The sequence below is a fragment of the Caloramator fervidus genome (assembly GCF_900108045.1).
GTDB lineage: Bacteria > Bacillota > Clostridia > Clostridiales > Caloramatoraceae > Caloramator > Caloramator fervidus.
The window spans coordinates 1-57,671 of sequence record NZ_FNUK01000003.1; the positions used below are offsets into that span (position 1 = coordinate 1).

Below are 57,671 nucleotides of genomic sequence, written 5' to 3' on the forward strand. Positions count from 1 at the left end.
TAAATTAATCTCAATTACATAAAAACTCCTTGGAAATTAGCAAGGGCGGGCATCTGAATAATTTGCCCACCCCAACTATTGACATAGAACCAAAATTTGAGAATATTTAAAAGGCACCCCTTTTTAGGGTGCCTCAAAATTATTATATTATGCGATAAACCCTTTTGACTTTAATATATTAACCGCCCTTTCATGGTCTTCATCTGAAACTAATATAACAGGACCTGTGCAACCCATTCCACTTTCTGAATATATTCCATTTTTCCAAAGTTCCTTTACAGCATTTTCAAGTTCTAATATATCAACTCCAGAAATTTGAGCTGTAACTACCTTTTTAGGTGGTGCTACAACTTCCTTTTCTTCAACTGCTTGATTTGTCTTTGTTATTCTTGCTAAAATTTCTTTTAATCCAGCTTTATTTGCCTTTTCAAATTCTACCTTTGCAATTTCTAATATATTGTTTTGAGCACATGTTGCACAAAATCTTAATGCTTCACAAACTACTGGTGCACCTGAAGCCCTTGAAATTATGCATATCAATCTATTATATCCTTCTCCTATTCCTGGACCATATCCATAACCTAATGTTTCATAATCTCCCCCTGAGGTGAAGGATGAAAATATTTTAACTAAAAGATTTCCTGTAAGCGAATCCATAACCATAACATCTGAAGAAGCAGTAAGCAAGTCATTTCCTCTCATTATAACTCCGCCATCTGAACGTATTGACTCTGCAAAGTTAATATCATAACCATTTTCCTTTAACTCCCTTAAAGCCTTTTCAACTTGCCTTGCTCCTTCAACATTTAATATACCAATTGTAGGATTTTTAATGCCACAAGCCTTTGCAGTTATAATACCATAAATTGCATTTTTTATCATTCCTTCAACTCTATTTGTTGAAGATGTCCCTGTAGTAGTTGCAAGGATTAACTCCCTTCCTCTTCCTGGAGTTATAACCCTACCTACTGTTGAAACACCAATTGGAAAATTATAATGCTGAGTTACACAACCTTGAATCTCTCCTTTATCTAAAAGCTCTTCCATTAGTTTATGCCCTTCCCCATCATTTGCAACTTCATATATAGTTAAACTTGTATCTACCCTTGGACCTATTAAAACAACCTCAAAATCATTATACTTTCTTGTAGCCAACTCTGCTGCCTTTACAAGCTCTTCAACTCCATGTTCACTTCCAAAGGTAGTTAAACCTATTTTTACTTTCTTGCCAAAATTTCCACTTTTTATCGCATCTGCTATTTCATTAAAAACTTCCCCTATAAGCTTTTTAACGTTTTCGTTAGTCATATTATCACCTCTTATTTTTGAAGTAGATATGAGGCAAATTCCTTCATAGCTTCTGCAACCATATTCTTAACTTCTTCTTTAGATATACCTTTTTCTTCCTTCTTTCCTGGATTCTTTTCTACAACGAATGATACACCATCAAATAAGTTAGTCATTCTTGCAAGGAATAAGCTACCCTTTCCTACAACCATAAATCTATTCATGCTACCATTTAATATTTTTTCAACACCATAGCCTATTATAGGAACTCCTGAAGGAACATGTCCTTGTGTTGGAGCATATCCAACATAACCACAATTCTTTGCAAATTCAGCCATCTTAGCTTTTTCAATTTGACCTTTCATAACAGCAAGGGCTGCAATCATCTTGTAGTTCGAAGCTGGAACGTCGCCTGCACCTGCTGTTTCTGTTGCATCTGGATTTTGCATTTCTGTTGAATATTTATCAATATCAGTAAGCTTTAATCCTAACTTTTCAAGCGGTTTTGCAACAATAGCTTCCATAACAGCTTGTGGAGTTGCTCCAGAACCTATGTTATGCTTTCCTATAGCATCTGTTCTTATTATTGGATGTATACCATCGTTTTCTGATACTAAAACAGCAAAACCACCTAAAACATCTTCAACAATTGGATATCCTTTTTTAACATGGTCCTTTCCATTCATTCCAAGCTTTGCAGTAGCCCCACCACCAACAACAATTACATTTTTAAATACTCCTGCTTGAACTAAGCTTGCTGCATTTATAAGAGCATGAGTAGGTCCTGCACAGAAACCTCTAACGTCGCATCCTGTTGCATTCTTTAATCCAACAACTTCTCCTATGGCTTTTGCAAAATTTCCTCCACCTCTTTGATTCATGTCACCACAGGCTTCTTCTGAACATTCAATTATGTAATCTATTTCATCTTTATTAATTCCTAACTTATCAATTAAATGTAATACCGCTAAAACACCAGAGGCTTTAACTGCAAGATTTTCTGTAATAACATGAGCTGATAAATTTTTATCAAACTCATGGGCCCTTTTTACACAACCAACCAATTTTCCATTCATATAAAGTCCTTCTGCAACACCAGAATCTACTAATTTTTCAACTTCACTTAAATCAATTCCTTCACCAAGCTTGCCTATATAATCCTTTAAAAGCTTATGCTGTTCAAATTTTGTCTTAACATTATTTGTAAATTCCTTTTCAAGCTTTACTAAATCAAAAGCATCACTAACTTTCATAAGCCCATAAAACTCATCTTGAGGCATTATCTCGCCAAATTTTCCAAATCTAGTTGCTCCTTCTAATTTATGATTAAACCATGGCCTTGGTAACTTAGCTAATTCTTCAGGATCAAAATTTCCTATATATGTTTGTGTTACTGGATATGCCACAACGTCTTCATAAGGTCTTAGATGTTCAACAACCTTTTTTAAATATTCTGAATCTGGATTTATTTCTCTTTCTAAAGTTTGTGTTGTTCCATTATGAATAACCATATCAGGAGTATGAACTAATATATAACTTGCACCTTTTAATACTGGAAACATAATAACACCTCCATTAAAATTTTAGGTCGGGGTTTAGGGATAACCCCTTTAAATCCCGACCCTTAATGTTAGTCTTCAAAAACAGTTTGTTCTTGTATTTCAGTTTGTAGCGCCTTAAGTGCCTTTTCAACAAGCTTTCTTCTTAGTGCTTTTTCTTCTTCTTTTGATAATGCCGGATTTCCAAGTGGATGTGGTATAGCAACTGTTGGAACTATTCTGTTTGCACCAACAGTTTTTGAAATAGGAACTATAGTACACATGTGAACTACAGGAATTCCAGCTCTTTCAATTTCTTTTACCATCGTTGCACCGCAACGTGTACAAGTACCTCAAGTAGAAGTTAGAATTACAGCTTGAACACCATCTGCAATAAGTTCTTTTGCAATTTCTTGTCCAAATTTTGCAGCATTTTTAACTGAAGTTCCATTACCAACTGTTGCATAGTAATATCTGTGTAATGAACCTATCTTTCCTTCTTTTTCAAGTTCTCTTAATACATCCACAGGTAATACTCTATCTGGATCTTGATTTGCATATACTGGGTCATATCCTCCATGAGCAGTTTCAAAGGTTTCTGAAGTTAAATCATATACTCCCTCAATATCATATTTTCCAAATTTGCTAGCACTTGAGCTTTCAATTCTATCTGGATTTCCTTTTGGAACAATTCCACCAGATGTTACTAAAGCTATTTTAGCTTTTGTAATATCTTTAATAGCTGGGTTTGGAGCTACTCTATCAAAAATTGGCATTTTAAATTCTGTTTCGAAAGGTTCACCTTTTATCTTTTTAATTAGCATATCTACTGCTCTCTTTGAACCTCTTTCGCTTGCAAAATAATTCTTTCTAATTCCTCTTTCTATGTATCCTTCTTGATCTGGTGTTCCTATTTCTTCACCTTTTGCAAGCTTTAAAGCAAGAGCTGCCATCTTTGGAACAGCTTCTCTCATTCCTGCTGCGTTGTCTTTAGTAGAAATTATATAAATATCCTTTTTATATAAATCAACACCTGGATTTTCAATATACATTCCTGTAACAACAGGAATGCCAAGTTCATCCTTTACAGCTTTTGCTATTGTAGCACAAGCTGTTCCATATCTTCCTGCATTAAAAGCAGGTCCTGCTATAAATATATCTGGATTATACTTTTTAACCATTTCAATTATTTGTTTTAAAGCATCTTGTGTATTTTCTGCAAAATATGAGTCTCCACAAATCACAGTTGCAACTATTTGAGCCTCACCTTTAAAAGCATTGTTAAATGCCATACCAGGTCCTACAAAACCTTCTCTAACTTCTGGTGGAATATGCGCCTTTTCTTCTCCACCTATATTAGCAAAGAATTGATTTAGATAATGAACAACTTTAAACAAGATCTTTCCCTCCTTTCAGCCATCAAATCAGTCCTTGAACTGACTATACTGCTCCCTTATGCTGCTAACTTCTTTACTTATAGCATCAACATCAAGAACCATTTCCATCATACCACATTGTTCTTCATAAACTGCAGGATCACACTCTGCTTTTATAACAGGCTCAAGAATGTGGTAAACCCTAAGACCTAATGAAACGCCTGCTAATGGTCCTGCATAAGTTGGGTCTCCAGCAGTTACAGTTTCAGCTGAAAGTCCTGCTGATTCTGCTTCTGAAGTTCCTAAAAGAACAACTATATTTTCTGCACCATATTGCTCAGTTAAATCTTTAACTCTTTGTTGGATCTCCAGATCCATCGCACCTGCAGCTGTTCAAACAAAACATTCAGTTGAAGTAAATACAACTTCTGCACCTGCACTCTTTGCACATTCTTCAATAGCTGGTCCTGGAATTCCGTCTCTATCACCTATAGCAATAACTTTTCTGCCCTTTAATATCATGACTTATTCCTCCTTTTTAATATGTTTTTGCAGATAAATATCCAAATCCAACTTCACTTGTTGCACCAGTTATAACTTGTATTTCAGCTTCAATTGAACCATCTGGTCTTAATGAACCTGCAAAACCACCTGCTATAACATCAGCAGCCTCTGGATGACCAATAACTTTTTTCATTGGTGGTAATACGATTATTTCATTCGCATTTCCTGCAGTAACTACAGCATCTGCCTTTGGAGTAGAATCAGCAAGGGATTGTGATGAACCATCTCTTCCTGCATATTCATCTGTAACAAGAACCGTCTTAATTCCTTTTTCCTCAATCTTGTAGCAGTTCATAACAAGGTCTGCATCTGGATTACCAAAACCTTCTTCTGAAATTATAACTGCGTCTGCTCCTAAAAACTCAACAAGTTTAGCTGTATAATTTGATGATCTTTCTTTATCAGCAAGATAAACATTTTCATTTGTTATAACGCATCCTAAGAAATTAATATCTTTTCCATGTCTTTCATATAAATCTTCTATGATAGGATTATTCATATGAACATATGTTGGGTTTTTGTCACAAGCTGAAACACAGTTTCCGCTTATAATTGCACCATCAAATACTTCAGTTGGATATATAAAAGTTGGAATAATCTTCTTAGCATCAACTCCATATACATAAGTATCATGTAAAAGTCCTTGGCTTTGTAACATATAAACATATATTACCTTTGGAAGATTTGGATATTGTGCAACTTGTTGTAAAAGTGGCAATGTTTCATAAACTTTTATTTCATCTGGTGTAACATCTTTACCTGCTTTTCCTAAATATGCTGCAGCCTTTAATCCAACCATTCTTACTGCTTCTTCATGTTCATGCTGTGGTAAATTATCTACTGGCTCACAAATCATAACTATGTTATGGGTCTTTGAGAAAGGAGTATATTTTGCTCCTTCTCCTGACATATCAATTATACCTTCTTGGAATCCAACAATTTTTCCAGTTGTAACTACAGCAGTTCCCTTTAAAACATGAGTTCTACCTGAACCTACTGTATCAACCTTTGAAATAAAACCTGGGAAAATTCCTCCTGGTCCTTCAACCTTTACTCTTGGTTCAATAACATCCTTAACAGGAATAATTCTTACTTCTTCACCAGGATGTGCAAGTTCTACATCAATGGATTTTAATCTTTCATCTCCACCAACTTCTTTTAAAAGCTCTTCTTTGTTAATGTAAAGAACACCATTTTCCACCTTAGTTTGTGGACCAAATTGAACATCTTTAATATAAATTTTTCCTAATTCGAGGCGCAAAGCCTTCACCTCCTTTAATTTTTGAACACTTCAAAGATTCTGACACTTTATATCAACCTAGCTTAAAGCTAGGTCGTAAACTTACTTATAAAATCTTTTTATCATCTCTTCAATATCTGCAGCTGAATGAATTTTATCTGGTGTTAAAACTTCTGCCTTTTCGCCATTTACATACATTATCATTGTTGGAAGTCCTAAAACTTTTTGAGCTATTGCAAGTCTTCTATTTTGGCTTGTATTCAAGCTACAAAACTTAATCTTATCTCCATACATTTCTTCAAATTTATGAATATCTGGCATAAGTTGTTTACACTTTTCACATTTATCTCCCCAAAAATCAACAAACACAGGTTTTTCTGTATAATTTAAAACTTCAGCTTCAAAATTATCCTTGTTTACTTCTATCATAGCTTTCCCTCCTATTTATTGAACTTTTCATTTATATATTCTTCTGCAGCAATAGCAGCAATAGCACCATCTGCAGCTGCAGTAACAACCTGTCTTAACTTCTTTACTCTAACATCTCCAGCAGCAAATACGCCTTCAACATTAGTTCTCATCTCATCATCTGTTGGTATGTATCCCTTTTCATCAAGAGCTATTTTCCCCTCAAATATCTTTGTTAATGGATCAAGGCCTACAAATACAAATACTCCATTTACAGGAAGTTCTGATATTTCTCCAGTTTGAAGATTTCTAATAACTAAACCTTCTAATATTTCTTCTCCTTTTGCCTCTTCAACTACACTGTTTAATATAAATTTTATCTTTGGATGATTCATTGCCTTTTCAACTAAATATTTAGCTGCTCTAAATGTATCTCTTCTATGTATTACTGTTACGCTTTCAGCAAACTTTGTTAGATATAAAGCCTCTGTAATCGCTGAATCCCCACCACCAATTACTGCAACATCCAACCCTTCAAAGAAATCCGCATCACAAGTTGCACAATATGAAACTCCTCTTCCTCTAAACTCAAGCTCTCCTTTAAAACCTGCAAGTCTTGGAGCAGCTCCCGTTGCAATTATAACCGCCTTAGCATGATATTCGCCTTCTTTTCCTTTAACAACTTTTATATCCTTAGAAAAATCAACATCTACTACTTCATCATAAACAAACTTTGTTCCAAACTCTTCTGCTTGTTTTCTCATCCTCTCAGTTAAAGCTGGACCTGTACAGTTTTCTATTGAACCCGGATAATTTTCAAGTTCTGATGTCGTTGCAGCTTGGCCTCCAAAAACCCCTTTTTCAATAACTAAAACATCAAGCTTTGATCTTGAACCATAAAGCCCTGCGGATAGACCAGCTGGTCCACCTCCAATTATTACAATATCATATACATGATTTGACATAATATCACTCCTTATCTATTTAATGCATTATATATTAAATCAAAATCAATTACTCTAAAATCTTCAAGAACATTTTCAGGCCATTTTCTTGGTGGTTTGCTTTTTATCAAACTTTCAGCAGTTTCTATACTCTTTTCTATATACATAAGCGATTCAACATCAATATTATCCTGCGCTTTTAAACTTATAGCTACGCTTTTAAAGGGAGTTTGATTAGGTTTTATACTCCCCATTAAAGGATGGGTGAGTAGCTTATGATTTTTATGAATATAATCTCTAACTTTAATTAAAACATCCAATAAAGTCCCTTCAACAAAGTCAATTTTATGTTTTGACTTTAATTTTTGCATTGTAAGAATATTGTTTGTTACTATTATTGTTTTTTCCATGTAATAGCACCTCAGTTACTTCTTAAATTTGACATATTTTTAGAAATAATTTTTAAGTTTCAATTTTCAAAATATTTTAAGTTCTATAAAAAAAGGATGTAATGTCTACGCCATTACATCCTCTGCTTGCCCAGAGTTCTGTCCGCAAATAGTTCTTTTGCCTGAGAGTATCATTAGGTCCGGCTCACCTAACTTACCCCTTCGGCGCCCTTTACGGGTCTCTCCTATTTGCTTCATCCAGACAATATTAAATTTTCCAATTATAATTATATTACATATTCGAAAGATTTACTAATTGTTTTTTTCAATATTATTAATAAATTTAAATAATTTCTTGCATTTTTTATTAAAATTAAAAGAATTTCTCCTATTTACTGAAAAAAACAACACCAATTACTCCTGGTCCTGAATATGTTGCTACTACGGTTCCTGCAATAAATTTATTTATTTGTTGGGTATTATATTTTTCCTTTATTTTTATACATAAATCTTCAACTTCTTCTATATAAGATATTGTCCCAACACCAATAGGTTTTTCTACGTCCACATCCATTTCTTCTAGATATTCAAAAATCCTTTCTATTGCTTTTTTAAGTCCTCTTACTTTATCATAAACATATAGCTTACCATCCTGCATATGTATAATTGGTTTTATATTTAAAAGTTTTGCTATAACAGCCTGGGCTCCTGACAATCTTCCACCCTTTTTTATATATTCAATATCATCTACTAAAAAAGCTACTTTGACTTTCTTACTTAATTCCTCTAAAGTTTGTGCAATTTCTTGTGCTGGCCTGTTATCTTTTATCATTTTAAGAGCTTCAAGTACTAAAAGACCTGTTCCAAAGCTTACAGCTTTTCCGTCAATTACATATATCTTATTGGTATTTAACATCTGTTTAGCTATAAGAGCCGACTGATAAGTTCCACTAATTCCCGATGATAAGTGGATTGATATAATCTCCTTTCCTTCATCAAGCAGCTTTTTGTATACATTATAAAATTCATTTGGATTTACTTGAGATGTTTTAGGAAGTTCATCAGACTCATTTAAAAACTTAACAAGCTCTTCTGTTGACAAGTCAACACCATCTTTATAAGTCTTGCCCCTATAAGTTACAGTTAAAGGAACTATAACTATATTATTTTCTTCAACAATGCTTTTGGGAATATCAGCTGTGCTATCTGTAACAATAACTATATCCCTCATAATAACCTCCTTAAATCATTTCATATTAGGGAATTTCATTTGTCTTAATGCTTCATACATTATAATAGCTGCAGAGTTTGATAAGTTTAAAGATCTATCGCTTGTTTCTACCATAGGTATTCTAATTAGATTATCTTTTAGAAGTTGTCTTATATAATCTGGAACGCCTGAAGATTCTTTTCCAAACATTATAAAATCTCCTTGACTATACTCTACCTCAGTATATAACTTTTCTCCATGGGTTGTTGCAAGAAATATCCTCTTATCCTTATGTTTTTCAAAAAACTCTTCAAAGTTTTCATAATAATAAACCTTTAAATCCTTCCAATAATCCATTCCTGCTCTTTTTAAATATCTATCTGTCAGCAAAAAACCCAAAGGTTTTATTAAATGAAGAGCTGAATTTGTTAAAACACATGTCCTTCCAATATTTCCTGTGTTTTGCGGTATTTCAGGTTGGTATAATACTATGTTTAAATTCAAAATTATCCCTCCTAGATCTTTTAAGTATTATTTTAACAATCCTTTAAAATTTATTCAAGCCACCAATGTAAAAGGCACCCCATAAGGATGCCTTTTAACATTTATGCTTTTCCTTCCAAATTTCATCAGCAATTTTTGCCCATTCATTAGAATAATGCATAAGCTTTTCTGCTAATTCATCTACTGTTTCATCATCATTTAACTGAGTTGAATATGCACCTGATTCATGAACCATTTCCTTAAGAACTTGAGGATTATCAATTAAAGGGCATGGCCTTAAATGATTGTTATTAAAAGGAAGCCTCCTTCTATACGCCTTAAATAAAGGTGATTGTAAAACTTCAAGCAATGAATGCTCTTTTATATTCATATTTGAATAATGAATAAATGCACAAGGTTCACAATCTCCATTTGCATTAATATGGAAATATCTTCTTCCTCCTGCTATACATCCATTTGAGAATTCTCCATCATTCCAAAAATCTAAAACAAAAATTGGATCCTTTGCTCTTATTTCATTTATTCTTTTTAACATATATTTTCTTTGTTCTGGTGTAGCCATAAAATTAACATCGCTATCCTTTCCAACGGGAACATAAGTAAAATACCAACCAAATCTACAACCCTTTTCAATTAAAAAATCTATATATTCTTGAGAAACCACAACTTCAGTATTATATCTATGATAAGTAGTTGAAAATCCAAATACACAACCTGCCTCTTTTAAAATATCCATTGCCTTTACTACCTTTTTAAAAGTTCCCTTTCCCCTTCTTAAATCTGTCTCTTCCTCAAATCCTTCAATACTAAATGCAACTGTAAAATTTCCAACTCTTTGCATTTCCTTTGCAAAATCCTCATCTATCAAGGTTCCATTCGTAAAGGCTAAAAACGCACAGTCATCATGTTTTTCACATAATTTAATTATGTCATCTTTCCTTATTAAAGGTTCTCCTCCAGAGAAAATATACATATAAATTCCAAGCTGTTTTCCTTCAGTTATAACTCTATCTAATACCTCAAAACTTAAATTCCATGGTTTATACATTCCTGCCCAACAGCCTTTACAATTTAAATTACAAGCAGAAGTAGGATCCATTAAAATAGCCCATGGTATATTACAATCATACTTCTTTTCATTTTCAAGTTGTATTGGAATCCCGAAAAATGTAGCATTTAGAAAATAGTTTATCCCCAACTTTTCTCTAACATTTGGATGAGTTTCAGTTAAAAGCTTATAAGTAAACTTATACCAATTACTTTCTTTATCGTTTAAATATCTTTTTACAGAATCTATATATTTTTTATCCTGTTCTCTAACTACTATTTTTTCAACCCAATTTATTAATTTAGGAATATTTTTTTCTGGATCTTTTAAAATATACTTAACAGCTTCCTTTATAGCAGCTTCCCCCAACTTTGTTCTTGCCAAATTCATAATAGCCCCCCTTTCCTTCTACTAAATATTATTAAGATAAACTTAAAAAAATTCTTTGTTCAGTTTCAATTATAACACCATAATAAAATATTTTGTTTTTTTAACAGTTAAATTAACATAAAAAGTCCTTTAAGGTAACCTTAAAGGACTATTTTAAAAATCTACTTATTATTCTATTTCTATGGATTTTCACTGCTTTTTTAGGACACAATTCATGACAACAAAAACACCTTATACAAGACTTGTAATTAACATGTGGTTTATTATTTTCTATCTTAATTGCTTTAGGAGGACATACTTCATAACATCTTTTGCATCCTACACATATGTTATAATCAAATATGGGTCTTGGAGAAAGATAATAAGTTAAAAATTCTTCAACTTTTTTTGGAACCCTGCCTCTAAAAAAATTTACGCTTTTAGTGTTTGGAATTTTATACTTTATTACAAAATCATTAATGTTTTCTCCTAAAAATTCTATATCCTCAATTTTCCCACTGCATAGATTTCTTTCTATACACCTTTGAATAGTTGGAACATCCTTAGGTGAAATCCCCATAACATATGCTCCTGCAACATCTAAGTAATATGGATTAAAAGAAGCTAATATAAGGCCTGTTTTTTTAGGAACTCCAGCGGTTGGACCATCCCCCTCCATTCCAACAACGCCATCTATTATTGAAAAATAAGGTTTTACTGTTTCACAAATATCAACTAACAAATTAGAAAAATCCTTTATATCAGGCATTTTTAAATGATATTCCGCTTTAAAAATGCCAGGTATCATACCAAATAAAACCTTTACCGCTCCCGTATATAAGGCCATACTATGAGTTTTTAATTTTGATATGGTTATTATTTTATCACATTCAAAGGGTGGTTTTATCATATTTAGCTTTTTTATTATACATCCACCAACAGTTTTATAGTCGCTTGTACTACAGTCAAAATTTAACTTTGCTCCTGCGTTTTTGGCTGCATCCTCTATTCCACAAACTTTATATAAAGATTTTAAAACTCTTTCATTATATGGCCCTCCTGGACTATCTCCTATAATTACTTGACATCCATGCTCTACCAACATTTTTGCTACAGCCTCAACAATCATAGGATGAGTCGTAGCAGCATCATCCGGGTGCTTTTTAATAACGAGATTTATTTTTAAAAATATCTTTTCTCCCTTATTTGCTATTTTATCTATTCCTCCTGCTAGTTGAAAAATCTTATCTACGGCTTTATAAACCTCATCTTTTTTATAGGTTTCACATCTTGATAAGAATACTCTTTCCATAAAACACCCCTTTATAAAATATATTCTTCTAAAAACTTAGCAATACCATCATTATCATTTGTATCAATAACTAAATCAGCAACAAGTTTCAAATCTTCAGTAGCATTTCCCATAGCAACTCCTAAACCTGCATATTGAATCATTGAAATATCATTTTCATTATCACCTATACATATAACTTCTTCTGGAGAAATTTTGTAAAAATCAGCAAGTATTTTAACTGCATTTCCTTTTGAAATTCCTCTTGCCATTACTTCAAAATTATTCTCTAAAGATGAATAAACAGACACATCAATATTATCCTTAATAAAACTTTTTAACTTAAACAGTTTTTCAAGTTCTTCAGACATTACAACAATTTTTAATATATCATTTTGATCAACAACTTTATATAAATCATCAACTATTTCAATATTTACCCTGTCCTCTTTAGGAATCTGTTCATTCCATAATGAATAATTTTTAGAAGAATAAATTAACTTCCTAGAATAAATAGTATCAACTGTAAAAACTTGAGGATAAAACCCGTTTTCTTCAGCTAAACTTATAATCTTTTTTGCATCTTCCTTTTCCAAGCATTTTTTATAAATTACCTTATTTTCATCTTTTTCTCTTATATAAGCACCATTTGAAGCAATAATGGGGGCTTTTGTCCCTATAAGTTTAGCATAAAATAAAGCAGAAGTAAAAATTCTACCCGTGCATACAACTAAATTTATTCCTTTTTCATTAGCTTTTTTTAAAGCTTTTTTAGTTCTTTCTGTTATCTCTTTTTTATTGTTCAAAAGAGTTCCATCCATATCCATTGCTATCATTTTATACCTCATAAAAATCCCCCTTATTCTATATATTCAACCTCAAATCTTTTTATAAATCTGTCTAAAATAAAAACAAACTTTTTAGAAAATAATAAACTAAAAATTACATTTCCAACAGCATGCATAGTATCAAAAATAAAACTTCCGCTTATTGAAATAAAAAAAGAATATACCGTTATTGGTCTTATAAATTCAATTATAAACCACATATTTAAAATTATACCATAAACATATCCCCATACTCCGCAAAAAATCGTAAATAAAGCAAAATTATACTCTCTAATTATTTTTTTTAGAAGTCCAAAAAAAACACCACAAAGCCCCCAACCTAACATTTGCCATAAAGTCCAAGGTCCATGTCCTAAGAAAAAATTTGAAATAAAAGCAGATGTTGCTCCTACCACAAACCCTTCAATTGGTCCTAAAACAAAACCTGATACTGCCACTAAAAACGTTGTAGGTTGGACTCCTGGTATACAGGCAAGAGGAACTCTAAAAATTCCACCCATAGTAGCCATTGTAGATATAACTGCCATTTTCTTTGAATCAATGTTTTTTAATTCAAATAAGATTACAAAAAAAATTATAATAAATAAAGCTGAAATAGTTACTGAATAATTAAGCCCTACATTAAAATAAGTTAAAACAAAAATAAAAAATATAAACGCAATCAAAAAAAATACCGCATATTTCTGTTTCATAATATCACCGTTATTCCTTTAAACTTTTTAAAATTTCAATTGCTTCTTTTGTATTAACAACCTTATATATGTTTTTAAATAATTTTGTAACTTGAGGTGAATAATATAAAGAATTTACTAGAACATGCTCTACACTGCCAAGGGCTATGATTTCCCCTTGAAACATTAAAATAACTGTATCACAATAATCTCCTACAAAATCACTATCATGAGTTATTACAATTACTGACTTTCCTTTATTTGCATACTCCTTTATAAAATTTCCTACCTCTTCTTTATGATAAATGTCCACTCCTCTTGTTGGCTCATCTAAAATCAAAATATCTGGATCCGATACCACCGTGCAAGCAATTGCCAACCTTTGTTTTTGTCCTCCACTTAAATCTCTAGGATTTTTATCCATTAAATCATATAAATCAAACTTTCGTAAAGTTTCTTTTACTACATCTTCATTATACTGACCTATATTTTTTAAACTATATGCAACCTCATCAAAAACTGTATCCCTTCCAAAATATAAATTAGGATTTTGAGATAGATATCCTATTTTTCGTACCCTTTCTTTATCATTAAAATCTTTTATGTTTTTACCATTAATTAAAACTTTACCTTTAAAATTTTTTATAATTCCAGCTATAATCTTAAATAAAGTCGTTTTTCCTGCACCATTTTGTCCCATTACAGCAAGCACTTCCCCTTGATGTAAAGAAAAACTTATATCTTTTAACGTATAATCCCCCACCTTATATTCAAAATTTAAATTTTCTACTTCTAATATTTTTTTGTTAAATTTTTTTATATTCTTTTGCTCATTAAATTTACATTCCTTATTAGCAATAAACTTTCTTCCATCTTTTACATTTAAAGGTATAAAATCATATCCTGCCTTTTTAAAAACAATACTTACTTTAGGCAAGAAATCTATTTTATCTAAGTATTCATATAATTCATCCTTTCTTATATGATAAGCTATTTTCCCCTTATCCATAACAATAATTTTGTCAAAAACATCAAAACACCTATCTACTCTTTGCTCAACTAAAACTACAGTTTTACCAAGTTCCTTATTTAGTTTAATTATTGAGTTTATAACTTCTTCAGAAGATATAGGATCTAATTGAGAAGTAGGTTCATCAAACAAAATAATATCAGGATCCATTGCCATAACCGAAGCTATTTCTACCTTTTGCTTTTCTCCTCCAGATACATTATCTAATGATTTATATTTTATAGAGCTTAAATTAAACAAAGCACAAACTTCTGCAACATTTCTTCTCATATCTTCAAGTTCAAACCCCAAGTTTTCCATCCCAAAGGCTATTTCCCTTTCTATTTTATTATAAACAGATTGTTTTTCAGGATCCTGAAATATAAAACCTACCCTTCTAAGTAGATCTTTTTTTGAAATATTTTTTATGTTTTGATTAAAAATTAAAACTTCCCCTTTAATTTTACCACCATAAAAATTAGGTATTAAACCATTAATAACTCTTAGTAAAGTAGATTTTCCACACCCTGAAGGGCCAAGTATTAATACAAATTCACCTTCATTAATAGTTAGATTTATATTTTCAATTGCTGGCTTTTTAGAATAAGGATAATAATATGTGAGATTACTTATCTTTATAACTTCCATTTAAACACCACCAATTAACAAATGTTATTAAAAAGAAAGATAAAGAAAAAAACATTCCTAAAAAACTCGTTCTTTTTATAAAACTATCCACCGTAGGAAAAAAAGAGAATTTATTATATCCTAATCCTAAATAAGTTATAAAATTTAAAAACAAAATAATAACCAAAAAAATTAAAACCTTATCATAAAAATTCAAGTATACTTCATTATAATTAGAACGCTTAGAAACTCCAAAGCCTTTAGAATACATCGCTTCTGCTAAATCTATCGAATCCTCTAAAGAGGATAAAAACAAAATGTTTATAACTTGACTGTAGGACTTTATTCTTTTCAAAAAATTTCCTTCGAATGTATTTCCTCTTATAAACTCAATTTCTTTTATTTCATTAAACTGTCGTATCATTTTAAAACTTAATCTAAATACTAGGCTCATAACTAATGCTGTTTTCCCAAAAATCTTAGAAATAAAACTAAAAACGTCATCGGGATCTATCAATATATTTCCAACTGCAAAAACTATCAATATAGCTATTAATCTAACAGACATAAAAATGCTATAAATTAAAGATTCTAAAGTTAAGTAAAATCCGTTTATTTTAAATAAAATAGTATTTCCATTTCTATTTAATATTAAATTTAAAACTATTATAAGAATTGACAGGTATAAAGAAAACTTTATATACCCAAAAGTTTCCTTTAAAATTTTATTTATTTTAGCAAATAAAATCAAAGAAAACATAATTATTAAGTCATATAATAAGTTATTTAATACAATAAAAACAATTAAGTATAACAAAATTATTAAAATATAAGTAAATGTATTAAATCCACCTTTATCTTTTCTTTGCATCATATCACCCTACACAATAATGATGGGTGGTTTTCCACCCATCATTTAATTTCTAATAATTTTATATCACTTCTTATATATTCCATTTTCTCTCCACCATTTTTTTCTGCATAAATTTGATACTTTCCAGGTCCTTCAATTATAAAAGTAACCATACCTTCTTCATTTGTGATATATTTTATATTATTAACATATACTACAGCATCTTTAACTGGAGAATTATCTGAAGTTACTTTTATTTTAATTTGAGAATTTATCTTGTTCTCGCCTATAACTTCTATATTTAAAGGTTTTATTCCCCAATCACCATAATAAATCAAAATTTTATCATTTTCTTTAACTTCATAATTTGCCATACCAGTTTGTGGTTCAATTGAGTTTACCATAAACATCCAACCATCATATCCTCCAAATCTTCCTGTTTTAATATTTGAAATAGCATTTAAAAATGGACCATAACTTGAATACGTTACTTCAAAGGGAATATTATTTTCTATCAATGCTTTACAAACAGCAGCATAAACTGATGGAACAGAAGTTTTGTATTTTTTACCATTAAAATCATAAACCTCCTTATTTCCAACTCTAACATCATATCTTAAAACATTTTTATCTGGTCCTTCAATTCTAACACTTACGTTATAACTTTTTTCAATAGGCTCTAGGCTTCCTAAGATAACCCTAACAACTTTACCGTTCTTTCTTAAAAACAATTTATAATTATAACTTTTCAAATTAGCATCACAGTTAAACTTAATTATTCCATTACTTGATTTTTGGCTAAAAACTTTACTATCTTCATTTATCAAAAGTTCAGCTTCATCATAATAAGTTCCTTTAACAATAACTTCTAATTTTTTTAAATCTTTAAAATATGCCGAATATAAAATTGGAGAAGTAATATTTATAGAAACAGGTTTATAATAATTTCCCTTTTTATATTTAATACTTTCATACATATTTTTCTTATTTACATAACTTAACAACGCTCTAGCGACTTGATTTGTAGCAATATCATCTACTTTCCCATTCTTTATATGTTTAAATCCCCCAGATTTATCCTTATAAAGAAGCAACTCATCTATTATGTTTTTATTATTAACAACATATTTTGATAAATCGTCTCCACAAGATACCGCTGCTTGTATAATCCAAGCTAATGTTTCTGCTGTTTGATTTTCTTTAGGTAATTTTTTTAAATTATTTTTTACAAAACTTAAAGCCTTAGATATACTTTTATCATTTTTATTTTTTCCTGCCATAGACAACGCTGTTATTGCCATAGCTGTAATATCTATGTCGCTTTTTCCTGATATTGTAAGAGGAAACCCTCCATCTTTATTCTGAATTTTTTCTAAAAATAAAACTGCTTTATTTCTATCATAATTTTCTTTAATAGCTTCTAAAGCTATCATACTCCAAATATGACCATTTATAAAAACTTCATTTGTTCCATTTATCGTATCTTTAAACTTACCACTTGGAAGCTGTGATGATTTTAATACTTCAACTAAGTTTATACCATTAAAGTTTTTTGGATCATATCCTGAAGCTGTTATTGTTAATATATGTTTGGCGTAACTTGTAGTAAAATTATATGAAAGCTCCTTTAAAATATCATTATTTTTACTATCAATATACCTTTTACCTTTTACCTTTAAATTATTTAAATTATATCCTGCCATTGCTAAAACAACAGCATCCCAATCTTGAATTCCATTTGTTTTAGTTTTATTAATAATATAGTTCAAAGAACCATTCAAAGAACTTTTTGCTTTATACACCTTTGAACTAACCTTTGCCAATACCTCAAAATTAATAAATACAGTTAAAATTAAAATTATACTAATTAACCTTTTAATATATCCCTTCATAGTTTACCTCCTATCATGGCATTAAATCTTTAACGGTCCATCCCTTATAATCAAAATTTAAAATATCTCCATCTTTAACAACAATGTCATTTGCTCCAACTTTTGTTTTTTTACCATTTAAGTATATAAACCAATCATAACCTAATATTCCCTTTTCCTTATCTTCATCTGAAAGTTGGTTTTGTGGAATAGAAATCAAGCCATTTATTTCCTTAATAAACCCTCCCACTTCATAAACCTTTGTATTTTGTTTTAAGATTTGCATGGCAGTCATTGGTTTTTCAAGCTTTAAGACTTTTTCATAAAGTATATCTTGTCTATTATTTTTTGAAATTATTAATTTAACTTTAATTTCATCTTTTTTAACATTCTTTTGAGTTTTTTCCTCTTTAGATTTCAAATTAACATTTTTCTTTTCATTGCGTGCTTTTACATCATTATTTTTATTATTTTTTTCAACTATTTTTTCACTACTTGATACCTGATTTATTTTTATACTTCCACTTGAAGAAACAGGCTGTGAACTTAATGTTGTTTTATAAACACATGATGTAAAAATTAAAATCGTAAAAATAATCGACAATACCTTTTTCATATTTTCACCCCCTTTCCATCAGAGGGAAACAAAAAAGCCCGGAAAGGGCTTACTTTCGCAAGCTTTCCCTTCCCTCCGAAGGTTTAGCCTTTAACACACAGGCAGGTTTCCTGGCTCGTGGATCATCTTACTCCCTGGCCTTCCCAAAAAGGTGGCATATCAGGTTTCATACCCACTCACAGTAGCGGGGGCTGCAGCGGATTTTCACCGCTTTCCCTTTTAACCCTTGCGGGCACCTGTGTATTTTTTTAAATTTTCCAAAAATATTATAACATTACTTTTTATTTTTAACAACTGCTAAAGTTACATATCTAAAAAACTTAGCCTTTCTAATTTTACAAAAATCCTTTACCTCAAAATCATAATAACTTATAACTTCCCTCATATCTTCAAGAGTTACAAAAACAGCCTTTTTAGATATTCTTGCTGTATGTCTTATTATATCCTTCTGTAACTCCTTATTTGTCACAGATAGCACCCCATAAGGGAGGTCAACCACTGCAACATCAAAGTATTTATCTACATCCTTTATATCGCTTCTTTTTACAATATCAGGATATCCGAAAAATTTGAGATTTTCCCTTGCCCCTTTAACAACTTTATAATTAATATCATATCCTTTAACATCTATTCCCATTGATAAAGCTTCAAGCAAAACTGTTCCTATTCCACAACAAGGATCGACTAACTTTAAACTATTATTCTTCCCAACAGCAATATTAACCAGAGCTCTAGATACCCTTGATGTTAAAGAATTACAATACTGAACAGGTTTCTTATCATGTAAATTCCATATTCTTTTATTTTTTATTATTTCTCCTACAATCCATCTATCTTTAAAATCAATGACTCCAACCTTTACTTTAGGCTCATGAATTGATACTTTTCCCTTAATTGAGCCTCCTATTAAACTTTCTACTTTATGTTTTTTATTCAAATCCATTCTTTCAAAAAGGCTTATATATTGAACTTTAAAATCATTGTAACTTATATTTTTTTGCTTTATAACTTCTAATAATTCTTCTAAACTTAACGCTTCAGCATCTACTTTTATACAATAATTTGTATATGGACTTCTATTTATATCTATATATTCATCATAAAAAAAATATTTTTCTTTTAATTCTATTCCAAATAAATGTCTTATTTCCATCTCACACAGTTCCTGCTCTCCATCAGGAAAGCTGACATAATAAAAAAACATATCTTCACCAACCTTTTTAAAATTGGTGCGGGCGAAGGGACTTGAACCCCCACGCACAAGGCCCTAGACCCTGAATCTAGTGCGTCTGCCAATTCCGCCACGCCCGCGAAATATCCATAAAAATTTTAACATTTTTTTACTTGTTTGTCTAGATTATCTACTGTTGACACTCCCCTATTCTTCTGCTTTGTTTTGTTGTTCTTCAGTTTTATCCAATTGAGTTAACACTTTTTTAGTTCCAATTCTAACTTTACCCTTAGCAGGCTTATAATAGTCTTTTGAAATTAGCTCCTCTTTAATTAAAATTCCATTTCTATAAACTTTCCTGTATGTAACAGATTTTACTCCATCAATAGGTTTTGCTTCTATAATTTTTTCTCCTTCAGGCAAGGTTGGATCTTTTATATATTCAGTTGTAGTAGGTATTCTTTCTATCACTTTACTTTCTACGACTACCTTAATGTTGGGATCTTGGTTTGCACCATAAAAAACAACATTAACATGAGAATTAGCCAACCATGCCCTTATATATATTGGAAAATTAGTGGTATTTTTAAACTTTAAATCTATAGAGTTTCCTGAAATAGTAGCATCTCGTCCTGGTGGAACATACGCAACCTTAAGGCCATGGGGACGCCTTTCTAATATTTGTAAATTAGCCAACAAAGCTGCATTATAAACCGTAGTAGTAACTTGACAAATTCCACCAGCAAGTCCAGGAACAAGGGTTCCATTTATAATTACTGGAGCTTCTTTATATCCTTTTGCTGCAACTCTTGGACCTAATACTTTATTCATTGAGAATACTTCCCCTGGCATTATTAAAGTTCCATTTATGCTCTCTGCTGCAATTTTTAGGTTGCCTACTCTATTAATATCTGAAGAGCTATACTTAGTTGAAAAACTAGATATTTTTGTTTTGATCTTTCTAAGATCTTCAGCTTTAATTTTAGGCTTTTCAACTATAACTGGAATATCTACGTATAAATTTTGCCCTTTAATACTTTCACTTATCATAGATATAAGACTACTTTCATCTACTTTTATTCCGCATTCTTCTTCTTTAACAACAAATTTTCCATTTACAAAGTTTATTGTCGCATTTTTTGGCTGTTTGTTTATTTCTCGGGAAATTTTTTTGATAATATTTTCTATTTTCGACTCATCATAATTCAATTCTAAATCAATATTTATACCATTGTTTTTTAATTTAAACCTATCTATTACTTGTTTTAACATATTTCCTTCTTTTGCAATTGCATAAGCCTGTTCTACTGCTTTCTCAACGTTAAATTTTACCCCTAAATCCTTTAAGTTTATCCTGTATTCCTTATCATTATACTTTAAAACCAATTCTTTTTCATACAACGGCTTATTAAATTTAGCATCCAATAAACTTATTGCTTCATTTTTAGTTTTATCACCTACATATACATTATTAATATACACTCCCTTACAAATTTTATCATTATTTCCTCCTAATAATGACAATGTAAGTAATACAGGAGTAATAAATACAACAGCAATAAATGATATAAGTGCAATCTTAAACTTATTCTGCATAAAATGCCCCCTTAAATAAATTTAAGTATATTATAACATATTATCCTTATAAAATTTACAATATTCTTTTATTTTACAAATATCGCACTTTGGCTTTCTTGCCGTGCAAATTTTTCTTCCATGCCATATAAGCCAATGATGAAGGGATGACCAATAATTTTTCGGAATATTTTTCATAAGCTGTTTTTCAGTTTGAACAACATCCTTAGAATTTGCAAGTCCTATTCTATTAGCAACTCTAAAAACATGGGTATCCACAGCTATAGCATCCTTTCCAAAGGCATTTGATAAAACAACGTTTGCTGTTTTTCTTCCAACACCAGGTAAAGTCAAAAGATCCTCCATCTTATCTGGAACCTCACCATTAAATTTTTCCACTATTATTTTACTTGCATTTATTATATTTTTTGCTTTAGTCTTATATAAACCACAAATTTTTATATATTTTTCTAATTCCTCTAAAGATATATTTGCAATTTCATAAGGAGTATTATATTTTTTAAATAATTCCTTTGTTGCCTTATTTACAATCTCATCTGTAGTTTGTGCTGATAATATAGTGGCAACTAAAAGTTCAAAAGGCGATGTAAAATTTAAAGCACATCCTAAACCTTTATATTCTTCCTCTAATATTTTTATTATTTTCATATACTCTTTCATATAAACACCTCAAGCTAAATATTAAAAAGGGGCAAAGCCCCCTTTTATATTATTCCCTTTCTTTTTCCTGCTTTCTCATAAATATAAATTGCATATCAAAAGCTTTAATACTATTTTATAATATTTCTATGTTTATGTCTATTATTTCTGCACGTCCATCTTGCTCTATTTGTTTTAAAATTGAATTAAAAGTTGAATCAACTATTTTTTTATCACTTCCAACAGCTGCAATCCCTAGCTCACAAAGCTGCCATTTATCATTTTCTCCAACCTCTGCTACTGAAACATTATGCTGCATTATCTTTGAAATCAAACTTTTTACTATTTGCCTTTTTTCCTTTAAAGAATGAGGCGTAAAAAATTTTAACTTTATATTTGCAATACCTACTATCATCTGTATACTCCCCTATACTCTAATGGTAATAATTCTGCTATTTTTCTCATAAGATAATCTAAACAATATTCATCATATTCATCCTTTGTCATACCATCTAACATTTCAGGTAAATTAAAAGGCTTTCCTATATTTACAATAACCTTAGATTTGTAAAACTTTTCTTTTCCCATATCCTCATCATTAATAGGCATTAATTTTTCTGTTCCAATTAAACCTATAGGAACTATTGGAACATTGCATTTTCTTGCTATAAGGATTACCCCTTTTTTGCCTTTAATCATGGTTGCTGTTCTTGACCTTGTCCCTTCTGGAAAAATCATAAGAGAATGTCCCTCTTTTATTACATTTATACTTCTTTTTATAGCCTCTAAATCAGGAGAATTAGGCTGTATAGTTATAGTATTCACTGCCTCTACACCTATTCTACTTAATGCCTTAGACTGAAGTTTAATTCCTGCAACAAAATAGGGGTCAAATTCTCTTAAAACCTTATTTAAAATAAGCCCATCTGCATTGCTTAAATGATTTGCTACAAAAATTAAAGGTTTAGACATGGAAGCTAAATTTTGATAGTTTTTAACTTCAATGTCTGCATACTTTTGCAAAGTAAATTCTACAATTAATTTACATATTGGCTTATAAATCCCTTTTGGCAAACTAAATAACAATTTTCCTAAAAACTCTTTATTCATATTACCATCCTTTCATGTTATAATATAACGCTTATTAGGTATGATATAATGCTTATAAAAATATATCCAATAATTGCAGAACCTAAACTTGAAACTATAAATCCCTTAGTTAAAGACGAAACTATAATTAAAAGTATTCCATTTAAAATAAAAGTAAAAAGTCCCAAGCTCATTATATTAATGGGTAAGGATAAAATTAACAATACAGGTTTTATTAAAGCATTAGCAAGGCCTAAAACTATAGAAGCTACTATTGCAGCCCCAAATCCGCTTACATATATACCCTTTATGAAGGAAGCCGTTAAATATATAGCAGTCGCATTTATTAAAATTCTAGCTAAAAAACCTTTATCATCTCGACTCATTTAAATTCCCCCAATCTATTTAGATAATATTTTACATAGTAAGAAAAATACTCATCCTCAATCAAGGACTTTATCTTATTATAGCCTTCCTTTGATTTTAGGTTAGCCAGTGCAATAATAAGATTTCTTTGAAGGACTTTTTTTCCCCTCCAACCTGCAGAGGTTTTTTGAAAGGTTTCCTTAAATTGTTTATTGGACATAGTTAAAAATCTTTCTACTTCTATGTTTATGTTCCAACTTTCTGGTTTAAAATCAACTATATTAGAATATTCTGCTTTTTTATTAAATGGACATACATCCTGACATATATCACATCCATATATTCTACTTCCCATTTTAATCATTTCATCATAGGTCAAAGTTTCTTTTTTTTGAGTTATAAAAGATAAGCACTTTTTAGAATTTAAGTAAAAAGGCTTTTCTATAGCCCCAACAGGGCATGATTTTATACAAATATCACAACTTCCACATTTAGATTCAATAGGATAATCAGGCTCAATATACAAATCTGTAATAAGCTCTCCTAAAAAAACAAAAGAACCATATTTTTTTGTATATATATTCGTATTTTTTCCATAAAATCCTATACCACACTTATATGCAATCTCTCTATCGTGTAATGGTCCTATATCACAAAAATATATTGATTCTGCACCTAATTCTTCTTTTAGAAAGACCTTTAAAAGTTCTAACTTATTTTTTAATACTATATGATAGTCAATTCCTAATGAAGATTTTGAAAGGTAAGGCCTACTATAATCTAAATCAACTGTTCTATAAGGAACAGCAATAGATATAAAAGATTTTGCATTACTTAAAATAGAACTTACATCAACCCTTTTAAATTCATCCTTTTCTTCAAACCCAGATAAATGTCCATTTAATCGCCTCTCCTTTAATCTTTCTATAAAATCAAAACTAAATTCTACACTAGAAAAACCTATGTATTCTATGCCTATTTTATTTGCATATTCTTTTATTTTTTCCTTAATCATCTTTTCACCCCAAAGTTTTTTCCTATACATTATTAGTATAGTTTGTTTTGTAAAATTGCACAATAATAAATAAAAATAAAATAAGAAAGCCCAGGTTTAACCTGGGCTTATAACCATAGACCATACACAATATTTTCTTTATCTTTAAAAGCCTCATAATCTATTTTTACTACCTTTGCAGGAATACCAACAACAGTAGCATAAGGTGGAACATCCTTAAGAACAACAGCATTTGCACCTATTTTGGCATTATTCCCTATTTTTATAGGTCCTAAAACCTTTGCTCCAGCACCTATAACAACATTATCTCCAACAGTTGGATGCCTTTTAACATCCTTTTCCTTTCCAGTTCCTCCTAAAGTCACTCCATGAAATATAGTAACGTTATCTCCAATTTCAGCAGTTTCTCCTATTACAACTCCCATACCATGATCTATAAAAAGTCCCTTACCTATTTTAGCTCCAGGATGTATCTCTATCCCTGTTCTATGCCTTGCAAATTGAGATATCCACCTTGCAATAACAAAATGCTTTCTTACATAAAACCAATGGGCTATTCTATGATAAATTAATGCATGAAGTCCAGGATATAGAAGTATAACTTCTAGAAGGCTTTTAGCAGCTGGATCCTTTTTTAATATATTTTTAGCCTCTTCTATTATCATTTTAAACATATACATCACTCCTCAAAAAGTTCTGTTGAAAGGTATCTTTCTCCTGTATCAGGAGCTATTGTAACAATCCTTTTACCATTTCCTAATTCCAAGGCCTTATTTAAAGCTGCATAAACCGCTGCTCCTGATGATATTCCAACCAAAATACCTTCTTTTTTTGCAAGATTTCTTGAAGTTTCAAAAGCCTCTTTGGAAGATACAGTAACAATTTCATCAATTATACTTGTATCAAGTATATCAGGAACAAATCCTGCACCAATTCCTTGAATCTTATGAAGCCCTATCTGACCTCCTGATAAAACCGCAGACTCTTTAGGCTCAACCGCAACAATTTTAATGTTAGGTATATATTCCTTTAACACCTTACCAACTCCAGTTATAGTTCCTCCTGTTCCTACACCAGCAACAAACACATCAATTTTACCTTCTGTTTGTTTTAATATTTCTTGAGCAGTAGTTTTCATATGAATTTCAGGGTTAGCAAAATTTTTAAATTGTTGAGGCATAAAATATCCATTTTCTTTTGCCAATCTTTCCGCTACTTCAACAGCTCCTTTCATACCTTTTTTACCATCAGTAAGGATAATCTCTGCACCATAGGCTTTCATGAGTTTTCTTCTTTCAATACTCATGGTCTCAGGCATTACCAATATTACTTTATATCCCTTTGAGGCTCCTACCATAGCAAGTCCAATACCTGTATTTCCACTTGTAGGCTCAATTATGGTATCCCCCTTTTTTAAAATTCCCCTTTTTTCAGCCTCTTGAATCATAGAAAGGGCAATCCTATCCTTTACACTTGATCCTGGATTAAAGTATTCTAATTTAACTAATACTTCTGCCATATCATTAGTCACTAATCTATTTAATCTTATCATTGGTGTATTTCCTATTAATTCATAAATATTGTTGTAAATCATAATATCCACCTCCTAAATCTTTGTTATTACCTGTGCACAGGTAAAATTAAAAGCCTTCGCCTCATATTCAGAGACGAAGGCTTACCTCCGCGGTTCCACTCTGATTGGGAAAACTCCCCTCTCTTTTGGGCACAATCATGCCCTTCTACTATAACGGGTAGTCCCGTCTCGGCCTACTAAATTTCAGCCTGACGCTCACAGGTGCACTTCAGCTATGCCTCCGTGTAGGACTCTTCCAGCCAAGGAGCCCCTCTCTGGACACTTAGCATAGCCTACTCTACCTGATCATAGCGTTTAATTCCGACTAATTTACTCTGATTTCATTATATGCATAAAAAACTACTTTGTCAATAATTTATTTACAAAATACATGTTTACCAATAACCTTTATTACAGGCCTTGACCAAATCCATTTATTTGTAGTTTTTTCTGGATTATAATAAAATAATGCTCCTCCTGAAGGATCCCAACCGTTTAAAGCATCCGTTGCGGCTTTTTTAGCACTATCAGTTGGAGGCAAATTTATCTGCCCATCATCAACTGCAGTAAAAGCGCCAGGTTGATATATAACTCCTGGAATAGTATTTGGAAATCTTGGATCTCTTACTCTATTCATAACAACTCCTCCAACAGCAACTTGACCTATGTAAGGCTCACCCCTGGCTTCTCCTGATATAAGCCTTGATAAAAGTTCATGATTTTGCGTCCCATTATATCCTCTTTGAGCGTTATCGACATTAATTCCTAAAGCTGCTAAAGTTCTTGGTCCTGCAACTCCATCAGGATATAATCCATTCTTTCTTTGAAATTCTTTAACAGCTGTATAGGTTAAATATCCATATATTCCATCTACATTACCTTTATAATATCCCCATTTTTTTAATCTGGATTGAATTTCAATAACAACTTGACCACGCGAACCCCAACTATATGTAGCAGCTTTTATAGTATTGTTATAAATAATAGAAACTAAAATTACAACAAAAAATGTCCAAACCAACAATATCAATTTTTTCATATTAAACACCTCCCTTTTTTATTTTTTGTAAAATTATAGTTTTAATACCTTTTAATTTATTAAAAATCGTTTAAAATAATATTGTTATCACTATTTAAGAGGTGATCAGATTGAGTTTCTTACCAATATGTAAGGAAGATATGAAAAAAAGAGGATGGAATGAACTAGATTTTATTTTTGTAACCGGAGATGCTTATGTAGATCATCCATCCTTTGGGCATGCAATTATAACTCGTCTTCTTGAAAGCTTAGGATTTAAAGTAGGCATAATATCCCAACCAAACTGGAAAACAGCAGATGATTTTATCAAGCTTGGAAAACCTAAAATAGCTTTTCTAGTTTCATCTGGAAATATAGATTCTATGGTAAATCACTATACCGTAAACAAAAAAAGAAGAAGCGAAGATGTATATTCTCCAGGCGGTAAAGCAAACCTTAGACCAGATAGAGCTGTTATAGTTTATTGCAATAAACTTAGGGAATATTTTAAAGATGTTCCTATAATAATTGGAGGAATTGAAGTTAGTCTAAGGCGTTTTGCCCATTATGACTATTGGGACGATAAAGTAAGACGTTCAATACTTCTTGACAGCAATGCTGATCTTTTAGTTTATGGCATGGGTGAAAAACAAATATTGGAAATTGCTAACTTAATATCTTACGGAAAAAAAATAACGGAAATTAAAAACATAAACGGAACTTGTTACGTAACAAAGGATATTTCAAACTTAACAGACTATATAGAAATCCCTAGTTTCGAAGAGGTTTCAAAAGACAAATTAAAATATGCTGAAGCCTTTAAAATTCAATATCAAGAGCAAGACCCTATAAAAGGTAAAACCCTTGTTCAAAAACATGGTAATCTTTATGTTGTTCAAAACCCTCCTGCAAAACCATTAACAGTAGAAGAGATGGACTTTATATATTCATTACCATATACAAGAACTTATCATCCCATTTATAAAAAATATGGCGGGGTTCCTGCTTTAAAGGAAGTAGAATTCAGTATAGTATCTCATAGAGGATGCTTTGGAGGATGTTCCTTTTGCGCTCTTCATTTTCATCAAGGAAGAATAATTCAAAAAAGAAGTAAAGAATCTATAATTGAAGAAGCAAAAAAGCTTATAAATCTTCCTAATTTTAAAGGATATATCCATGACGTAGGAGGCCCTACAGCTAATTTTAGAAATCCTTCATGTAAAAAACAGCTTAAAGAGGGTGTATGTAAAAACAGACAATGCCTATTCCCAACTCCATGTCCTAATTTAGAAGTTAACCATGATGAATATCTTAATATTTTAAGAGAAATAAGAAAATTACCTAAAGTAAAAAAAGTTTTTATAAGATCTGGAATTAGATATGACTATGTCCTTTTAGACAAAAACGATAAATTCCTCATAGAAGTTATTAAAAATCATATAAGCGGTCAATTAAAAGTTGCTCCGGAACATGTTTGCGATAAAGTTTTAAAAGTAATGGGTAAACCTCCAAGAAAACTATATGATAAGTTTGTTAAAAAATACTTTGACTTAAATAAAAAATTTGGATTAAAACAATATCTTGTTCCATACCTTATGTCAAGCCATCCAGGAAGTGATTTAAAAGCAGCAATAGAGCTTGCAGAATATATTAGAGATATGGGATATAATCCAGAACAAGTTCAAGACTTTTATCCTACTCCAGGAAGTTTATCAACAACAATTTATTATACTGGAATAAATCCCTTAACTGGTGAAAAAATTTATGTTCCTAAAGATCCAGAAGAAAAGAAAATGCAAAGAGCTCTTTTACAATTTAAAGACCCAAAAAATTACGACTTAGTATATAAAGCTTTAATAAAAGCTAAAAGAACTGACCTAATAGGATTTGACAAAAAATGCCTTATACCACCAAAAAGGAGATGATAAAATGAATATAGAAATATTTAAAATTTTATCTTATCTAAAAAATAATCCTTCTATTGCTTATATTTTTTCTATTTTAAATAGTTTCCTACAAATATTCTTTCCTCCTTATCCTGGAGATTCTTTAATAGCCCTTTTGGGCTATCTATCTTATTTAAACATAATAAACGGATATGTGATATTATCATTGACTATAATTTCTACATTCTTAAGCAGTTATCTTTTGTTGTACATAAGTTATAATTTTTCAAACATCATTGTAAATTCCTATTATTTTAAAAAGTTATTCAATTTACACTCCCTTGAAAAATTTGAAAAATGGTATAAAAAAATAGGACCATTTCTTTTAGTTATAGGTAAATTTATTCCAGGCATTAACTCAATAATAATAATAGGAGCAGGATTATTTAAAATTGACATTAAATTATCATTATTATCAATAGCAATTTCAACAATCCTTCACAACTCTATGTTTTTTATAGCAGGCAAAATAGCAGGAGAAAATCTAAAGTTTTTAAAAACCTTAATAAAAGAATACACAACTTACATATTACTTGGAATCACACTTTTATATTTAGGATATTTACTAATAAAAAAAATATTTAGGGAGTAAATATGATTACTTTTTGATCTGAAACACAAATATTTAATGGAAAATCAGGTCCTTTTTCACCATCAATATCTGTTTCTATGTTTTCTAAACATTCAATTTGAAATCTTTTTTCCTTTAAATAAATAATATTTTCATCATTAAGATGCTCTCCCTTAAGCATTTTTATAAATAAATTAAATAACTCAACTATATTACATTGTTTTACAGCAATTAAATTAAGATAACCATCATTAGCAGTTGCATCTGGAGCTAATCTAAAACCTCCTGCAGAAGAACCATTTAATATAGTAAATAAATAAATATTTTCTTCAATTACTTTTTTTTCAGTTATAATTCTTACAGGAATAGGTCTAAAATTGGGTATTTGTTCTATCCCTTTAAGATAGTAGGCTACCTTGCCTAAAGTATTTTTTAAATTAATATCTATCTTTTGAGAAACATCCGTCAAAAGTCCCGCAGCTGCAACGTTTATAAAATATCTATCATTTATCTTTCCTAAATCAAATTTTGTTAAATTACCCCTAATAATAATTTCACAAGCATCAGAAACTTTCTTTCCTATACCTAAATATCCTGCAAAATCATTTGCTGTTCCAGAAGGGATTATTCCAATTGGTTTATTTAAACCTGCTTTAAGCATAGAATTTATAACATGATTTATTGTTCCATCTCCTCCAGAAACAATAACAATATCATGATCATAAGCATATTTAATACACTTATAAATATCATCTACTGACATAGTCCTATATGGAGTAACAACATAACCACCTGATTGCAGTTTGTTAATTACTTGATCTAACTTTAATCTAAAAGTTCTATTACCTGAATATGGATTATAAATTAAAAAAGCCTTCTTCATGTAAATCCCCCCAACTTTTTATATTTTACTGCAAATTAATAGTTCCTGCAACTGCAGGAACTATTAATACATATTATGGGTGGGTTTTGAAATATCACTTAATGCCTCTCCCGCATCATCTACTAATTTAGATTCAACAGCCAAATCCCCAATTGCAAGCATTCCAACTAATCTTCCATTTTCTACAACAGGCAATCTTCTAACTTGTTTTTCAGCCATAAGCCTTGCAGCATCATGAACATCCATATTAGGATTTGCAGTAGTTACACCAACAGTCATAACATCCTTAGCTAAAGCATTGTTAAAATCTTTTCCCATAGCAACATCCCTTAACACAATATCTCTATCTGTTACAATTCCAACTACTTTATCTCCATCAACAACCGGAACAGAACCTATATTTTTTTCCTTCATAATTTTTGCTATTTCTATAACTGGAGTATTAGGCGTAACATAAGATACATTTGTAGTCATAAGATCCTTTACTTTCATAAATTTCACCTCCTAGTTAATAGTTTTCCCTTGATTAAATTTATAATTCAAATATTGTAAAAGCGCTGTAAATTTTATATAATTACTATAAAAAGAAATAAAAAAGGAGACGTGATTATGAAAATACCTATAAGGAGTGAATGTTTACCTTATGCACTTATTCTATCCTTCTTATCAATTATTTTTTATTTTTTAAACAAATACATAGCTATTTTAATGTTAATTCTATTAGCTTTTGTTTTGTTCTTCTTTAGGGACCCTGAAAGAACTATACCTTTTGATGAAAAAAGTTTTTTATCTCCAGCTGATGGAAAAGTAATCGATATTTGTGAAATCGAAGAAAATGAGTTTTTTAAATCAAAAGCTATAAAAGTTAGCATATTCTTATCTTTATTTAATATCCATGTTAATAGAAGTCCAATATCCGGTAAAGTAACCTATAAAAAATATAGACCCGGGAAATACTTACCTGCTTTTAAAAGTCATGCATCAGAAATAAATGAAAAAAATATAATAGGAATAGAAAACGAATATACAAAAGTTTTAGTAAGTCAAATTACAGGGTTTGTAGCAAGAAGAATAGTTTGTTGGAGTAAAATTGGAGATACCCTAAAACAGGGCGAAAGATTTGGGCTTATAAAATTTGGTTCCTGCACAGAAATAATAATGCCCATAGATACTGAAATAAAAGTAAAAATTGGAGATACCGTCAAAGGTGGTTTAACAGTTATAGGAGTGATAAAATGAATGCAAAAATAAATAAAAATATAATCCCAAATATTTTTACTTTCTTAAATCTAACATTTGGAATGCTTTCAATAATATTTACTTTAAATTCTAATTATATACTATCTGCAACATTAATCATAATGGCAGCCCTTATGGATAGATATGATGGACGTATAGCAAGGCATTTTAATGCTGCATCGCCATTAGGAAAAGAACTTGATTCTCTTTGCGATTTAATCTCCTTTGGAGTTGCACCAGCAATACTTTCATGGAGTAGTTTTTTAATAAACTTAGGAATTATAGGGTATATAATATCTATAATTTTCCCAATAGCTGGAGCTTATAGATTGGCAAGATTTAATGTAACTCCTTTTAATAATTATTTTATAGGGGTCCCAATCACATTTGCTGGATTTTTTGTAGCTTTAGACAATATAATAGCTTCATATTATCCTCATACTATTTTATCCTGTATATTTATGATAGCTTTATCATATCTTATGGTATGTAAAATAAAATTTAAGAAATTTTAAGAGCCGAAAGGCTCTTTTTTTGTGTCAAAAATTAATCTTAAGCATATTATGTTACTGTAAGTTCTCTAAGGAGTGATCTTATGAATATAAAAGGAAGCAAAACTGAACAAAACCTTTTAAAAACCTTTGCTGGAGAATCTAGAGCTAGAAACAAATATACTTTTTATGCAGAAAAAGCAAAGGAAGAAGGTTTTGAATTTATTGCTGCAATATTTTATGAAACTGCTGAAAATGAAAAAGCCCATGCAAGAAGAGTTTTCAATGATTTTCTAAAAGACAATAAAACAACAGCTGAAAACCTTTTAAATGCTGCAATGGGGGAAGCCTATGAAAGTGAAAAAATGTATAAAGAATTTGAGAAAACAGCCCGTCAAGAAGGATTTGAGGAAATAGCTAATTTCTATAAAGAACTTGCTGAAACCGAAGAATATCACAAAGAAAGATTTAAAGCTATCCTAGAAAACCTAAAAAATGGTAAAATATTCAAAAGAAATATAAAGGTAAAATGGCATTGCAGAAATTGTGGTTATATACATGAAGATTATGAAGCTCCTGAAAGATGTCCATTGTGCAACTTCCCAAAAAGCTATTTTGAAATATATTGCGAAAACTTTAAAGAAGGTGTTAATCTATGAAAAAATGCATGATTGCTTGGATTCCATATGATCTTTTATTAGATTTGGATGAAGAACTTATTAAATTTAGAAATAAAAACGAAGAAAATTTTCATGATGAATATGATGAAATAGACAAAGAATATATTGAAGAAGAATTAAATAAAAAATAAAGGTGTGCCAAAATGGCACACTTTTTAGTAATATAAATGGTGATGTCTATGACTTTTATAATAAAAAATATTCACATCTTTAATTTATTTTTTGTTTTTATAATTTTAATAATCCTATCAATTAAAATTAGCAAAGAAATAAGTCTACTTTCACAACTTATAGGAGATAAACTTGGAGGATTTATAAGTTCAACGTCTGGAAATCTTCCTGAACTTTTTATAAGTATATTTGCTTTAAAAAGTAATATGATAAATCTTGTAAAAGTTGGTCTTTTGGGTTCAATAATCGGAAATATGCTACTTGTTCTAGGTCTTAGCATACTATTTGGAGGTATTAAATATAAAGAACAAAAATTCAACAAAATAATAGCAAGAACAAATTTCTCCCTTTTATTCTTAGCATTAAGTAGTTTCATAATAGCTTCTACAATATCATATCAAGGAAAATTAGGAAATGAAAAACTATATTTATTTAGCTTTTTAACCGCAACAGTTTTATTACTAACATACATTTTAGGCCTTGTATTTTCATTGGTAACTCATAAAAATCTATTTTATATTCAATCTGAAGATGATTACAATGAAAATCAAGCAAAACCAAATATTATCTTAATAATAATCCTATTAATCAGCATTTATATTTTAAGCGAAATCTTTGTCAATCTTGTTGACAAGATAATTGCAAATTATAAAATTCCTGAAAAGCTTTTAGGAGTTATTATAATGCCTTTAGTAGGAAATGTATCTGAGTATATAACTGCTATATATACAGCCCTTAAAGATAAAATAAATTTATCCATTGAAATATCAATAGGCTCAAGTATGCAACTACTTCTTTTTACGCTTCCTACAATTGTAATAATAGCTTTTATGCTTAAACTACCTTTAACTTTAGTTTATAACTTTTATGAGCTTATCATATTAATTATATCAATAGGTCTGGCATTTTTCGTATTCCAAGACGGAAAAACCTATTGGATTGAAGGAGCTATACTTCTTGCATCATATATAATAATAATATTGAGTTTTTCATTAATTTAAAAAGGCATGGTTGACCATGCCTTATTCTCCAAATATTTCTTTCATAAATTTTTGCCCTGTAGGAGTTGCAGCAATTCCTCCTAATGCAGTTTCTCTAAGTTCAAAAGGTAATGATTTTCCAACTTTATACATAGCATCAACAACTTCATCGAAAGGAATTATACTCTTTATACCAGCTAATGCTAAATCTGCAGATGTTAAAGCATTTACGGCTCCTGATGAATTTCTTAAATAACAAGGAGCTTCAACTAAACCAGCAACAGGATCACATACTAATCCTAAAATATTTTGAATAGCTATAGCTGCTGCATGTAAAGCTTGCTCTGGTGTCCCACCAGCCATTTCAACTACAGCAGCTGCCGCCATTGCTGCTGCAGAACCACACTCAGCTTGGCAACCACCTTCAGCTCCTGATACTGTAGCATTTTTAGCTATAATTTGTCCAATGCCAGAAGCTGTAAAAAGAGCTTCAACCATTTCATCTTCATTTTTATTTAAAACTTCAGCAGCAGTTATGATAACTGCTGGTAAAATTCCTGCAGAACCTGCAGTTGGAGCTGCAACTATTTTGCCCATTGAAGCATTAACTTCAGATACTGATAATGCCCTTGCCATAGCTTTATTTATTATATTACCTGAAATAGTCTTTTTATTTTTTACATAATCTTCTACCTTTTTAGCATTTCCTCCTATAAGTCCACTTATTGAAATAACTTCTTTTTCAAGTCCACGATTTGCTGAATCTATCATAACTTTTAAAACACTTCTCATCTGTTCAAATATTTCTTTCTTACTTTTTCCTGTTCTTTCACTTTCATAATCTAAAACAACATCACATATTCTTTTGTTTTTTTCTTTTGCAATTTTTATTAAATCGCTTCCTTTTGTATACATAAAATTTCCTCCTCTTATACTGGATTTATAACTATTACATTAAGCATATCCTTTATATTTCTAATCTTTTCTACCATTTCATCATCAACCTTTGCATCTAATTCAATAATAGCTGTTGTAATCATTTGTAAATTTCTTGTTACCTTCATATTAGCGATATTAATATCCTTTTCTAATATAAACTTTGAAATATCTGCTAACATACCCTTTCTATCATTATATTTTGCAATTATAGTAGGATATTCTCCTGTAAACTCTACTTTTTCTCCTTCTATTTCAGTTATTAAAATGTTACCTCCACCTATAGATGATCCCATAACCTCAACATTTTTTCCATCCTTTTTATAAAAAACAAATTTTACTGTATTAGGATGTTGATCTCCTAAATCAGTTGGAATAAAAATTACTTCTATACCTTTTTCTTTTGCTATTTCTAATGAATTTCTAAGCCTTTCATCATCTGGATCCATACCTAATACTCCTGCAACCAAAGCTCTATCAGTTCCATGTCCTTTATATGTTTTTGCAAAAGAGCCATGTAAATAAAATTCTACTTTGTAAAAATCATCTCCAGCTATCTTGCTTGCAACCTTACCTAACCTTGCGGCTCCTGCTGTGTGGGAACTTGATGGTCCTATCATGACTGGTCCTAAAATATCAAAAACTCCATAAAGTTTCATTTAAACACCCCTTCTTTAGTAAATATTTTTAAAGCCTTTTCCTTGAACCTCCGCAACATCAATTATAGTCAAAAATGCCCCAGGGTCAATATCAAAAACAATAGTTTTTATCTTTATAAGCTGATTTAAAGTAATTATACAGTATATCACTTTTTTATTGTGTCCTGTATAAGCACCTTCTCCATATAAAAAAGTAACTCCTCGCCCTAATTCTTTAAATATTCTTGTGGATATATCTTCTGGTTTATCCGTTACTATCATAATCATTTTCTTCCTGTCAAAACCTTGTAAAACATATTCTAAAACTCTAGAAGATATAAACATAGAAATTAATGTGTATAAACCAGCTTCTAAGCTACTTATAATGCTTCCTAACAACACCACAAACAAGTTTATAATAAAAGATACAGTAGAAATATTAACTCCTAATCTTTTCTTTAAAGCTACCGCAACTATGTCAATTCCACCCATTGAGCCTTTATTTTTCAAAACAATTCCTAACCCTATTCCATTTAATACACCTCCATATATGGAGGATAATAAAATATCCTTAATATTTAAGGCACTTGTTAAATCTTTAGTTAAAATCAAAAAAAAGGACAGGAGTAAAACTCCTACTACACTGAAAAAAATAAAATCATACTCTAACTCTTTAATTCCATACAAAAAAATTGGAATATTAAATAATAATACTAAGTAACCAGAAGGAATACCAGTTAAATACTGAGTTATTATAGCTAAACCTGAAACTCCTCCGCTTAAAAGTTTATGCGGAACTATAAAAGCATTTATTCCAACAGCTGAAATAAAACATCCAAGTAAAATAAAAATTAATCTCTTAAAAGACCTTCGTATATCAAATTTCATCAAATTCCCCCTATTATAATTATTCAAAGCAGCTTCCGCCAATAAATTCCCTTATGATAGAATTTTTAGGAATTAACTCCTCTATATCTCCATTTGCTTCAAGGAAATATTCTAAAAACATCAATAGTCTATATGCTTCTAAATATGCTGGACTTTCCTTTGGAATCTTTTTTAAATGCTCATAAGCATATTTTTTTAATATACACATTTCATAGGCTAAAGTAGAATTAAACATTACATCAGCCTCTTCTTGATAAGGGAAAATATAAATTTCTTCACCAGATCTTACTTTTGGCCAAGATATTATAGTGTCTTCAGGACTCTTTCCTCTATATTTTGCATCCCTTACAATTCTTCTTAAAAGCCTTACATCTGTTGTAGGTATTCTATTATGATCATCTAAATTTAATTGAGTTAACGCACTAATATATATTTTAAACTTATTTTCCCTAGGAATTGATTTTGTTAACAATTCATTAAGGCCATGAATTCCTTCTATAATTAATATAGTTTCATCATCCATTTTAAGCTTTTTACCTGAATTTACTCTTTTGCCAGAAATAAAATCATATCTTGGTAGCTCAATTTCTTTTCCTTCTAAAAGCATGTGTAAGTGCTTGTTAAATAATTCTATATCTAAAGCATAAATAGATTCAAAATCATATTCACCATTTTCATCCTTTGGAGTATCTTCTCTGTTTACAAAATAATCATCCAATGAAATAGGATATGGCTTAAATCCATGTATCCTAAGCTGTATAGAAAGTCTTTTTGAAAAAGTAGTCTTTCCTGACGAAGAAGGTCCTGCTATTAAAACGATTTTTATTTTATCCCTATTTTCATAAATCATATCTGCAATATAAGCAAGCTTTTTTTCATGTAAAGCTTCCGAAACTAAAACTATATCCTTTATTTCTCCATTAAAAACTTTTTCATTTAAAGCTCCTACATCTGCAACATCTAAAATCTTTGCCCACTCCTCAGTTTCTCTAAATATCTTAGAGAGCTTTGGAACATCTTTAAACTCAAAAATTTTATCTGGACTTTTTTCATTAGGATAAGTTATTAAAATCCCTGGTTCATATAAGATTAAATCAAAAAGTTTTAAATACCCTGTAGAAGGAACTAAAGGACCATAAAAGAAATCATATAAGTTTTCACACTTTCTAAGCTCAACAAAATCCTTATTTATAAATTTAAAAAGTCTTATTTTATCCTTCATATTTAACTTTTCAAATATCTTTATCCCCTCATCCTTTTTTACTTTTATTTTTTCAAAGGGTATATCCTTATCTACTAATTGTTTCATCCTTGATTTTATTTTATTTACAATTTCATTATCCAATTTTTTATCCATGTGAATTTCACAATACAAAGCCTTATTAAGGGAATGTTCAATAGTAACTCGTGCATTAGGAAATAAATCATAAACAGCTTTAATCAAAAGAAAACTTAAACTTCTTACATAAGTTCTAACTCCTGCAGTCTCTTTTAAAGTTACCGGCCTTATAATTGAATCTTTACAAACAAATTCGCTTAATTCAGTATAACTTCCATTAACAACTGCTAATGGAATAATCTCTTTTTTAAGTTCTTCTTTTAATATATCCTCTAATTTTCTCTTTTGAAAGTTCTCTGTCATTATATTCACCTCCACAGTTTTGCGTGTAATATTATTATATTCAACTCTTAAAGTATTGTTTCTAAATAATTCTTACAGCTTGTTAATCTTTTTAAAGTAGATTCTTTGCCTATTATTTCAAATGTATCAAAAAGTGGAGGTGAAATTTTAGATCCAGTTTCTGCAATCCTCAACAACATAAACAAAATCTTTGTTTTAACACCTATTCTATCACAAAAAGCCCTCATCACCTTCTCAAGCTCTTGAGCATTCCATTCGTTTTGAACCTCTAGTTCTTTTATAGATTCATCCAGTAGATAAATCATTTCTTTTAAATCAACTTTAACATTTTCCATTATTAAATTAGCATCATATTCAGGCTCCTTAAAAAACATTTTAAAAGAATCTTTAACTTCATCTAATCTCTTTAATCTTTCTTGTTCAACTTTTATTATTTTAACTAATTTATTATAATTTTCCTCATTTTCAACAAAATAGTCAGTTGTTCTTAAAAATGGAAGAACAAGCAAAACAAGTTCTTCAACGCTTTTTTTTCTTATATATACCCCATTAAACCAATCTAACTTTTTAAAATCAAATACTATATTGGAATTGTTAATTCTTTCAAAAGAAAACTTATCTATCATATCCTCTATAGACAATATTTCTTCCCCATCTTTAGGATTCCATCCTAAAAGTGCAATAAAATTCAAAACTGCTTCTTTTAAATACCCCATGTCCCTGTATTCACCTATGAATAAAGCTCCATCTCTTTTTGAAATTTTTGATTTATCTTCATTTAAAAGAAGTGGAAGATGAACATACTCAGGTATTTCGCAGCCTAATGCCTCTAAAATTAAAACCTGTAAAAAGGTATTTGGTATATGTTCTTGACTTCTTAAAACATGGGATATCCTCATCTGCCAGTCATCTATCGCCGTTGCAAAATTATAAGTTGGCAGTCCATCTGATTTTCTAATTACAAAATCCCCTATAAGACTTCCATCCCATTGTAACCTTCCCCTTACTCCATCATTAAAAGTTATAATTCTATCTGGAACTTTAAACCTTACAACTGGTTTTAAACCCTTATTTAATTTTTTATTTACTTCCTCCTTTGATAAACTTCTGCATTTTCCTGAATATTTTGGAGCTTTTTTATTAGCTATTTGTTCCTTTCTTTCTTTTTCTAGATCTTCCTCTGAACAAAAACAATAATATGCATATCCTTTTTCTATTAAATAATCAACATACTTTTGATAAATATCTAATCTTTCAGATTGCCTATAAGGGCCATAAGGACCTCCTATATCTGGACCTTCATCCCAATATAAACCTAACCACTTTAATCCTTCATATATACCCTCTTCTGCTTCTTTGCTATTTCTTTTAAAGTCTGTATCATCTATCCTTAAAATAAATTTTCCCTCGTTTTGTTTTGCAAATATATAATTATATAAGGCATTTCTGGCGGTCCCAACATGGAAATTTCCTGTAGGACTTGGAGCTATTCTAACTCTTACTTCCTTCATAGGTATCCCTTCCTTGCTAAAAATATTTTAGGTCATTTTCAATAATTTTAGATAAATATAATAATCCTCCCTGTAATGAATCTTTATGTGCACTTTTTAAAGTTTCTTTTATTATATCCTTATCCTCTGTGCAATATAAAACATTGTTATATTCTATCATGGCTTTTTCATATTCGCCTTGTTTTGAATATTTTCTTGCAAGATAAAGCCTATATTCTGCATCATAAGGATCTTTAAATTCATCTTCAAGGTATAATAACATTTCTCTATGAACATCCTCAGGAATTTCTATGTAATCCTCTTCCCAATAACTAAAACCAGTTAAATCTAAAGATGTATTTAATCCTTTTTTGAAATAATCTTTAAAATCATTTCCTTTTAACAAATAATATTGGCCTAAAATATAATAAGGAGCTGTATAATATGGGAAAATGTCTATTACTTTTTCTAGATAAAGCTTAGCTTCTTTTGTATTTTCATTGATGTAATATCTTCCTAAATAACATAAACTTTGAATAGATTTTTCATCATACTCTATCATAAACTTATGATAATCAACTTCATTTTGAACTTGCTTAATCTTTTCTACATTAAATCCATATTCTTTACTTAATATATTTACCCGGCTTAATATTTCTTCAGAAGTAATTCCATAATCAAAATCATCCTGAATTAAATTTACAGACATTATATCATCTAAAGCACATTTATACATAAAAGATATAAAATCAGATGCAAGGATTATAAAATTTCTTGTTTCATGAAGCCAAATTCCAACAAAGTAATCCTCCACTTTAGGACCATATTTATAAAAACAATAATAATCTCCATTTCCTACATCCCCAAAGGGGAATAAATGAAAATTCATTTTTCCAGGAATTCTTAATAAATTATTTACCATGTTTTCTACATACTCAAACCTACAACTTCCAAATTGAACGTCTCCCCCAAATTTTTTGATAAATCGCTTAAAATCATTTGGTAAAAAATATCCATATTTCATTTCAAATTTCTCTAATCTTGTCTTCATACTTCTATCCCTTTCTAAAAAATATCTAAGAAAATTATAAACCTTATTAAATTATTACTCAAGTAATTAAAAATTAATTATCTTCAAATAATAAAAATGAGGTGAAGTATATGATAGTTTTTATAAGAACAATAATACTATACATATTTGTAGTAACTGTAATGAGAATAATGGGAAAAAGACAAATAGGTGAATTACAACCCTTTGAACTTGTTATTGCTATTATGCTATCTGAGCTTGCTGCTATACCAATGCAAGAACCTGGAGTTCCTCTTATAAATGGTATAATACCAATATTAACATTAATGATCCTTGAAGTTACAATATCATATCTATCATTAAAATTTCAATTTATAAGAAAAATAGTGTGTGGGGAACCAAGCATACTGATTAAAGATGGAAAAGTTCTTGAAGAAGAACTTAGAAGACAAAGATTTAATCTAGATGACCTATTTGAAGAGCTTAGGCTTCTTAATTACTTTAACATAAACGACATCCAATATGCCATACTTGAAACAAATGGAAAACTCAGTATAATTCCAAAGCCAGACAAAGCTCCACTAACTAAAAAAGACCTTAATATTGTATCTCCTCCTGAAAAATTACCTATTAGTTTAATACTTGATGGAAAACTACAAAAAAAGAACCTAGAAATATCAGGTTATGATGAAAATTGGCTAAAACAACAACTTAAATTAAATAACATAGAAAAATACGAAGACGTTTTTATAGCTATGCTTGATACAAAAGGACAATTATTTATACAAAGGAGATGATATATTGAATAGCGGAAAATTAGTTCTTGTAATTAACTTCTTAACATTAATCTTAATAATACTAACTGGAATTTTTGAAATAAATCTATTTGAAAAAGATACTAAAATTTTTGTAGAAAACTTAACAAAAACCAAAAAAGCAGTTGAAAGTACAAACTGGCAAGATGCATATGAAAACATAAAAGAATTAAATAAAAACTGGGAATCTAAAAAACAAATGTGGGCCGTTTTTATAAATCATAATGAGATAGATAATATAACTATGTATTTAAGACAAAGCATGGAATTTATAAAACATCAAGATAAAACTCAAGCTATGGCTAGTTTAGCAATATTAGAACATTATTTAATCCATATTTCCGAAATTGAAAAATTAAAAATTGAAAATATTATATAACTAAACTTGAATTTCCTTCAAAATAGTATATAATTAAACTAGACATAAAATGTCCATGCGGGACTTAATTTGTCCCTAATTTTAGTATACTTTTTTTGTTTTTTGTGTTATAATTTATATGTAAGTAATATAATTATAGTATAACACAAATGTTAAGGAGGATTTACTATGCCACTTGTTACAACTAAAGAAATGTTTAAAAAGGCTTATGAAGGTGGTTACGCAATAGGAGCATTTAACATCAACAACATGGAAATAATTCAAGGTATTATCGAAGCTGCAAAAGAAGAAAAAGCTCCAGTAATTTTACAAGTTTCAGCAAGTGCACTAAAATATGCAAATCCTAAATATCTTGTTAAAATGGTTGAAGCAGCAGTAGAGGATTCTGGCCTTCCAATTGCTCTACACTTAGACCATGGCGAAAATTTTGAAATATGCAAAACATGTATTGACCTTGGATTTACATCTGTTATGATCGATGCATCTAAATATCCTTTAGAAGAAAACATAAGAATCACAAGAGAAGTTGTTGAATATGCCCATTCAAAAGGAGTTGTAGTTGAAGCTGAACTTGGAAAACTTGCTGGAATAGAAGATGAAGTTAAAGTTTCAGCAAGAGAAGCTACCTTTACAGATCCTGATGAAGCCTATGAATTCGTTCAAAAAACAGGAGTAGATTCACTAGCTGTAGCAATAGGAACAAGCCATGGAGCTTATAAATTTAAAGGAGAAGCAAAACTTGATTTTGAAAGATTAGAAGCTATTCAAAAGAAACTTCCTGGATTCCCATTAGTGTTACATGGAGCATCTTCAGTAATGCCAGAATTTGTTGAAAAATGTAATAAATATGGTGGAAAGCTTCAAGGAGCTCAAGGGATTCCTGTTGATATGTTAAGAAAAGCAGCTTCTATGGGAATTTGTAAAATAAACATGGATACAGATTTAAGACTTGCTATGACTGCTACAATTCGTGAAGTGCTTGCAACAAAACCTGAAGAAATAGATCCTAGAAAATACTTAGGTGCAGCAAGAGAAGCTATAAAACTCGTAGTTAAAGATAAAATCAGAAATGTATTAGGCTGCAGCAATACAATATAAAAGAGGGCTTTAGCCCTCTTTTACTTTATTTTTGCCACTTTTTTTAGCTTCATAAAGCATATCATCAGCTTTTTTTATTATAAATTCAATATCCTTTTCACTAGTAATTATACCTTTGCTTAATCCTATGCTAACAGTCCAGACAAAACCAAAAGAACAATCTTTTTGGCATTCATCTCTTATATTTTCTGCGATTTTATATGCATCAGCTTCTTTATATATTATACCTAAAAACTCTTCCCCACCAAATCTTATAATAATTCCATTATCTTTTATATTTCTTTTGCATATATCTACAAGTCTTTTTAAAATCTCATCTCCTATTAAATGTCCATAAGTATCATTTATTTTTTTAAAATTATCTATATCTATTAAAAAACAATTTATATCAACAAAAGAACTGCTTTGTAATAAATTTTCAACATATTCCCTTAAATAAGCTCTGTTGTATGCACCAGTTAACATATCTGTAATTGCCATCTTTTTTATCTTATCATATGCTATTTTTAACTCATTATTTTTTTTAATAAGCTCTAGCTGTAATCTTCTGGTTCTTAATTGAACATTTATTCTTGCTAAAAGTTCTACTAAAGAAAAAGGTTTTTTAATATAATCATCTGCCCCTAAACTTAAAGCCTTTGAAACAGATTCTTCTTCGGTTATAGAAGTGATTGCAATAATAGGCAAATAGGGATATTCCTTTTTTAATATTTCACACAAACTATATCCATCAATTCCAGGCAAAATAAGATCTATTAAAACTAAATCGTAATTATCTAAGCTTTCACTTAAAACCTCTTCCCCACTTCTTACCCACTTGACTTGGTATTTGTTTTCTATTAACATATCACTGAGGACTTTTCCATGAAACATCGAATCTTCAATAATTAAAATTCTTCCTGTCATAAAAACCTCCAAATTCCTATTAAATATTCACAATATTTTCATATTATCATATTAATATAATAAATTTTAAATAATCAAATTTCAAGCTGTTTAATTCTTCATTAGGAGGGGGTTCTGATGAAGAATTTAAATGGCGTCTCTATTATTAACTGCGACAATACCCTATTATATGAAAACGCAATAATATCAAGAGCTAATAAGATTATAGATTTTACTAACATAACAGGTCTTAGAATGTTCTCATCAATGGAAACCATTAAAAAAATTAGCAAGAAAGTCTCTTCTATAATAAATAATATAAATTTTTTAGGATCTGGTGACTTCCATCACTTAACCTATTCTATAATATCAAATATACCTTATGAATTTTCATTAATCGTATTTGATAATCATTGTGATTACAGTGAAGTTCCTTATGGAACAATAAGCTGCGGTTCATGGATTAACCAAGCCTCCTACCTAAAAAACATATCATCTATTATTATCCTTGGAGTTTCCAAGATAAGTTATCAATCAAAATCTAATAAGATATACTGCATAGAATATAATAAAGACTTTATAAATAACTCTATAAATTTAATAAACAAAACTGTAAAGTCAAATGTATATATAAGCATAGATAAAGATGTTTTAGACCAAAAGTATGCAATTACGAATTGGGATCAAGGTAAAATGAAATTAGATGAGTTATTGTTTATCTTAAAATACATCAAGTCCAAATTTAAAATAATAGGCCTTGATATATCAGGAGAATGTAAACCATATAATCCATTATCTTATATAATATCAAATGAAGTAAAAGTCAATCAAGAAACCAACCTTAAAATATTAGATGCTGTAATATAAAAGGCACCATACATTGGTGCCTTACTCTGAGGGAACTATGATTTTTTTGTTATTTTTCTTTGTATTAATTAAATTTAAGTCATCATCTAAATTCTCTTTAGGAATCTCAATTTTTATTATATTACGTCTTTTTCCCCTATTATCTATTGCTACGTCATTAAAATGGAAATTATTTGCCATGTAAGCAGGTAAATTAGAAAAAGCAGCACCCTGCATTGATAAAAATTTTTCTAAATAAACAACATTTTTTTCTAGATCAGGAACTAAAACCGCCATTCCATTTACTCTAACATCTTCAAACATTCCATCAGCAGGAATTCTAATAGTTTCAACAGGAGTATTACCAAATTTATATACAGTATATGCTAAATTTAACAAATTAGTAGTAGGTATATTAGTCTTTACATAATTCAACATAGTAGCTGCCAAATCTGGAATTTTAAATATGCTTACATTTCTTAATTTGTTTATAAGAATAGTTAAAACTCTTCTTTGTCGTTCCGTTCTTTCAAAATCCCCATTTCCAACTTTTCTTATTCTGCTATAAGATAAAGCCTGCTGTCCATTAAGTTTTTGATAACCAGGACCTTTTATCAAAGTAGAATTAGCCCCATTTACTTCTATAATATATTTATTAATCTCATTTACCTCATAATCTTTAACTTCAACCTCTATACCCCCTAATTTATCAACAATATCCTGAAAAGCCCTAAAATCTACCAAAACATAATACTTAACATCTACGTTAAAATCCTGATATAAAGTTTTCATCAAAAGTTCAGGTCCTCCTAGACTATAAGCTGTATTTATCCTATTTAGACCATATCCTGGTATTGGAACATATAAATCCCTCATAAAGGAGATAAGTTTTACAGTTTTTGAAGATGTATTTATATTAGCTAAAATTATAGAGTCAGTTCTTCCTATATCTTTCTCGTCTCTTCTATCTACTCCAATAAGAAGAATATTAAAAACCCCTTTTTCTTCACTAAAATTTAGTTTAGATTCTTGTCCACTTTTTAAAAACTCAGATGGAGAAGGCATATAAATTTTATTGTGCATATAATAAAATGACCCTAGTGTTACACCAACCATAATCATTATAATAATTGAAAACACAACTAGAACCCTTTTCAACTTCACCACCTCAAATAAAAAAAAATCACTGCTTTTTATTATCTCATAAAACTTTAAATTAAACAATAAAAAATTTAAAATCATTTTCTTTTGTATTCATTTATTAACTTTAACATTTCTTGATTAGGTGATATATACACAGCTCTTTTCCCCTTCAATTTAAAAATATAAATATCCCCATTATAATCCTTAGGAATACAGCATATCCTTTTAAAATCCTTTGAAACATCAATTTCTTCTTTTTTACCAAAAGCATCAAAATTTTTTACATCTTCATCTATTAAGGTTTTTCTTTTTGATTTATTATATATAACATCAATTTGCAAATTTCCATTAGTAAAAATATACTCATATTCTTTATATTGGTTATCTCTAAGAAATCTAAATAATAAAGACAATATTAAAGCAGTTAAAGTTATAACAAAATAAAAAATATTAAACAAAAAAATAGCAACAAAAAAGTATATAATTGAAAATGCTATAGAAAAATACATTAAAAAATTATAAAATTTATACAAGGTATTCTTTGAAGTTGTTAACAACTGTTCATAAAACCTATCCATATCAAAACCTCCCTAAATTAATTTAAAAAGGAGTTGATATAAATGAAAGAAAAAGAAGTAAAAATAATTGATGTAAATATAAAAGAAATAAAAGAAAAATTGTTAAAACTAGGGGCAAAGAAACTAAAAAATGAATTTCAGGAAAATTACTTTTTTAATCTTCCAATAAGCAAAGATGGATACATAAGAATAAGGAAAATCATAGATCTTAATAATAAAAAAGAAAAAATACTTTTAACTTCAAAAATAATTCTTTGTAAAAACACCATAAGACAAACACTAGAAAATGAAGTAGAAATCTCATCTTTAGAAGATGGAATAAAATTTTTAGAAAGCATAGGAATAAATCTAGTCAAAAAAGCTACAAAATATAGAGAAAGTTACCATCTAAACGAAATCCTCATAGAGTTTGACGAATGGAACAAAGAAGAATTTCCTTATCCATACATAGAAATTGAAGCTGATGATGAAAACAAAATATTTAAATTAGTAAATGAACTTAACATAGACCCTTCAAAGGTTACATCTAAAACACTAGATGAAATAAAAAAAGATAAGGGACTTTTATAAAAGCATAATTATTAATGGTATTGTAACAACTGATAAAACCGTTGTAAAAAACACGCATTTTGAAGCTAAACTAACATCTGCATCAAATTTTTCAGCAAATAATGCTGTATTTGCAGCTGCAGGCATAGCCATTATTAAAACAGGAATTCCTAACAACATACCTGAAAAATTAAAAAACTTTAATATAGTCAACGTAACCAATGGAATTATAATCAATCTTAAAAGCGAAATATAATAAATTTTATAATCTTTAAAAAATTCATTAATATTAATATCAGCTAACATAGATCCTACTATTATCATAGAAAGAGGGGTTGTAGTAGAACCTATCAATTCTAAAGTTCTTTGAATAGGATATGGTAATTTAATAGAAAAAATAAACAATATAAAACCTAAAATTACAGATACAAGCCCAGGATTTAAAAATACTTTTTTTACATTTTGCTTTTCTTTATTATTAAATAACATAACTCCTACTGTCCATATTAATATGTTAAAGTTTATATTAAATATTGCAGTATAAAATATCCCTATTTTACCATATACACTTTCAACTATAGGATAGCCCATAAAACCACAGTTTGAAAAAATTGTTACAAACCTCATAACGCTTCTCTCATTATAAGGATATTTCTTAAATAAATATTTGCTTAAAACTACTAATGTCAAATATAAAACCAAAGAAATAGTATATAATCTAAAGGCGTTTATAAGCATTTCCTTTGAAAACTCGTAGTTAAATGAAGATAAAATCATAAAAGGTAAAGTTATATTCAATATCAATTCAATTAAACCCTTGTTTATACTTTTTTCTATTATGTTTCTTTTCCTTGAAAAGTATCCAACTAGCATTATAAAAAAAAGTATAAGAACTTGAGAAAAAACGTTATTCAAATCCATAACCTACCTCCAACAACTTTACTTACACATATTTATTATAGCAAACTTTTCTAATAAAAAAATATCCCCTTAGGGGATACTTATAATTCCTTTACATCAAAACCATTTTTAGTAACAACATATTTTATTTTTTCATCTATAACCTGATTCTCATCATAATAAACATTAACTATTCCGCTTTGAAAATCAACGTTAACATCCTCAATTCCTCTAATTCCTTCTATAATACTAGCTACTCTCTTGGCAGACATTTCATCATGCATAGAAGGAATTTTTAAAGTCAATTCCTTCATCTTTATCCCTCCTGATAATATTTTTTGCACATTTATTTAAATTATCCTAATAGGATCAAAATTTATTATGTCTGCCGAAGAGCATATATATTCTATACCATCTACTTCCCCAATAACACAAATATGCCTTGAATCATAATGAATATGTCCATATATTACTTTTTCTACCTTGTATTCTTTAAATAAATCAATAAATTCTTTAGCTACACTAACTTTAGTAATTGGAGGATAATGCATTATTACGATTTTCTTTTTAAAATCTTTTGCACTATCTAAAGAAAGCCTAAGTCTTATAAGTTCTCTGTTGTAAACTTTTAAATTTTTTTCATCTTTTTCCTCTAAGTTAATCCAACCTCGAGTCCCACATATTGCATAATCCTCATAAGGGAAAAAATTATTTTGTATAAAAAACATATCATCATACAAGGAATTTAACTTGGATATTGATGTCCACCAATAATCATGATTTCCCTTTAGTAAAACTTTCTTTCCTTTTAAATTATGAACAAATTCAAGGTCTGGAATTGCTTCATTAAACTTCATACCCCACGAGATATCTCCTGCTATCAAAACTACATCATCATCTTTAACTTTACTATTCCAATTATGTAATATCTTTAAATGATGATCCTTCCATGTATCTCCAAAAATATCCATTGGCTTATCTGATGCAAAGGATAAATGTAAATCTGACAGTGCATACAAAGCCATAACTTCACATCCCATCCTATATTTTTTTATATAAATTCCGATAAATATAATGGTGATAAAAATGAAAATAAATAATATCCAACATATTATCAAAAGCTATTCTCAAAATTATTTACATGAAGGGAAAACAATATATGGTAAAATAATAAAAATTGAAAACAACACAGGAATAATAAAATTACCTAATGGTGAAACAATTCAAGCTAAATTTTTAACAGATATAAAATCAACTGAAAATAATTATATTAAATTTATCATAGACAAAATTGAAAACCAAACAGTTTTTTTAAAACCTTTATCATTAGAACCTTCTTTTATCAATCAACAATATGAAAAATTAAACAACTTAAATATCCCTTATGACGTTGGAAAAGAAATCATTGAATCTTTAGCTAAATTTCAAATACCTGCAAATGATTTCTTTATTTTATTAGTTTATGAAAACTTAAAATTTTTTAAAGCTTTAAGAAAAATGGATACTGAAAAAATAATAGATATATTAAAAAACATTACCAAAGAAAATATAACACATAAGGATGAATCATACAAGTTAATAGAGAATATTATAAACAAACTAAAAGATACTGATATTAATCATTTGTGTTTTTTACTTGAAAATGACATAGAATTAAACCTTGAAAATATCCTAAAGCTCCAATCTTTTCTTAAAGATATTGATATAAATGATTTGATTGAAAAACATACAAAAAAAGAAACTAAAAATAAAATTATTGATTTTAATGATTTTATAAGTAAAATTAAGATATGTGACCTTCAAGATTCAATAAAAAATCTTTTGAATTTTAAGGATTTACTTGAAAAAATAAATAACAATTATTTTATATACTACTTTAATCAATACGAAAAAAATAATGTTTTTAAAAACCTAGTAGTAATAAAAAAAGACAAAAATACTCCTAAAGATTATAAGGTAGCAAAAATATTTTTAAGAATAAACACAGACAAGCTTGGTACTGTAGAAGCTTTTTTATATAAAAATTTTTCAAATATATCAATAACGTTTAAAGTTGAAGAAAAATATGAAAAAATATTTAAAAATAATTTTAGCCTATTAAGCTCTATGTTATCAAATAAAGGATTAAAGATTCAAAATTTTAAAGTTCAACCTTTAAAACAAAAAACTTCATTAGTTGAAATTAATAACTTTTTTGAAACTATAAAAAAATTGGATGTGAAAATATGAAAAAGAAAGCCGTAGCATTAAAATATAATAAAAATCTTAAAGCTCCTTATGTAACTGCTGTAGGGTTTGGACAAGTAGCTGAAAAAATAATAAAAATAGCAAAAGAATCTAACATTCCTATAGTTGAAAATGAAAATTTAGTAGATTCTCTATCAAAACTTCCTCTAAACCAACCTATTCCCCCTGAACTTTATGAAGCAGTAGCAGAAATAATAGCCTTTGTATACAAAATAAATAATCAAATAAAATAGAAAGGATGATTATATGTTTGATATATTTTCTGGACTAGAAGAATTAGGATTTAATAATGTTGACATAGACCTTTATAAAAATGAAAAAACTGAAGAAAACAAAAAAGATGAAGAAAATAAAAATGATCCTTTAAAATTATTGTATGATAAAACTATTGACTGTCCTGTCTGTAATACACAATTTAAAACTAAAACCGTCAAGGTTGGAAAGGCTAGGCTTATATCCCAAGATACAGATTTTATGCCTATTTATGAAAATATAAATCCTTTATTTTACGATGTAATAATTTGTCCAAAATGCGGCTATGCTGCAATGGTAAGTTATTTTAATAAAATAAGACAATTTCAAATCGAACTAATTTTAAATAATATTACTCCAAAATTTAAACCAAAAAAATATCCTGATGTTTACGATGTAGATATAGCAATAGAACGTTATAAATTTTCCTTATTAAATTGTGCCATTAAGAATGCCAAAAGTAGCGAAAAAGCCTTTAACTGTCTAAAAATCGCATGGATGTATAGACTAAAAAAAGATACTGAAAACGAATTAAAATTCCTTGAATTAGCCTATATAGGATTTAAAGAAGCTCTTGAAAAAGAGCCATTTCCTGTATGCAACATGGATCAATATACACTAATGTATCTTATTGGAGAGCTTGCAAGAAGAATTGGAAAAAAAGATGAAGCTCTTATATGGTTTGGACAAGTTATAATTGCAAAAAATGCAAGGACAAAAATAAAAGAATTGGCAAGGGAACAAAAAGACTTAATTAAAAGCAGTGTCAACTAGTTTATCAAATCCTCTTTAGTTCTAGCCTCTCCAACCATATCCAAAAGCATTTTCTCATTGCCAATTCTTTTAAATATTCTAGGAATGAAAACCGAATTAAATGGTAAAATAATATTGATTAACTAAAGGAGTGAAATTTATGGCAAGTTATGATTTTATATCCTATACAATAGGAAATGAAATAAACTTAAATGAAATAGCAGGTCATTTTGGTATAAATAAAAAATTTAAGTGGGAAGAACCTTTAATATTAAGAGAAAAAAATCTTAAAGGTATTTTAGCAAAGCCAGAAGATAAACTTGTTTTTATTTTTTCTTTTGGAAGTATCGTATGTGTTAATATGGCATTTCATGAAACCCAAGATGTAATCAATTATCTTAAAAAAATCGATAAAAACCTTAAAAACAATCCCCCTACTATGATAAAAGATAACTTTAAACTTATAGTAAATCCAAACGCAAAATTTGAAGTAACTTATAACTCCATAACAATCAGCAGAATTCATGACTATCATTTTAACATTATTGCTACAGTCTTAGCTAAATCAGTAGCCCTTGAAAAAATAGAAGAAGATATAGATATACTATTAGACAAGATAGAAGATATAGTCAACTTCCTTGAAAAAGGCAAACTAAATATTAGCGATGAAAATCTAGCCAAAATGTCCAGCAAAATTTTGCGTTTTAAATATAACACTATATCATATATTATGCTCCTTGATAAACCTCAAATTGCTTGGGAAAATGAAGATGCAGAAAAATTTTTTATTGAACTATCTGATTTATTCGAGTTAAATGATAGATATGAAAAAATAAAACATAAAACTGAACTTTTGCTAGATATTACAGAAGTTTTCTCAAGCCTTACTCAATCAAAACGTAATGCAAAACTCGAATGGATGGTTATAATACTATTTCTTGTAGAAATTATACTTTCATTAATTGAAAAATTTATATAAAAAAGGGCAGACAATCTGCCCTTTTTTATATAAATAAACTTGTATCTGACTTTTCAGCTTCTGCTAAAAATGAAGCTACTCCTCCCAATTCTACTCCATCTATAAGCTCTTCCTTTTTAATTCCCATAACGTCCATTGACATAGAACATGCAACAAGCTTTACTCCATTCTTTTTAGCTTGTTCTATAAGTTCTTCTAAAGAAGCTATATTCTTTTTAGCCATTATTGACCTTATTAATTTTGCTCCAATTCCACCCATGTTCATTTTTGATAATCCAAGTTTTTTACTTCCTTTTGGCATCATCTTTGCAAACATCTTTTCAATAAAGTTTTTATTAACCTTTGGAGCAACTTCCTTCCTTAAAATATTTAAGCCCCAGAAAGTAAAGAACATAGTAACTGGTCTTCCCATTGCAGCAGCACCATTTGCAATTATAAATGAAGCAATAGCTTTATCTAAATCACCACTAAACACTATTATGCTTTTACCATTTCTTGATTCATTAGAAAAACTTTCACCCTTTAAGTTGTTTTTTCTTCCTTTTTGAATAAAAGCAACATAGGAATCTTTAGTCTTATCTATTTTTATTAGACTATTTCCTGTTCTTTCACACCACGCTTTTATATCATTTGAAAAAGCAGGGTCAGTAACATGAACTTCTAATATTTCTCCTTCTTTTATCTTTTCAATTTCATTTTTAACCTTCATTATTGGCCCTGGACATTGTAATCCACAAGCATTAATCTTTATAGTATTTATGGCATCTACATCCTTGCTTTCTATTTTTGTCATCTCATCATTTAATTTTATGCCTTCACCATATCTTTTTTTAGATGCCTGATAAATATCATATCCTCCACTTAAGTTATATACATCAAAACCATTTTGAACTAATATCCTATATGCAACATATCCCCTCAATCCTACTTTACAATATACTATTATTTTTTTATCTCTTGGAATTTCGTTTATTCTATTTCTTAATTCATCAACAGGAATATTTAAAGCCCCTTCAATATGACCTGCTTCATATTCTAAATCAGTTCTTACATCTACTATAAAATATTCATTCCTATCTAGATTGTCTATCTCATCCCAATGAATAATCTTCATATCCCCTTTTAAAATATTTGCAGCCGTAAAACCTGCCATATTAACAGGATCCTTTGCAGATGAATAAGGAGGAGCATATGCAAGTTCCAACTCTTCTAAATCATAAACAGTTAATCCATGTCTTATTGCAGTTGCTAAAACATCTATTCTCTTATCAACTCCATCTCTTCCAACAATTTGTGCTCCTAAAATTCTTCCATCTTCAGGTGAGAATAAAAGCTTTATAGTCATAACAAAAGCCCCCGGATAATATCCTGCATGGGAACCTGAATGTGTATAGGATTTCAGATAAGGAATGCCCATTCTCTTTAAAGTCTTTTCATTGGCACCTGTTGCTGCTGCTGTCATATCAAAAACTTTCAATATGGAAGTTCCTTGAGTTGCTTTATATTTTACAGCTCTTCCACAGATATTGTCTGCTGCAATCCTTCCTTGCTTGTTAGCAGGTCCTGCAAGAGGAATTAAAGTCCAAGCTCCTGTAACAAAATCCTTAACTTCAATCGCATCACCAACAGCATAAATATAAGGGTCACTTGTCCTTAAATATTCATCAACTCTAATTCCCCCTCTTTCTCCAATCTCAAGCCCTGCTTCTTTTGCAAGTTTAACCTCTGGCCTTACTCCAATAGCTAAAATAACCATGTCTGCTTTAAGGACTCTTCCACTTTTTAAAACAACATCAAGCTCTCCTTCTTTATCAAATTTTTCTACTGCATCTGATGTTATAACCTCAACACCATTATCATTCATATGCTTTTCAAGTATCCTTGCCATTTCAATATCAAAAGGCCCTAAAATTTGATCCATAGCCTCAACTAAAGTAACTTCTAAACCTGCATCTTTTAGATTTTCAGCCATTTCAACCCCTATAAATCCTCCACCAATAACAACTGCCTTCTTAGGTTTATTGTTTTCAATAAAAACCTTTATTCTGTCAACATCCGCCATATTTCTTAAAGTAAATATATTATTCTTTTCAACACCCTCAATTGGAGGAACAAATGGAGCTGCACCTGGAGAAAGTATTAGATAATCATATTTTTCTCTATAAATCTTTCCCTCTGATACAACTTCAACTTCTTTTGTATCTCTAAATATTTTAGTAACTTCGCTTCTTACTCTAATATCAATATTAAATCTTTTTTCCATTCCTTCTTCAGTTTGAACTAGTAAATTTTCTCTTTCCTTTATTGTTCCGCCAATATAGTATGGTAAGCCACAATTAGCAAAAGAAATATAATCTCCTCTTTCAAACATTATTATTTCAATATTTTCGTCTAACCTTCTAAGTCTTGCAGCAGCACTAGCTCCACCAGCTACTCCACCTACTATTATTACCCTCTTTTTCATTAGATCATCTCCTTGTTAAAAAATTGTTTTTTAAGTTGATACTTTTATATTATAAGGATAATATAAAAAAAGTTTAATGTCAATATACCTTACAAGGGTAAAGTAATTTAAAATGTTAAATTTGATAAAAAAACACAAATTTTATATAATTCTATATATAATTCTTTACAAAACGAGGTGTTAGTATGCTAGAAAATATAAAAGCTGTAATCTTTGATTTAGATGGAACTTTAATTGATTCTTTATGGGTATGGAAACAAGTAGATGTGGATTACCTAAAAAAACATGGAATTAAACCTCCTAAAGACTTGCAAAAACATATAGAGGGCTTAAGTTTTGTTGACACAGCCATATATTTTAAAGAACAATTTGGAATAAAGGATTCAATAGAAGATATAATGGCTGAATGGCATAAAATGGTTTCAAATTATTATTCTTCTGTAATTGAAATTAAAAAAGGTGTAAAAGAATTTTTACAATACCTTAAATCTAAGAAGTATAAAATAGGTATTGCAACCAGCAATTCAATAGAGCTTGTAAAAGCTGTTTTACAACGAAATAGAATACTAGAGTATTTTGAAGTTATTGTTACAACAGATGAAGTTTCAAAAAGCAAAACAGAACCTGATGTGTTTTTAGAAGCAGCCAAAAGATTAAACGTATCTCCTAAGGAATGTTTAGTATTTGAAGATACAATTTCAGGAGCTATAGGAGCTAAAAAAGCAGGCATGAAAGTTATAGGGGTATTTGATGAAAATGGTTCTTGTAGCCCTGAAGAATTTAAAGAATATGTTGAACATATAATAGATGATTTTCAATGTATAGTTGAAAATTATTGTAAATAAAAATGCCTAAGGTGTCCTTATACCTTACAAGGACACCTAAAGCATACCTAAAACATATCTTTCAAGGTATGGATTTATTGAAAATTTCTCTTTAATAGCTAAATATTTTTCTAATGCTTTTGGATTTTTATCTGAAACCTTTATGGCTCTTATAAGCAAATTCTTAGGAGTATCAAGTGGAGAAACATACTCGACTATAGATACTTTATAACCAGCAGCCTCTAAAAGAAGCCCTCTTATTCCATCTGTTAAAACATCTGCAAACCTTGATTTTAAAATTCCATGTTTAAATATATCTTGAAGTTCTTCATATTTAATCTGCTCTAATAATTCTCTATGACAACAAGGAACTGCAAATATAGCCTTTGCATTAAAATTTATAGCCGCACCTAATGCCATATCTGTTGCTATGTCACATGCATGAAGACTAATAACTATATCAATTCTTCTATCTGGAACAAAATTTTTTATATTTTCCTTTAGAAACACCATATTTTTATATCCAAGCTTAGAGGCAATCTTTTTTGAATTTTCTATAACAGTTTCAGATGTATCTATTCCTATAAAATAACAATTCTTCTTTTTCTTTTCTTTTATATAATAATTGAGAACAAAAGTTAAGTATGATTTTCCACAAGCACAGTCTAAAACGTTTATTGTATCTAAATCCTTTAGTTCATCTAAATAAGAATCAATAAGCTCAACAAAATGATCAATCTGATTGTACTTTCTTATCATATCATTTTTTAGTTTTCCATCATTTGTTAAAATACCTATTGCTTTTAAAAGCTCATCTGCTTCCCCAATCTTTATATAATAATTTCTCTTTAAATTAGTCCATTCATGTTCTTTTTCATTTTGACTTATTTCTTCATCAATATTTTTAATCTTTATATTTTTATTATCAGCCATCAATATAGTAGTTTTTCCTCTCTCAAATAAACTAAACTCTAAAGAATCATATTTTAAAGCTTCCCCACATATAAAATCACAAAGCTCACTAAGTTCTATTTTAAAATTCTGGCCGTTGTAAAATAAATTCTTATTATCGATATCATATATACCTTTATATTCTCTATTACCAGATTTAAAGGAAATTTCAACTCCTTTTAAAAAGTCTACATTCTCTTCTGCTCTAATAATTATAGATGAAAGCATAAATTTTAACTTATTAATTGCTTGCTTATTCAAATAAATCACCCCTTTTTCAAGATACTTAATTATTATAGCAAAAAATCAATATAGGGGGAACCATATCCCCCTTTTATGTTAAACAGCTAAATATTCTACTTCAATATCAAATTTCTTTCCTTTAGCTGTTGAAATTCCTAAGATGAAATTTATGCCATACTTTTCTTCAACAAATTTAATTCTTTTCAAAAATTCTTGAATATCATCGTAGTTATCTTTAAACATATAATTTAGGTTATCAATAAAAATAGTATCAATATCATAGTCTTCTGAAACTATTCCATATACAAAACCTAAAAGAGAATCAATTGATGAAATGGGAAATTGAGATGCATCTACAAGCCTTATACAAGGTTTTAAATCAAACATGCCTTCTAAATTATTACTAATATAAACAATATGTCCTTTAGAATTTAAAGCCATTTCATTAGCAGTTGAGATAAGCTTTTTGGTTTTACCGGCTCCCTTCTCGCCGGTGATAACCTGAACCATTTTATCACCTCATTTATTTAATCTTATAATAATCATACTATATTCAGAAAATTTTTTCAATTTTATTTTTAAATATAAAAAATGAGACCCTAGTAGAAATCTACTAAGGTCCCTTTAAACCCACAATATGAAATTCAACATCAGGTAAAAGTTTTTTTAACTCTTCAATAATGCTGCTTTTATAATCTAAAGGTGATGCTCCTAAAACTATCTTATGTATATTATTTTTTTTAGCAAAATCCGCAATTGTTTTAGCTATATAGTTAGACCTTAAAATAGTCATCGAAGCACCGTTTTCTTTAGATATATCAAACAAATACTCTAAAGCATCATCTTGATATGGTGTATTTAAAAAATTATCCCCTTCTTTTGCCACATGAAGAACATATATTTCTGACTGTTTATTATCTTTAAGCTCAACTCCTCTCTTTATAAGTCTTTCACAGGTTTTTTGTTGCGTAACACACACTAATATATTTTTTAGATTATTCACTAATTATTCCCCTTTCTGGGTGTACTAATTCTACATTTATTATAGCA

At 29.4% G+C, this 57,671-nt stretch carries 63 protein-coding genes, 1 tRNA gene, 2 riboswitches and 1 other annotated feature; of the genes, 17 read left to right on the forward strand and 47 right to left on the reverse strand.

All coding sequences use genetic code 11. The features are described from left to right. Nucleotides 1-147: 147 nt before the first annotated feature. The 29 genes from grdD to sleB all read right to left on the reverse strand — a co-directional run bounded on the left by grdD (nt 148) and on the right by sleB (nt 27,151). Nucleotides 148-1,308, reverse strand: a complete 1,161-nt coding sequence (grdD, locus tag C4R78_RS01725) for a glycine/sarcosine/betaine reductase complex component C subunit alpha (protein ID WP_103895373.1) — start codon at nt 1,306-1,308, stop codon at nt 148-150. An 11-nt stretch (nt 1,309-1,319) separates the two neighbouring features. Next, on the reverse strand, nt 1,320-2,852 hold the full coding sequence (gene grdC / locus C4R78_RS01730) for a glycine/sarcosine/betaine reductase complex component C subunit beta (protein WP_173689734.1): 1,533 nt from the start codon (nt 2,850-2,852) through the stop codon (nt 1,320-1,322). A gap of 65 nt (nt 2,853-2,917) precedes the next feature. Continuing rightward, complete coding sequence (grdB, locus tag C4R78_RS01735) at nt 2,918-4,222, reverse strand: glycine reductase complex selenoprotein B (protein WP_103895375.1); 1,305 nt, start codon at nt 4,220-4,222, stop codon at nt 2,918-2,920. 27 nt (nt 4,223-4,249) lie between these two features. Next, the gene (gene grdA, locus C4R78_RS01740) at nt 4,250-4,723 is read right to left on the reverse strand and encodes a glycine/sarcosine/betaine reductase complex selenoprotein A (RefSeq protein ID WP_103895376.1); all 474 of its coding nucleotides are present in this window, start codon (nt 4,721-4,723) and stop codon (nt 4,250-4,252) included. Between the two features lie 16 nt (nt 4,724-4,739). Continuing rightward, nucleotides 4,740-6,026: a glycine/sarcosine/betaine reductase component B subunit gene (locus C4R78_RS01745; RefSeq protein ID WP_103895377.1), complete on the reverse strand. Its 1,287-nt coding sequence runs from the start codon at nt 6,024-6,026 to the stop codon at nt 4,740-4,742. An 81-nt stretch (nt 6,027-6,107) separates the two neighbouring features. After that, nucleotides 6,108-6,434 (reverse strand): thioredoxin TrxA, encoded by a 327-nt coding sequence (gene trxA / locus C4R78_RS01750; RefSeq protein WP_103895378.1) that lies wholly within the window; start codon nt 6,432-6,434, stop codon nt 6,108-6,110. Between the two features lie 11 nt (nt 6,435-6,445). Continuing rightward, the gene (trxB, locus tag C4R78_RS01755; protein WP_103895379.1) at nt 6,446-7,378 is read right to left on the reverse strand and encodes a thioredoxin-disulfide reductase; all 933 of its coding nucleotides are present in this window, start codon (nt 7,376-7,378) and stop codon (nt 6,446-6,448) included. Nucleotides 7,379-7,389: 11 nt separating this feature from the next. Further along, nucleotides 7,390-7,767 (reverse strand): GrdX family protein, encoded by a 378-nt coding sequence (locus C4R78_RS01760; protein ID WP_103895380.1) that lies wholly within the window; start codon nt 7,765-7,767, stop codon nt 7,390-7,392. Nucleotides 7,768-7,906: 139 nt separating this feature from the next. After that, a riboswitch (glycine riboswitch) is annotated at nt 7,907-8,004 on the reverse strand. A gap of 130 nt (nt 8,005-8,134) precedes the next feature. Next, nucleotides 8,135-8,977: a DegV family protein gene (locus C4R78_RS01765; protein ID WP_103895381.1), complete on the reverse strand. Its 843-nt coding sequence runs from the start codon at nt 8,975-8,977 to the stop codon at nt 8,135-8,137. A 15-nt stretch (nt 8,978-8,992) separates the two neighbouring features. Next, a complete protein-coding gene (gene trmL, locus C4R78_RS01770; protein ID WP_103895382.1) occupies nt 8,993-9,460 on the reverse strand; it encodes a tRNA (uridine(34)/cytosine(34)/5-carboxymethylaminomethyluridine(34)-2'-O)-methyltransferase TrmL in 468 nt (155 codons plus the stop codon). Between the two features lie 94 nt (nt 9,461-9,554). Beyond that, a complete protein-coding gene (locus C4R78_RS01775) occupies nt 9,555-10,898 on the reverse strand; it encodes a radical SAM/SPASM domain-containing protein (RefSeq protein ID WP_103895383.1) in 1,344 nt (447 codons plus the stop codon). A gap of 148 nt (nt 10,899-11,046) precedes the next feature. Continuing rightward, nucleotides 11,047-12,189: a DUF362 domain-containing protein gene (locus C4R78_RS01780; RefSeq protein ID WP_103895384.1), complete on the reverse strand. Its 1,143-nt coding sequence runs from the start codon at nt 12,187-12,189 to the stop codon at nt 11,047-11,049. Nucleotides 12,190-12,200: 11 nt separating this feature from the next. Further along, nucleotides 12,201-13,016, reverse strand: a complete 816-nt coding sequence (locus C4R78_RS01785; RefSeq protein WP_103895385.1) for a Cof-type HAD-IIB family hydrolase — start codon at nt 13,014-13,016, stop codon at nt 12,201-12,203. Between the two features lie 11 nt (nt 13,017-13,027). Then, on the reverse strand, nt 13,028-13,708 hold the full coding sequence (locus C4R78_RS01790; RefSeq protein WP_103895386.1) for an ECF transporter S component: 681 nt from the start codon (nt 13,706-13,708) through the stop codon (nt 13,028-13,030). A 10-nt stretch (nt 13,709-13,718) separates the two neighbouring features. After that, the gene (locus tag C4R78_RS01795; RefSeq protein ID WP_103895387.1) at nt 13,719-15,344 is read right to left on the reverse strand and encodes an ABC transporter ATP-binding protein; all 1,626 of its coding nucleotides are present in this window, start codon (nt 15,342-15,344) and stop codon (nt 13,719-13,721) included. Next, the gene (locus tag C4R78_RS01800; protein ID WP_103895388.1) at nt 15,322-16,197 is read right to left on the reverse strand and encodes an energy-coupling factor transporter transmembrane component T; all 876 of its coding nucleotides are present in this window, start codon (nt 16,195-16,197) and stop codon (nt 15,322-15,324) included. The genes C4R78_RS01795 and C4R78_RS01800 overlap by 23 nt, the downstream gene beginning before the upstream one ends. Nucleotides 16,198-16,235: 38 nt before the next feature. Further along, the gene (locus tag C4R78_RS01805; protein WP_103895389.1) at nt 16,236-18,068 is read right to left on the reverse strand and encodes a DUF4430 domain-containing protein; all 1,833 of its coding nucleotides are present in this window, start codon (nt 18,066-18,068) and stop codon (nt 16,236-16,238) included. 13 nt (nt 18,069-18,081) lie between these two features. Beyond that, nucleotides 18,082-18,663 (reverse strand): DUF4430 domain-containing protein, encoded by a 582-nt coding sequence (locus C4R78_RS01810; protein ID WP_103895390.1) that lies wholly within the window; start codon nt 18,661-18,663, stop codon nt 18,082-18,084. 83 nt (nt 18,664-18,746) lie between these two features. After that, nucleotides 18,747-18,918, reverse strand: a riboswitch (cobalamin riboswitch). 19 nt (nt 18,919-18,937) lie between these two features. Next, complete coding sequence (locus C4R78_RS01815; protein WP_103895391.1) at nt 18,938-19,867, reverse strand: TRM11 family SAM-dependent methyltransferase; 930 nt, start codon at nt 19,865-19,867, stop codon at nt 18,938-18,940. A gap of 23 nt (nt 19,868-19,890) precedes the next feature. After that, nucleotides 19,891-19,974 (reverse strand) — tRNA-Leu (locus C4R78_RS01820). 67 nt (nt 19,975-20,041) lie between these two features. After that, nucleotides 20,042-21,430 carry a VanW family protein gene (locus C4R78_RS01825; RefSeq protein WP_103895392.1) on the reverse strand — a complete coding sequence of 463 codons (1,389 nt, stop codon included), beginning with the start codon at nt 21,428-21,430 and terminating at the stop codon, nt 20,042-20,044. Between the two features lie 30 nt (nt 21,431-21,460). Then, nucleotides 21,461-22,090 (reverse strand): endonuclease III, encoded by a 630-nt coding sequence (gene nth / locus C4R78_RS01830; protein WP_103895393.1) that lies wholly within the window; start codon nt 22,088-22,090, stop codon nt 21,461-21,463. Nucleotides 22,091-22,205: 115 nt separating this feature from the next. After that, complete coding sequence (locus C4R78_RS01835; RefSeq protein ID WP_103895394.1) at nt 22,206-22,484, reverse strand: DUF503 domain-containing protein; 279 nt, start codon at nt 22,482-22,484, stop codon at nt 22,206-22,208. Then, the gene (locus C4R78_RS01840; RefSeq protein WP_103895395.1) at nt 22,481-23,179 is read right to left on the reverse strand and encodes a lysophospholipid acyltransferase family protein; all 699 of its coding nucleotides are present in this window, start codon (nt 23,177-23,179) and stop codon (nt 22,481-22,483) included. Before C4R78_RS01840 ends, C4R78_RS01835 begins: the two co-directional genes overlap by 4 nt. A 17-nt stretch (nt 23,180-23,196) precedes the next feature. After that, nucleotides 23,197-23,544, reverse strand: coding sequence for a phage holin family protein (locus C4R78_RS01845; protein ID WP_103895396.1), 348 nt, complete (start codon nt 23,542-23,544; stop codon nt 23,197-23,199). Beyond that, nucleotides 23,541-24,539: a tRNA epoxyqueuosine(34) reductase QueG gene (gene queG, locus C4R78_RS01850; protein WP_103895397.1), complete on the reverse strand. Its 999-nt coding sequence runs from the start codon at nt 24,537-24,539 to the stop codon at nt 23,541-23,543. The genes C4R78_RS01845 and queG overlap by 4 nt, the downstream gene beginning before the upstream one ends. A gap of 107 nt (nt 24,540-24,646) precedes the next feature. Beyond that, nucleotides 24,647-25,213 carry a serine O-acetyltransferase EpsC gene (epsC, locus tag C4R78_RS01855; RefSeq protein ID WP_103895398.1) on the reverse strand — a complete coding sequence of 189 codons (567 nt, stop codon included), beginning with the start codon at nt 25,211-25,213 and terminating at the stop codon, nt 24,647-24,649. A gap of 5 nt (nt 25,214-25,218) precedes the next feature. After that, nucleotides 25,219-26,133 carry a cysteine synthase A gene (cysK, locus tag C4R78_RS01860; RefSeq protein WP_103895399.1) on the reverse strand — a complete coding sequence of 305 codons (915 nt, stop codon included), beginning with the start codon at nt 26,131-26,133 and terminating at the stop codon, nt 25,219-25,221. 66 nt (nt 26,134-26,199) lie between these two features. Beyond that, nucleotides 26,200-26,431, reverse strand: a binding site (T-box leader). 57 nt (nt 26,432-26,488) lie between these two features. Further along, on the reverse strand, nt 26,489-27,151 hold the full coding sequence (gene sleB, locus C4R78_RS01865) for a spore cortex-lytic enzyme (protein ID WP_103895400.1): 663 nt from the start codon (nt 27,149-27,151) through the stop codon (nt 26,489-26,491). A 110-nt stretch (nt 27,152-27,261) separates the two neighbouring features. On the opposite strand from sleB, the gene C4R78_RS01870 reads away from it, so the two are divergent. After that, nucleotides 27,262-29,055: a YgiQ family radical SAM protein gene (locus C4R78_RS01870; RefSeq protein ID WP_423236629.1), complete on the forward strand. Its 1,794-nt coding sequence runs from the start codon at nt 27,262-27,264 to the stop codon at nt 29,053-29,055. A 4-nt stretch (nt 29,056-29,059) separates the two neighbouring features. After that, nucleotides 29,060-29,668 carry a DedA family protein gene (locus tag C4R78_RS01875; RefSeq protein WP_103895402.1) on the forward strand — a complete coding sequence of 203 codons (609 nt, stop codon included), beginning with the start codon at nt 29,060-29,062 and terminating at the stop codon, nt 29,666-29,668. On the opposite strand, the gene C4R78_RS01880 is transcribed toward C4R78_RS01875, so the two are convergent. Together C4R78_RS01880 and C4R78_RS01885 are read right to left on the reverse strand one after the other, a co-directional pair. Continuing rightward, complete coding sequence (locus C4R78_RS01880; protein ID WP_103895403.1) at nt 29,658-30,530, reverse strand: YegS/Rv2252/BmrU family lipid kinase; 873 nt, start codon at nt 30,528-30,530, stop codon at nt 29,658-29,660. The genes C4R78_RS01875 and C4R78_RS01880 overlap by 11 nt on opposite strands. A gap of 63 nt (nt 30,531-30,593) precedes the next feature. Next, nucleotides 30,594-31,022 carry a CBS domain-containing protein gene (locus C4R78_RS01885; RefSeq protein ID WP_103895404.1) on the reverse strand — a complete coding sequence of 143 codons (429 nt, stop codon included), beginning with the start codon at nt 31,020-31,022 and terminating at the stop codon, nt 30,594-30,596. Nucleotides 31,023-31,139: 117 nt separating this feature from the next. Here C4R78_RS01885 and C4R78_RS01890 point away from each other — a divergent pair, with 117 nt between their 5' ends. From C4R78_RS01890 to cax, 5 genes are all read left to right on the forward strand, one after another. Further along, complete coding sequence (locus C4R78_RS01890; RefSeq protein ID WP_103895405.1) at nt 31,140-31,769, forward strand: phosphatidylserine decarboxylase family protein; 630 nt, start codon at nt 31,140-31,142, stop codon at nt 31,767-31,769. Then, complete coding sequence (gene pssA, locus C4R78_RS01895; RefSeq protein WP_103895406.1) at nt 31,766-32,284, forward strand: CDP-diacylglycerol--serine O-phosphatidyltransferase; 519 nt, start codon at nt 31,766-31,768, stop codon at nt 32,282-32,284. The genes C4R78_RS01890 and pssA overlap by 4 nt, the downstream gene beginning before the upstream one ends. 80 nt (nt 32,285-32,364) lie before the next feature. Further along, nucleotides 32,365-32,919: a rubrerythrin gene (gene rbr / locus C4R78_RS01900; RefSeq protein WP_103895407.1), complete on the forward strand. Its 555-nt coding sequence runs from the start codon at nt 32,365-32,367 to the stop codon at nt 32,917-32,919. Further along, nucleotides 32,916-33,071 carry a hypothetical protein gene (locus C4R78_RS09370; RefSeq protein ID WP_159945765.1) on the forward strand — a complete coding sequence of 52 codons (156 nt, stop codon included), beginning with the start codon at nt 32,916-32,918 and terminating at the stop codon, nt 33,069-33,071. The genes rbr and C4R78_RS09370 overlap by 4 nt, the downstream gene beginning before the upstream one ends. Nucleotides 33,072-33,119: 48 nt before the next feature. Then, on the forward strand, nt 33,120-34,112 hold the full coding sequence (cax, locus tag C4R78_RS01905) for a calcium/proton exchanger (RefSeq protein WP_159945766.1): 993 nt from the start codon (nt 33,120-33,122) through the stop codon (nt 34,110-34,112). Between the two features lie 21 nt (nt 34,113-34,133). On the opposite strand, the gene sdaAA is transcribed toward cax, so the two are convergent. From sdaAA to C4R78_RS01935, 6 genes are read right to left on the reverse strand one after another with little or no spacing between them, the layout of a single operon-like run. Further along, nucleotides 34,134-35,006, reverse strand: coding sequence for an L-serine ammonia-lyase, iron-sulfur-dependent, subunit alpha (gene sdaAA / locus C4R78_RS01910; RefSeq protein WP_103895409.1), 873 nt, complete (start codon nt 35,004-35,006; stop codon nt 34,134-34,136). A 14-nt stretch (nt 35,007-35,020) separates the two neighbouring features. Next, nucleotides 35,021-35,686 (reverse strand): L-serine ammonia-lyase, iron-sulfur-dependent subunit beta, encoded by a 666-nt coding sequence (gene sdaAB, locus C4R78_RS01915; RefSeq protein WP_103895410.1) that lies wholly within the window; start codon nt 35,684-35,686, stop codon nt 35,021-35,023. Between the two features lie 15 nt (nt 35,687-35,701). After that, complete coding sequence (locus tag C4R78_RS01920) at nt 35,702-36,553, reverse strand: YitT family protein (RefSeq protein WP_103895411.1); 852 nt, start codon at nt 36,551-36,553, stop codon at nt 35,702-35,704. A gap of 19 nt (nt 36,554-36,572) precedes the next feature. Continuing rightward, nucleotides 36,573-38,195, reverse strand: coding sequence for a nucleoside kinase (locus C4R78_RS01925; protein WP_103895412.1), 1,623 nt, complete (start codon nt 38,193-38,195; stop codon nt 36,573-36,575). A 47-nt stretch (nt 38,196-38,242) separates the two neighbouring features. After that, nucleotides 38,243-39,706 carry a glutamate--tRNA ligase gene (gltX, locus tag C4R78_RS01930; RefSeq protein ID WP_103895413.1) on the reverse strand — a complete coding sequence of 488 codons (1,464 nt, stop codon included), beginning with the start codon at nt 39,704-39,706 and terminating at the stop codon, nt 38,243-38,245. Nucleotides 39,707-39,722: 16 nt separating this feature from the next. After that, nucleotides 39,723-40,736 (reverse strand): SMI1/KNR4 family protein, encoded by a 1,014-nt coding sequence (locus C4R78_RS01935; protein ID WP_103895414.1) that lies wholly within the window; start codon nt 40,734-40,736, stop codon nt 39,723-39,725. 110 nt (nt 40,737-40,846) lie between these two features. Here C4R78_RS01935 and C4R78_RS01940 point away from each other — a divergent pair, with 110 nt between their 5' ends. The 3 genes from C4R78_RS01940 to fba all read left to right on the forward strand — a co-directional run bounded on the left by C4R78_RS01940 (nt 40,847) and on the right by fba (nt 43,007). Next, on the forward strand, nt 40,847-41,512 hold the full coding sequence (locus C4R78_RS01940) for a YetF domain-containing protein (protein ID WP_103895415.1): 666 nt from the start codon (nt 40,847-40,849) through the stop codon (nt 41,510-41,512). 4 nt (nt 41,513-41,516) lie between these two features. Then, entirely contained in the window at nt 41,517-41,909 is a 393-nt protein-coding gene (locus C4R78_RS01945) for a DUF4363 family protein (RefSeq protein WP_159945767.1), read from the forward strand. Between the two features lie 168 nt (nt 41,910-42,077). Further along, nucleotides 42,078-43,007 carry a class II fructose-1,6-bisphosphate aldolase gene (gene fba / locus C4R78_RS01950; protein WP_103895417.1) on the forward strand — a complete coding sequence of 310 codons (930 nt, stop codon included), beginning with the start codon at nt 42,078-42,080 and terminating at the stop codon, nt 43,005-43,007. Nucleotides 43,008-43,016: 9 nt separating this feature from the next. Here fba and C4R78_RS01955 read toward each other — a convergent pair whose 3' ends face one another. Next, nucleotides 43,017-43,913: a diguanylate cyclase gene (locus C4R78_RS01955; RefSeq protein ID WP_103895418.1), complete on the reverse strand. Its 897-nt coding sequence runs from the start codon at nt 43,911-43,913 to the stop codon at nt 43,017-43,019. 117 nt (nt 43,914-44,030) lie between these two features. Here C4R78_RS01955 and C4R78_RS01960 point away from each other — a divergent pair, with 117 nt between their 5' ends. Further along, nucleotides 44,031-44,759, forward strand: coding sequence for an arginase family protein (locus C4R78_RS01960; protein WP_103895419.1), 729 nt, complete (start codon nt 44,031-44,033; stop codon nt 44,757-44,759). Between the two features lie 21 nt (nt 44,760-44,780). Here the strand turns inward: C4R78_RS01960 and C4R78_RS01965 are convergent, their stop codons facing one another. Both C4R78_RS01965 and C4R78_RS01970 read right to left on the reverse strand, forming a co-directional pair. After that, on the reverse strand, nt 44,781-45,896 hold the full coding sequence (locus C4R78_RS01965) for an LCP family protein (protein WP_159945768.1): 1,116 nt from the start codon (nt 45,894-45,896) through the stop codon (nt 44,781-44,783). 80 nt (nt 45,897-45,976) lie between these two features. Next, nucleotides 45,977-46,459: a hypothetical protein gene (locus C4R78_RS01970; protein ID WP_103895421.1), complete on the reverse strand. Its 483-nt coding sequence runs from the start codon at nt 46,457-46,459 to the stop codon at nt 45,977-45,979. A gap of 42 nt (nt 46,460-46,501) precedes the next feature. Between C4R78_RS01970 and C4R78_RS01975 the strand changes: the two genes are divergently transcribed. Next, nucleotides 46,502-47,029, forward strand: coding sequence for a CYTH domain-containing protein (locus C4R78_RS01975; RefSeq protein WP_103895422.1), 528 nt, complete (start codon nt 46,502-46,504; stop codon nt 47,027-47,029). Here the strand turns inward: C4R78_RS01975 and C4R78_RS01980 are convergent. The 3 genes from C4R78_RS01980 to C4R78_RS01990 form a co-directional block, all read right to left on the reverse strand. After that, complete coding sequence (locus C4R78_RS01980) at nt 47,024-47,929, reverse strand: AEC family transporter (protein ID WP_103895423.1); 906 nt, start codon at nt 47,927-47,929, stop codon at nt 47,024-47,026. The genes C4R78_RS01975 and C4R78_RS01980 overlap by 6 nt on opposite strands. An 80-nt stretch (nt 47,930-48,009) precedes the next feature. Next, on the reverse strand, nt 48,010-48,222 hold the full coding sequence (locus C4R78_RS01985) for a heavy-metal-associated domain-containing protein (protein ID WP_103895424.1): 213 nt from the start codon (nt 48,220-48,222) through the stop codon (nt 48,010-48,012). A gap of 36 nt (nt 48,223-48,258) precedes the next feature. Further along, on the reverse strand, nt 48,259-48,933 hold the full coding sequence (locus C4R78_RS01990; RefSeq protein ID WP_103895425.1) for a metallophosphoesterase: 675 nt from the start codon (nt 48,931-48,933) through the stop codon (nt 48,259-48,261). 61 nt (nt 48,934-48,994) lie between these two features. Between C4R78_RS01990 and C4R78_RS01995 the strand changes: the two genes are divergently transcribed. The 4 genes from C4R78_RS01995 to C4R78_RS02010 all read left to right on the forward strand — a co-directional run bounded on the left by C4R78_RS01995 (nt 48,995) and on the right by C4R78_RS02010 (nt 52,139). Continuing rightward, nucleotides 48,995-50,137, forward strand: coding sequence for a flagellar hook-length control protein FliK (locus C4R78_RS01995; protein ID WP_103895426.1), 1,143 nt, complete (start codon nt 48,995-48,997; stop codon nt 50,135-50,137). Next, nucleotides 50,134-50,388 (forward strand): EscU/YscU/HrcU family type III secretion system export apparatus switch protein, encoded by a 255-nt coding sequence (locus tag C4R78_RS02000; RefSeq protein ID WP_103895427.1) that lies wholly within the window; start codon nt 50,134-50,136, stop codon nt 50,386-50,388. Before C4R78_RS01995 ends, C4R78_RS02000 begins: the two co-directional genes overlap by 4 nt. A 13-nt stretch (nt 50,389-50,401) precedes the next feature. Beyond that, the gene (locus tag C4R78_RS02005; protein ID WP_103895428.1) at nt 50,402-51,181 is read left to right on the forward strand and encodes a DUF2225 domain-containing protein; all 780 of its coding nucleotides are present in this window, start codon (nt 50,402-50,404) and stop codon (nt 51,179-51,181) included. 139 nt (nt 51,182-51,320) lie between these two features. Continuing rightward, the gene (locus C4R78_RS02010; RefSeq protein WP_103895429.1) at nt 51,321-52,139 is read left to right on the forward strand and encodes an RMD1 family protein; all 819 of its coding nucleotides are present in this window, start codon (nt 51,321-51,323) and stop codon (nt 52,137-52,139) included. 25 nt (nt 52,140-52,164) lie between these two features. Here C4R78_RS02010 and C4R78_RS02015 read toward each other — a convergent pair whose 3' ends face one another. Further along, complete coding sequence (locus C4R78_RS02015) at nt 52,165-54,603, reverse strand: FAD-dependent oxidoreductase (RefSeq protein ID WP_103895430.1); 2,439 nt, start codon at nt 54,601-54,603, stop codon at nt 52,165-52,167. A 185-nt stretch (nt 54,604-54,788) separates the two neighbouring features. Here C4R78_RS02015 and C4R78_RS02020 point away from each other — a divergent pair, with 185 nt between their 5' ends. After that, nucleotides 54,789-55,448, forward strand: coding sequence for an HAD family hydrolase (locus C4R78_RS02020; protein ID WP_103895431.1), 660 nt, complete (start codon nt 54,789-54,791; stop codon nt 55,446-55,448). Nucleotides 55,449-55,484: 36 nt separating this feature from the next. On the opposite strand, the gene C4R78_RS02025 is transcribed toward C4R78_RS02020, so the two are convergent. The 3 genes from C4R78_RS02025 to C4R78_RS02035 all read right to left on the reverse strand — a co-directional run bounded on the left by C4R78_RS02025 (nt 55,485) and on the right by C4R78_RS02035 (nt 57,624). Beyond that, the gene (locus tag C4R78_RS02025) at nt 55,485-56,639 is read right to left on the reverse strand and encodes a class I SAM-dependent methyltransferase (RefSeq protein ID WP_103895432.1); all 1,155 of its coding nucleotides are present in this window, start codon (nt 56,637-56,639) and stop codon (nt 55,485-55,487) included. A gap of 78 nt (nt 56,640-56,717) precedes the next feature. Beyond that, on the reverse strand, nt 56,718-57,131 hold the full coding sequence (locus C4R78_RS02030) for a twitching motility protein PilT (RefSeq protein ID WP_103895433.1): 414 nt from the start codon (nt 57,129-57,131) through the stop codon (nt 56,718-56,720). A 103-nt stretch (nt 57,132-57,234) separates the two neighbouring features. Beyond that, nucleotides 57,235-57,624, reverse strand: a complete 390-nt coding sequence (locus C4R78_RS02035; protein WP_103895434.1) for a universal stress protein — start codon at nt 57,622-57,624, stop codon at nt 57,235-57,237. Between the last annotated feature and the right edge of the window lie 47 nt (nt 57,625-57,671).

Excerpts from the sequence above, each read along its gene's own strand:
- grdD (WP_103895373.1), bottom strand. The coding sequence starts at position 1,308 with ATGACTAACGAAAACGTTAAAAAGCTTATAGGGGAAGTTTTTAATGAA.
- trxA (WP_103895378.1), bottom strand. The coding sequence starts at position 6,434 with ATGATAGAAGTAAACAAGGATAATTTTGAAGCTGAAGTTTTAAATTAT.
- trxB (WP_103895379.1), bottom strand. The coding sequence starts at position 7,378 with ATGTCAAATCATGTATATGATATTGTAATAATTGGAGGTGGACCAGCT.
- C4R78_RS01760 (WP_103895380.1), bottom strand. The coding sequence starts at position 7,767 with ATGGAAAAAACAATAATAGTAACAAACAATATTCTTACAATGCAAAAA.
- C4R78_RS01765 (WP_103895381.1), bottom strand. The coding sequence starts at position 8,977 with ATGAGGGATATAGTTATTGTTACAGATAGCACAGCTGATATTCCCAAA.
- C4R78_RS01775 (WP_103895383.1), bottom strand. The coding sequence starts at position 10,898 with ATGAATTTGGCAAGAACAAAGTTGGGGGAAGCTGCTATAAAGGAAGCT.
- C4R78_RS01780 (WP_103895384.1), bottom strand. The coding sequence starts at position 12,189 with ATGGAAAGAGTATTCTTATCAAGATGTGAAACCTATAAAAAAGATGAG.
- C4R78_RS01785 (WP_103895385.1), bottom strand. The coding sequence starts at position 13,016 with ATGAGGTATAAAATGATAGCAATGGATATGGATGGAACTCTTTTGAAC.
- C4R78_RS01790 (WP_103895386.1), bottom strand. The coding sequence starts at position 13,708 with ATGAAACAGAAATATGCGGTATTTTTTTTGATTGCGTTTATATTTTTT.
- C4R78_RS01795 (WP_103895387.1), bottom strand. The coding sequence starts at position 15,344 with ATGGAAGTTATAAAGATAAGTAATCTCACATATTATTATCCTTATTCT.
- C4R78_RS01800 (WP_103895388.1), bottom strand. The coding sequence starts at position 16,197 with ATGATGCAAAGAAAAGATAAAGGTGGATTTAATACATTTACTTATATT.
- C4R78_RS01805 (WP_103895389.1), bottom strand. The coding sequence starts at position 18,068 with ATGAAGGGATATATTAAAAGGTTAATTAGTATAATTTTAATTTTAACT.
- C4R78_RS01810 (WP_103895390.1), bottom strand. The coding sequence starts at position 18,663 with ATGAAAAAGGTATTGTCGATTATTTTTACGATTTTAATTTTTACATCA.
- C4R78_RS01815 (WP_103895391.1), bottom strand. The coding sequence starts at position 19,867 with ATGTTTTTTTATTATGTCAGCTTTCCTGATGGAGAGCAGGAACTGTGT.
- C4R78_RS01825 (WP_103895392.1), bottom strand. The coding sequence starts at position 21,430 with ATGCAGAATAAGTTTAAGATTGCACTTATATCATTTATTGCTGTTGTA.
- nth (WP_103895393.1), bottom strand. The coding sequence starts at position 22,090 with ATGAAAGAGTATATGAAAATAATAAAAATATTAGAGGAAGAATATAAA.
- C4R78_RS01835 (WP_103895394.1), bottom strand. The coding sequence starts at position 22,484 with ATGATAGTAGGTATTGCAAATATAAAGTTAAAATTTTTTACGCCTCAT.
- C4R78_RS01840 (WP_103895395.1), bottom strand. The coding sequence starts at position 23,179 with ATGAATAAAGAGTTTTTAGGAAAATTGTTATTTAGTTTGCCAAAAGGG.
- C4R78_RS01845 (WP_103895396.1), bottom strand. The coding sequence starts at position 23,544 with ATGAGTCGAGATGATAAAGGTTTTTTAGCTAGAATTTTAATAAATGCG.
- queG (WP_103895397.1), bottom strand. The coding sequence starts at position 24,539 with ATGATTAAGGAAAAAATAAAAGAATATGCAAATAAAATAGGCATAGAA.
- epsC (WP_103895398.1), bottom strand. The coding sequence starts at position 25,213 with ATGTTTAAAATGATAATAGAAGAGGCTAAAAATATATTAAAAAAGGAT.
- cysK (WP_103895399.1), bottom strand. The coding sequence starts at position 26,133 with ATGATTTACAACAATATTTATGAATTAATAGGAAATACACCAATGATA.
- sleB (WP_103895400.1), bottom strand. The coding sequence starts at position 27,151 with ATGAAAAAATTGATATTGTTGGTTTGGACATTTTTTGTTGTAATTTTA.
- C4R78_RS01875 (WP_103895402.1), top strand. The coding sequence starts at position 29,060 with ATGAATATAGAAATATTTAAAATTTTATCTTATCTAAAAAATAATCCT.
- C4R78_RS01880 (WP_103895403.1), bottom strand. The coding sequence starts at position 30,530 with ATGAAGAAGGCTTTTTTAATTTATAATCCATATTCAGGTAATAGAACT.
- C4R78_RS01885 (WP_103895404.1), bottom strand. The coding sequence starts at position 31,022 with ATGAAAGTAAAGGATCTTATGACTACAAATGTATCTTATGTTACGCCT.
- C4R78_RS01890 (WP_103895405.1), top strand. The coding sequence starts at position 31,140 with ATGAAAATACCTATAAGGAGTGAATGTTTACCTTATGCACTTATTCTA.
- pssA (WP_103895406.1), top strand. The coding sequence starts at position 31,766 with ATGAATGCAAAAATAAATAAAAATATAATCCCAAATATTTTTACTTTC.
- rbr (WP_103895407.1), top strand. The coding sequence starts at position 32,365 with ATGAATATAAAAGGAAGCAAAACTGAACAAAACCTTTTAAAAACCTTT.
- C4R78_RS09370 (WP_159945765.1), top strand. The coding sequence starts at position 32,916 with ATGAAAAAATGCATGATTGCTTGGATTCCATATGATCTTTTATTAGAT.
- cax (WP_159945766.1), top strand. The coding sequence starts at position 33,120 with ATGACTTTTATAATAAAAAATATTCACATCTTTAATTTATTTTTTGTT.
- sdaAA (WP_103895409.1), bottom strand. The coding sequence starts at position 35,006 with ATGTATACAAAAGGAAGCGATTTAATAAAAATTGCAAAAGAAAAAAAC.
- sdaAB (WP_103895410.1), bottom strand. The coding sequence starts at position 35,686 with ATGAAACTTTATGGAGTTTTTGATATTTTAGGACCAGTCATGATAGGA.
- C4R78_RS01920 (WP_103895411.1), bottom strand. The coding sequence starts at position 36,553 with ATGAAATTTGATATACGAAGGTCTTTTAAGAGATTAATTTTTATTTTA.
- C4R78_RS01925 (WP_103895412.1), bottom strand. The coding sequence starts at position 38,195 with ATGACAGAGAACTTTCAAAAGAGAAAATTAGAGGATATATTAAAAGAA.
- gltX (WP_103895413.1), bottom strand. The coding sequence starts at position 39,706 with ATGAAGGAAGTAAGAGTTAGAATAGCTCCAAGTCCTACAGGAAATTTC.
- C4R78_RS01935 (WP_103895414.1), bottom strand. The coding sequence starts at position 40,736 with ATGAAGACAAGATTAGAGAAATTTGAAATGAAATATGGATATTTTTTA.
- C4R78_RS01940 (WP_103895415.1), top strand. The coding sequence starts at position 40,847 with ATGATAGTTTTTATAAGAACAATAATACTATACATATTTGTAGTAACT.
- fba (WP_103895417.1), top strand. The coding sequence starts at position 42,078 with ATGCCACTTGTTACAACTAAAGAAATGTTTAAAAAGGCTTATGAAGGT.
- C4R78_RS01955 (WP_103895418.1), bottom strand. The coding sequence starts at position 43,913 with ATGACAGGAAGAATTTTAATTATTGAAGATTCGATGTTTCATGGAAAA.
- C4R78_RS01960 (WP_103895419.1), top strand. The coding sequence starts at position 44,031 with ATGAAGAATTTAAATGGCGTCTCTATTATTAACTGCGACAATACCCTA.
- C4R78_RS01970 (WP_103895421.1), bottom strand. The coding sequence starts at position 46,459 with ATGGATAGGTTTTATGAACAGTTGTTAACAACTTCAAAGAATACCTTG.
- C4R78_RS01975 (WP_103895422.1), top strand. The coding sequence starts at position 46,502 with ATGAAAGAAAAAGAAGTAAAAATAATTGATGTAAATATAAAAGAAATA.
- C4R78_RS01980 (WP_103895423.1), bottom strand. The coding sequence starts at position 47,929 with ATGGATTTGAATAACGTTTTTTCTCAAGTTCTTATACTTTTTTTTATA.
- C4R78_RS01985 (WP_103895424.1), bottom strand. The coding sequence starts at position 48,222 with ATGAAGGAATTGACTTTAAAAATTCCTTCTATGCATGATGAAATGTCT.
- C4R78_RS01990 (WP_103895425.1), bottom strand. The coding sequence starts at position 48,933 with ATGGCTTTGTATGCACTGTCAGATTTACATTTATCCTTTGCATCAGAT.
- C4R78_RS01995 (WP_103895426.1), top strand. The coding sequence starts at position 48,995 with ATGAAAATAAATAATATCCAACATATTATCAAAAGCTATTCTCAAAAT.
- C4R78_RS02000 (WP_103895427.1), top strand. The coding sequence starts at position 50,134 with ATGAAAAAGAAAGCCGTAGCATTAAAATATAATAAAAATCTTAAAGCT.
- C4R78_RS02005 (WP_103895428.1), top strand. The coding sequence starts at position 50,402 with ATGTTTGATATATTTTCTGGACTAGAAGAATTAGGATTTAATAATGTT.
- C4R78_RS02010 (WP_103895429.1), top strand. The coding sequence starts at position 51,321 with ATGGCAAGTTATGATTTTATATCCTATACAATAGGAAATGAAATAAAC.
- C4R78_RS02015 (WP_103895430.1), bottom strand. The coding sequence starts at position 54,603 with ATGAAAAAGAGGGTAATAATAGTAGGTGGAGTAGCTGGTGGAGCTAGT.
- C4R78_RS02020 (WP_103895431.1), top strand. The coding sequence starts at position 54,789 with ATGCTAGAAAATATAAAAGCTGTAATCTTTGATTTAGATGGAACTTTA.
- C4R78_RS02030 (WP_103895433.1), bottom strand. The coding sequence starts at position 57,131 with ATGGTTCAGGTTATCACCGGCGAGAAGGGAGCCGGTAAAACCAAAAAG.